Annotated in this window: 54 protein-coding genes, 2 tRNA genes and 1 pseudogene (1 of these 57 running past the window's edge); 36 read left to right on the top strand and 21 right to left on the bottom strand. The window is 63.5% G+C overall.

The window, feature by feature from the left end:
- On the bottom strand, positions 1–327 hold the beginning of the coding sequence (locus GGQ88_RS08870; protein ID WP_183612788.1) for an amino acid permease. The gene continues 1,050 nt to the left of window position 1, outside the view; 327 of the gene's 1,377 nt are visible here — the first part of the coding sequence; its start codon is at positions 325–327; the stop codon falls past the left edge of the window.
- A gap of 183 nt (positions 328–510) precedes the next feature.
- On the opposite strand from GGQ88_RS08870, the gene GGQ88_RS08865 reads away from it, so the two are divergent.
- Positions 511–1,134, top strand: coding sequence for a class I SAM-dependent methyltransferase (locus GGQ88_RS08865; RefSeq protein ID WP_343057138.1), 624 nt, complete (start codon positions 511–513; stop codon positions 1,132–1,134).
- A gap of 128 nt (positions 1,135–1,262) precedes the next feature.
- On the opposite strand, the gene GGQ88_RS08860 is transcribed toward GGQ88_RS08865, so the two are convergent.
- Complete coding sequence (locus GGQ88_RS08860) at positions 1,263–4,106, bottom strand: Rne/Rng family ribonuclease (protein ID WP_183612786.1); 2,844 nt, start codon at positions 4,104–4,106, stop codon at positions 1,263–1,265.
- A gap of 624 nt (positions 4,107–4,730) precedes the next feature.
- Between GGQ88_RS08860 and GGQ88_RS08855 the strand changes: the two genes are divergently transcribed.
- From GGQ88_RS08855 to GGQ88_RS08830, 6 genes are all read left to right on the top strand, one after another.
- Complete coding sequence (locus GGQ88_RS08855; protein WP_183612785.1) at positions 4,731–5,639, top strand: N-acetylmuramoyl-L-alanine amidase family protein; 909 nt, start codon at positions 4,731–4,733, stop codon at positions 5,637–5,639.
- Between the two features lie 60 nt (positions 5,640–5,699).
- Positions 5,700–8,246: a penicillin-binding protein 1A gene (locus GGQ88_RS08850; protein ID WP_183612784.1), complete on the top strand. Its 2,547-nt coding sequence runs from the start codon at positions 5,700–5,702 to the stop codon at positions 8,244–8,246.
- Between the two features lie 60 nt (positions 8,247–8,306).
- On the top strand, positions 8,307–8,858 hold the full coding sequence (locus GGQ88_RS08845) for a peroxiredoxin (protein WP_183612783.1): 552 nt from the start codon (positions 8,307–8,309) through the stop codon (positions 8,856–8,858).
- A 111-nt stretch (positions 8,859–8,969) separates the two neighbouring features.
- Entirely contained in the window at positions 8,970–10,097 is a 1,128-nt protein-coding gene (prfB, locus tag GGQ88_RS08840; protein ID WP_183612782.1) for a peptide chain release factor 2, read from the top strand.
- Entirely contained in the window at positions 10,094–10,852 is a 759-nt protein-coding gene (locus GGQ88_RS08835; RefSeq protein WP_246385671.1) for a class I SAM-dependent methyltransferase, read from the top strand. The genes prfB and GGQ88_RS08835 overlap by 4 nt, the downstream gene beginning before the upstream one ends.
- Positions 10,853–10,862: 10 nt before the next feature.
- On the top strand, positions 10,863–12,272 hold the full coding sequence (locus tag GGQ88_RS08830; protein WP_183612781.1) for an NAD(P)H-dependent flavin oxidoreductase: 1,410 nt from the start codon (positions 10,863–10,865) through the stop codon (positions 12,270–12,272).
- A 29-nt stretch (positions 12,273–12,301) separates the two neighbouring features.
- Here GGQ88_RS08830 and GGQ88_RS08825 read toward each other — a convergent pair whose 3' ends face one another.
- The 6 genes from GGQ88_RS08825 to GGQ88_RS08805 all read right to left on the bottom strand — a co-directional run bounded on the left by GGQ88_RS08825 (position 12,302) and on the right by GGQ88_RS08805 (position 16,531).
- Positions 12,302–12,844 (bottom strand): hypothetical protein, encoded by a 543-nt coding sequence (locus tag GGQ88_RS08825; protein ID WP_183612780.1) that lies wholly within the window; start codon positions 12,842–12,844, stop codon positions 12,302–12,304.
- Between the two features lie 49 nt (positions 12,845–12,893).
- Positions 12,894–13,022, bottom strand: a complete 129-nt coding sequence (locus tag GGQ88_RS21535) for a hypothetical protein (RefSeq protein WP_281372430.1) — start codon at positions 13,020–13,022, stop codon at positions 12,894–12,896.
- A 74-nt stretch (positions 13,023–13,096) separates the two neighbouring features.
- Entirely contained in the window at positions 13,097–13,420 is a 324-nt protein-coding gene (locus tag GGQ88_RS08820) for a YkgJ family cysteine cluster protein (RefSeq protein ID WP_183612779.1), read from the bottom strand.
- Positions 13,421–13,507: 87 nt separating this feature from the next.
- Positions 13,508–14,023 carry a YkgJ family cysteine cluster protein gene (locus tag GGQ88_RS08815; protein ID WP_183612778.1) on the bottom strand — a complete coding sequence of 172 codons (516 nt, stop codon included), beginning with the start codon at positions 14,021–14,023 and terminating at the stop codon, positions 13,508–13,510.
- A gap of 48 nt (positions 14,024–14,071) precedes the next feature.
- Positions 14,072–15,388, bottom strand: a complete 1,317-nt coding sequence (locus GGQ88_RS08810) for an ammonium transporter (RefSeq protein ID WP_183612777.1) — start codon at positions 15,386–15,388, stop codon at positions 14,072–14,074.
- Between the two features lie 123 nt (positions 15,389–15,511).
- Positions 15,512–16,531 (bottom strand): 2-hydroxyacid dehydrogenase, encoded by a 1,020-nt coding sequence (locus GGQ88_RS08805; RefSeq protein WP_183612776.1) that lies wholly within the window; start codon positions 16,529–16,531, stop codon positions 15,512–15,514.
- A gap of 117 nt (positions 16,532–16,648) precedes the next feature.
- Here GGQ88_RS08805 and GGQ88_RS08800 point away from each other — a divergent pair, with 117 nt between their 5' ends.
- Complete coding sequence (locus GGQ88_RS08800; protein ID WP_183612775.1) at positions 16,649–17,146, top strand: SH3 domain-containing protein; 498 nt, start codon at positions 16,649–16,651, stop codon at positions 17,144–17,146.
- 39 nt (positions 17,147–17,185) lie between these two features.
- Here GGQ88_RS08800 and GGQ88_RS08795 read toward each other — a convergent pair whose 3' ends face one another.
- On the bottom strand, positions 17,186–18,382 hold the full coding sequence (locus GGQ88_RS08795) for an acetyl-CoA C-acyltransferase (protein ID WP_183612774.1): 1,197 nt from the start codon (positions 18,380–18,382) through the stop codon (positions 17,186–17,188).
- 110 nt (positions 18,383–18,492) lie between these two features.
- On the opposite strand from GGQ88_RS08795, the pseudogene GGQ88_RS21770 reads away from it, so the two are divergent.
- The 24 genes and pseudogenes from GGQ88_RS21770 to GGQ88_RS08680 all read left to right on the top strand — a co-directional run.
- Positions 18,493–18,759: pseudogene (locus tag GGQ88_RS21770) on the top strand (prepilin peptidase); the annotation flags it as partial.
- An 18-nt stretch (positions 18,760–18,777) separates the two neighbouring features.
- A complete protein-coding gene (locus GGQ88_RS21255; RefSeq protein WP_343057136.1) occupies positions 18,778–19,266 on the top strand; it encodes a prepilin peptidase in 489 nt (162 codons plus the stop codon).
- 25 nt (positions 19,267–19,291) lie between these two features.
- The gene (locus GGQ88_RS08785) at positions 19,292–20,722 is read left to right on the top strand and encodes a coniferyl aldehyde dehydrogenase (protein WP_183612772.1); all 1,431 of its coding nucleotides are present in this window, start codon (positions 19,292–19,294) and stop codon (positions 20,720–20,722) included.
- 295 nt (positions 20,723–21,017) lie between these two features.
- A complete protein-coding gene (locus GGQ88_RS08780) occupies positions 21,018–21,404 on the top strand; it encodes an NADH-quinone oxidoreductase subunit A (protein ID WP_183612771.1) in 387 nt (128 codons plus the stop codon).
- Entirely contained in the window at positions 21,401–21,961 is a 561-nt protein-coding gene (locus GGQ88_RS08775; RefSeq protein WP_183612770.1) for a NuoB/complex I 20 kDa subunit family protein, read from the top strand. The genes GGQ88_RS08780 and GGQ88_RS08775 overlap by 4 nt, the downstream gene beginning before the upstream one ends.
- Positions 21,962–21,974: 13 nt before the next feature.
- Positions 21,975–22,910 (top strand): NADH-quinone oxidoreductase subunit C, encoded by a 936-nt coding sequence (locus GGQ88_RS08770; protein ID WP_183612769.1) that lies wholly within the window; start codon positions 21,975–21,977, stop codon positions 22,908–22,910.
- The gene (locus GGQ88_RS08765; RefSeq protein ID WP_183612768.1) at positions 22,907–24,118 is read left to right on the top strand and encodes an NADH-quinone oxidoreductase subunit D; all 1,212 of its coding nucleotides are present in this window, start codon (positions 22,907–22,909) and stop codon (positions 24,116–24,118) included. Before GGQ88_RS08770 ends, GGQ88_RS08765 begins: the two co-directional genes overlap by 4 nt.
- Positions 24,115–24,465 (top strand): nuclear transport factor 2 family protein, encoded by a 351-nt coding sequence (locus GGQ88_RS08760; RefSeq protein ID WP_183612767.1) that lies wholly within the window; start codon positions 24,115–24,117, stop codon positions 24,463–24,465. The genes GGQ88_RS08765 and GGQ88_RS08760 overlap by 4 nt, the downstream gene beginning before the upstream one ends.
- A 126-nt stretch (positions 24,466–24,591) precedes the next feature.
- A complete protein-coding gene (locus GGQ88_RS08755; protein ID WP_183612766.1) occupies positions 24,592–25,260 on the top strand; it encodes an NADH-quinone oxidoreductase subunit NuoE in 669 nt (222 codons plus the stop codon).
- Between the two features lies 1 nt (position 25,261).
- Positions 25,262–26,548: an NADH-quinone oxidoreductase subunit NuoF gene (nuoF, locus tag GGQ88_RS08750; protein ID WP_183612765.1), complete on the top strand. Its 1,287-nt coding sequence runs from the start codon at positions 25,262–25,264 to the stop codon at positions 26,546–26,548.
- A gap of 50 nt (positions 26,549–26,598) precedes the next feature.
- The gene (locus GGQ88_RS08745) at positions 26,599–27,222 is read left to right on the top strand and encodes a hypothetical protein (protein WP_183612764.1); all 624 of its coding nucleotides are present in this window, start codon (positions 26,599–26,601) and stop codon (positions 27,220–27,222) included.
- Entirely contained in the window at positions 27,222–29,231 is a 2,010-nt protein-coding gene (nuoG, locus tag GGQ88_RS08740) for an NADH-quinone oxidoreductase subunit NuoG (RefSeq protein WP_183612763.1), read from the top strand. The genes GGQ88_RS08745 and nuoG overlap by 1 nt, the downstream gene beginning before the upstream one ends.
- A complete protein-coding gene (gene nuoH, locus GGQ88_RS08735) occupies positions 29,228–30,271 on the top strand; it encodes an NADH-quinone oxidoreductase subunit NuoH (RefSeq protein ID WP_183612762.1) in 1,044 nt (347 codons plus the stop codon). Before nuoG ends, nuoH begins: the two co-directional genes overlap by 4 nt.
- The gene (gene nuoI / locus GGQ88_RS08730; RefSeq protein ID WP_183612761.1) at positions 30,268–30,753 is read left to right on the top strand and encodes an NADH-quinone oxidoreductase subunit NuoI; all 486 of its coding nucleotides are present in this window, start codon (positions 30,268–30,270) and stop codon (positions 30,751–30,753) included. Before nuoH ends, nuoI begins: the two co-directional genes overlap by 4 nt.
- Before the next feature lie 12 nt (positions 30,754–30,765).
- Positions 30,766–31,383 (top strand): NADH-quinone oxidoreductase subunit J, encoded by a 618-nt coding sequence (locus tag GGQ88_RS08725; protein WP_183612760.1) that lies wholly within the window; start codon positions 30,766–30,768, stop codon positions 31,381–31,383.
- Entirely contained in the window at positions 31,380–31,685 is a 306-nt protein-coding gene (gene nuoK, locus GGQ88_RS08720; RefSeq protein ID WP_011445933.1) for an NADH-quinone oxidoreductase subunit NuoK, read from the top strand. Before GGQ88_RS08725 ends, nuoK begins: the two co-directional genes overlap by 4 nt.
- Positions 31,686–31,695: 10 nt before the next feature.
- Positions 31,696–33,744, top strand: coding sequence for an NADH-quinone oxidoreductase subunit L (nuoL, locus tag GGQ88_RS08715; protein ID WP_183612759.1), 2,049 nt, complete (start codon positions 31,696–31,698; stop codon positions 33,742–33,744).
- Positions 33,741–35,276, top strand: a complete 1,536-nt coding sequence (locus GGQ88_RS08710; RefSeq protein ID WP_183612758.1) for an NADH-quinone oxidoreductase subunit M — start codon at positions 33,741–33,743, stop codon at positions 35,274–35,276. The genes nuoL and GGQ88_RS08710 overlap by 4 nt, the downstream gene beginning before the upstream one ends.
- Positions 35,276–36,739 carry an NADH-quinone oxidoreductase subunit NuoN gene (gene nuoN / locus GGQ88_RS08705; protein WP_183612757.1) on the top strand — a complete coding sequence of 488 codons (1,464 nt, stop codon included), beginning with the start codon at positions 35,276–35,278 and terminating at the stop codon, positions 36,737–36,739. The genes GGQ88_RS08710 and nuoN overlap by 1 nt, the downstream gene beginning before the upstream one ends.
- Before the next feature lie 2 nt (positions 36,740–36,741).
- Positions 36,742–37,473 (top strand): biotin--[acetyl-CoA-carboxylase] ligase, encoded by a 732-nt coding sequence (locus GGQ88_RS08700; protein ID WP_183612756.1) that lies wholly within the window; start codon positions 36,742–36,744, stop codon positions 37,471–37,473.
- Positions 37,457–38,239, top strand: a complete 783-nt coding sequence (locus GGQ88_RS08695) for a type III pantothenate kinase (RefSeq protein ID WP_183612755.1) — start codon at positions 37,457–37,459, stop codon at positions 38,237–38,239. The genes GGQ88_RS08700 and GGQ88_RS08695 overlap by 17 nt, the downstream gene beginning before the upstream one ends.
- On the top strand, positions 38,236–39,888 hold the full coding sequence (locus tag GGQ88_RS08690; RefSeq protein ID WP_183612754.1) for a ribonuclease J: 1,653 nt from the start codon (positions 38,236–38,238) through the stop codon (positions 39,886–39,888). The genes GGQ88_RS08695 and GGQ88_RS08690 overlap by 4 nt, the downstream gene beginning before the upstream one ends.
- 6 nt (positions 39,889–39,894) lie before the next feature.
- Positions 39,895–40,173, top strand: coding sequence for a DUF1467 family protein (locus GGQ88_RS08685; RefSeq protein WP_183612753.1), 279 nt, complete (start codon positions 39,895–39,897; stop codon positions 40,171–40,173).
- A gap of 28 nt (positions 40,174–40,201) precedes the next feature.
- Entirely contained in the window at positions 40,202–41,668 is a 1,467-nt protein-coding gene (locus GGQ88_RS08680; RefSeq protein ID WP_183612752.1) for a glycosyltransferase family protein, read from the top strand.
- On the opposite strand, the gene phoB is transcribed toward GGQ88_RS08680, so the two are convergent.
- The 10 genes from phoB to recJ form a co-directional block, all read right to left on the bottom strand.
- The gene (gene phoB, locus GGQ88_RS08675) at positions 41,665–42,354 is read right to left on the bottom strand and encodes a phosphate regulon transcriptional regulator PhoB (RefSeq protein WP_183612751.1); all 690 of its coding nucleotides are present in this window, start codon (positions 42,352–42,354) and stop codon (positions 41,665–41,667) included. The genes GGQ88_RS08680 and phoB overlap by 4 nt on opposite strands.
- Positions 42,355–42,567: 213 nt before the next feature.
- Positions 42,568–43,251 (bottom strand): phosphate signaling complex protein PhoU, encoded by a 684-nt coding sequence (gene phoU, locus GGQ88_RS08670; RefSeq protein ID WP_183612750.1) that lies wholly within the window; start codon positions 43,249–43,251, stop codon positions 42,568–42,570.
- Between the two features lie 22 nt (positions 43,252–43,273).
- The gene (gene pstB / locus GGQ88_RS08665) at positions 43,274–44,089 is read right to left on the bottom strand and encodes a phosphate ABC transporter ATP-binding protein PstB (RefSeq protein ID WP_183612749.1); all 816 of its coding nucleotides are present in this window, start codon (positions 44,087–44,089) and stop codon (positions 43,274–43,276) included.
- A gap of 1 nt (position 44,090) precedes the next feature.
- Positions 44,091–45,371 (bottom strand): phosphate ABC transporter permease PstA, encoded by a 1,281-nt coding sequence (gene pstA / locus GGQ88_RS08660; protein ID WP_425490427.1) that lies wholly within the window; start codon positions 45,369–45,371, stop codon positions 44,091–44,093.
- On the bottom strand, positions 45,364–46,746 hold the full coding sequence (pstC, locus tag GGQ88_RS08655; protein ID WP_183612748.1) for a phosphate ABC transporter permease subunit PstC: 1,383 nt from the start codon (positions 46,744–46,746) through the stop codon (positions 45,364–45,366). Before pstC ends, pstA begins: the two co-directional genes overlap by 8 nt.
- A 19-nt stretch (positions 46,747–46,765) precedes the next feature.
- On the bottom strand, positions 46,766–47,806 hold the full coding sequence (locus GGQ88_RS08650) for a substrate-binding domain-containing protein (protein WP_425490431.1): 1,041 nt from the start codon (positions 47,804–47,806) through the stop codon (positions 46,766–46,768).
- Positions 47,807–47,869: 63 nt separating this feature from the next.
- On the bottom strand, positions 47,870–49,066 hold the full coding sequence (locus GGQ88_RS08645; protein WP_183612746.1) for a sensor histidine kinase: 1,197 nt from the start codon (positions 49,064–49,066) through the stop codon (positions 47,870–47,872).
- 164 nt (positions 49,067–49,230) lie between these two features.
- A tRNA-Glu gene (locus GGQ88_RS08640) sits at positions 49,231–49,305 on the bottom strand.
- A gap of 58 nt (positions 49,306–49,363) precedes the next feature.
- A tRNA-Glu gene (locus GGQ88_RS08635) sits at positions 49,364–49,438 on the bottom strand.
- Between the two features lie 83 nt (positions 49,439–49,521).
- The gene (gene recJ, locus GGQ88_RS08630) at positions 49,522–51,297 is read right to left on the bottom strand and encodes a single-stranded-DNA-specific exonuclease RecJ (RefSeq protein WP_183612745.1); all 1,776 of its coding nucleotides are present in this window, start codon (positions 51,295–51,297) and stop codon (positions 49,522–49,524) included.
- Positions 51,298–51,455: 158 nt separating this feature from the next.
- On the opposite strand from recJ, the gene GGQ88_RS08625 reads away from it, so the two are divergent.
- The 4 genes from GGQ88_RS08625 (at position 51,456) to GGQ88_RS08610 (ending at position 54,547) form a co-directional block, all read left to right on the top strand.
- Entirely contained in the window at positions 51,456–52,685 is a 1,230-nt protein-coding gene (locus GGQ88_RS08625) for a hypothetical protein (RefSeq protein WP_183612744.1), read from the top strand.
- On the top strand, positions 52,675–53,169 hold the full coding sequence (locus GGQ88_RS08620) for a flavodoxin family protein (protein WP_183612743.1): 495 nt from the start codon (positions 52,675–52,677) through the stop codon (positions 53,167–53,169). Before GGQ88_RS08625 ends, GGQ88_RS08620 begins: the two co-directional genes overlap by 11 nt.
- 104 nt (positions 53,170–53,273) lie before the next feature.
- Positions 53,274–54,014 (top strand): hypothetical protein, encoded by a 741-nt coding sequence (locus tag GGQ88_RS08615; protein ID WP_183612742.1) that lies wholly within the window; start codon positions 53,274–53,276, stop codon positions 54,012–54,014.
- Positions 54,015–54,061: 47 nt separating this feature from the next.
- Positions 54,062–54,547, top strand: coding sequence for an AHH domain-containing protein (locus GGQ88_RS08610; protein WP_343057133.1), 486 nt, complete (start codon positions 54,062–54,064; stop codon positions 54,545–54,547).
- Positions 54,548–54,550: 3 nt separating this feature from the next.
- On the opposite strand, the gene GGQ88_RS08605 is transcribed toward GGQ88_RS08610, so the two are convergent.
- Entirely contained in the window at positions 54,551–55,531 is a 981-nt protein-coding gene (locus GGQ88_RS08605; RefSeq protein ID WP_183612740.1) for an NAD(P)H-dependent flavin oxidoreductase, read from the bottom strand.
- 86 nt (positions 55,532–55,617) lie between these two features.
- The gene (locus tag GGQ88_RS08600) at positions 55,618–56,661 is read right to left on the bottom strand and encodes an amidohydrolase family protein (protein WP_183612739.1); all 1,044 of its coding nucleotides are present in this window, start codon (positions 56,659–56,661) and stop codon (positions 55,618–55,620) included.
- Positions 56,662–56,790 lie beyond the last annotated feature (129 nt).

Raw genomic sequence — 56,790 nt, 5'->3', positions numbered from 1 at the left:
GACGACGATCACCCAGAAGTACCAGTAGAGCCAGCCCGAGACGAAGCCCGCCAGCGGGCCGAGCGCGATGCGGACGAGTTCGGTAAACGAGCCCGCACCGGGATGCATCATCGCCATTTCGCTGAGCATCCGCATGATCATCAGGATAACGAGACCGGCAAGACCATAGCTGATCACGACCGCCGGGCCGATCTGTTCGATCGAGGTGGACGATCCGACGAACAGGCCTGCACCGATGATCCCGCCGATCGCGATCATCGCGACGTGGCGCGCCTGGAGCGATGCCTCCAGCTGCTGTTCGGTACCCTGCAGAGTGCCCCCGGTCATGCTTGCCCCTTATCCTTGGTGGTCGTCTACCAATTGGGGCAATACGTCATTCGCGCGCCTGCTTGGCAAGTGCCGGTGACCGCACAGTGCAACGCTTGCGGATTGTGCTTGTAGACAATTGCATGAGGCCTTGTGACGCGGCATTCTTGCGGCTGAGGCAAAAGGGGAAGCGGGATGGGCGTGATGGCATTCTGGGAAACGCATGTCGTGCCCCGCGTGATCAAGTGCGCCTGCGCGTCGCCCGCGATCATGGAATTGCGCGCAGGCGTGGTTCCGCGAGCGCAGGGGCGGGTGTTCGAGATCGGCTGTGGCGGAGGGTTGAACCAGCAGTTCTACGATCCGGCGCGGGTGACGGCGTTTGCCGGGATCGATCCGTCGGGCAAGCTGCTCGACTATGCGCGGGCTGCGGCGGTGGAGCGCGGATTGCAGGCCGACATCCGCGAGGGCGTGGGTGAGGATATTCCGTTTGCGGATGAGAGCTTTGATACGGTGGTGTGCACCTACACGTTATGTTCGGTGCATGATCCGGTCAGGGTGCTGGGCGAGTTGCAGCGCGTGCTGCGGCGGGGCGGGCAGCTGTTGTTTCTCGAGCATGGGTTGAGCCCCGATGCCAGCGTTGCCAAGTGGCAGCGGCGGATCGAGCCAGTGTGGAAGCCGCTGATGGGAGGGTGCCATCTTTCCCGGCCGGCGACCGCACCGGTTCGCGCGGCGGGATTTCACATCGAGCATCCGGGGCAGCAGTACATGCCGGGCATGCCGCGCTGGGCGTCATGGATGGAATGGGGCACCGCGATCAAGGTGGATTAGCGGGGGCTACCAACGAATGCGGGCTTGCTTCCTCGCAAAGACGCGGTTTGATTGCAAAGACCATGACAAAGGAAAAGCCCCGCCGGATTGCTCCGGCGGGGCTTATCTTATGCGTTAGGTGAGTGGCTTCAAGCGCCGAAGGTGCGCTGCCACCAGCCGCGGCGAGGGGAGCCGTCTTCTGCCGGTTCCTCGCCTGCTTCGGTCGGGCTTTCGGCGACAGGCGCTTCGGCGCTTACCGTCTCAGCCGGGCCTGCATCAGAGGCGACAGCATCAGCCTTTTTGCGACGGACGCGCTTGGGCTTGGCTGGTGCTTCTTCCTCGGCAGCGACAGGCGCGGCTTCCGGTTCGGGAGCAGCTTCGACAACAGCCTCGGCTTCCACGTCAGCCTTCTTGCGACGGACGCGCTTGGGCTTGATTGGTGCCTCTTCCTCGGCGGCGACGGGAGCGGCTTCCGGTTCGGGAGCAGCTTCGACGACAGCTTCGGCTTCCGCAGCGACGTCAGCCTTCTTGCGGCGAACACGCTTGGGCTTGGCCGGAGCTTCGGCTTCGACCGGAGCTTCGGGAGCGGGTTCCGGGGCCGGCTCTGCGACGAATTCGCGGACGGTTTCGGCAGAGCCTTCCTCGTCAACGATGCCTTCGGGATCGGTGCCTTCTGCGCCGTTCTCCTCAGCGGATTCGCCTTCACCGCCATCACGGCCACCACGCCGGCGACGACCACGACGGCGACGCTTGCGCTGACCGCGTTCGGCTTCGGTTTCCGCGTCATCGGCAGCGGGTGCTTCGGTCGAAGCTTCGCTCACGATTGCGTCGAAGGCTTCTTCCTCGTCGCCGCTTTCGCTTTCGCTGTCGTTGTCGTTTCCGTTCTCGGTGCCGTTGTCGTTGGCGTTTTCGGAAGCGCCATCCTCACGCTGGTCACGGCCACGGCCACGACGGCGCTTGCGGCGCTTGCGGCGACCGTCGCGGTCGGCGGCGTCTTCGCCTTCGGCACGGGGGCCGCGTTCTGCACGTTCGGGACGCTCGGCGCGTTCCGGACGCTCATCGCGCTCCTCGACCTCGTCCTCTGCGTCGTACTCTTCCTCGTCGAGATCATCTGCCTCAGGCTCGAGGATCGGTTCGAAGCGGGGCACGAATTCGGGCTTGGGTCCGCGCGAGGCGACGCGCATCTTGGCGCCCTCGTTCTCACCCTCGGGGATGACTTCGACGGTGACGCCGTAGCGCTCCTCGATTTCGCCCAAGTCGATGCGCTTGGCATTGAGCACATAGATCGCCGCTTCCTGCGACGCGTAGAGCGTGACGACGTTGCCCTTGCCCTTGGCAGCTTCGTCCTCGATCATGCGCAGCGCGGAAAGGCCAGCGGACGATGCAGTGCGGACGAGGCCGGTGCCATCGCAGTGCGGGCATCCGCGCGTCGTGGCTTCCAGAACGCCGGTGCGCAGGCGCTGGCGGCTCATTTCCATCAGGCCAAAGCCGGAAATGCGGCCAACCTGGATGCGTGCGCGATCGTTGCGCAGCGCGTCCTTCATCGCCTTTTCGACCTTACGGACGTTTGATCCGTATTCCATGTCGATGAAGTCGATCACGACCAGGCCAGCCATGTCGCGCAGGCGCAATTGGCGGGCGATTTCGCGTGCGGCTTCAAGGTTGGTGGAGAGCGCCGTCGCCTCGATGCCATGTTCCTTGGTCGAACGGCCCGAGTTGATGTCGATCGAGACAAGTGCCTCGGTCGGGTTGATCACGAGGTAGCCACCCGACTTGAGCTGGACGACAGGATCGTACATCGCGGTGAGCTGGTCTTCGGCGCCGTAACGCTGGAACAGCGGAACCGGGTCGGCGTATTGCTTCACGCGCTTGCCGTGGCTGGGCATCAGCAGCTTCATGAAGTCCTTGGCAGCGCGGTAGCCGTGCTCACCCTCGACGACGACTTCTTCGATCTCGCGGTTGTAGATGTCGCGGATAGCGCGCTTGATCAGGTCGGAATCCGAGTGGATCAGCGCAGGCGCGACCGACTTGATCGTGCGTTCGCGAATCTCGTCCCACAGACGGGCGAGGTAATCGAAGTCGCGCTTGATTTCGGGCTTGGTCCGCTGGAGGCCGGCCGTACGCACGATGCACGACATCGAACGCGGCAGTTCCATCTCGGTGACGATGGACTTGAGGCGCTTGCGATCCGAGGCCGAGCTGATCTTGCGGCTGATGCCACCGCCATGGCTCGAATTCGGCATGAGCACACAGTAGCGACCGGCGAGGCTGAGGTAGGTGGTGAGGGCTGCGCCCTTGTTCCCGCGCTCTTCCTTGACGACCTGGACAAGCAACACCTGGCGGCGTTGGATGACGTCCTGGATCTTGTAGCGGCGGCGCAGTGCCATGCGCTTGGCGCGCAGCTCGTCGGCTTCCTTGCCCTGGCTGCGTCCGCCCTGACGACGGCCGCGACCGCGCTGGCGACCGTTGTTGTTTTCACTTTCGCCATCGCGGTCGGCTTCGTCGTCCGAAGCGCCTTCATCGGCCTCTTCGCCTTCGTGATCGAAGCCGTTTTCGACCATACCGCCTTCGATGGTGGCGACCTGGCTCTTTTCCGAAGTATCGACTTCGGTCACGCCATCGTCGGAGTCGTATCCGTCGTTGTCGCCGTAATCCTCGTCATCATCGCCATCGTCAGCGGCCCGCAGGGCGGCTTCTTCTTCGGCGTGAGCGGCCTCTTCGGCCAGCAGGGCCTCGCGGTCCTCCTTGGGGATCTGGTAGTAATCGGGATGGATTTCGCTGAACGCGAGGAACCCGTGCCGGTTGCCGCCGAAATCGACGAAGGCCGCCTGCAGCGACGGTTCTACCCGTGTTACTTTTGCGAGGTAGATATTGCCCTTGATCTGCTTGTGATCAGCAGATTCAAAGTCGAATTCCTCAATCCGGTTGCCCTTCAGCACCGCCACCCGGGTTTCTTCCTGGTGGCGCGCATCGATAAGCATGCGCGTTGTCATTATAAATTCTCCAGCCGCGCCGTCGCCGGGTTACCCCTGCGTTGCTTGCGCGGATCGTTTGTGATTTGCGCGCGCTGTTCGGCGTGACCAGTGCTGAGACTGGCCGGATGCCGTGGTTGCGCGCGAATGCGGATTTGCCGGATCGGAGCGTCGGGACGGTAGGCTTTGTGCCTGTCGCGTCCTGTCGCTCGCCGCCCGGCAGCGGTTGGTTTGTGTCTGCAGTGAGGACAACTCGCGGCGAAATGCGCGCGCCGCAATCCGTCCAAGCCGATGCCACCCCGGTGGGGCAGACTGGCAGGAACGAAACGCAGCTCATCATCACGGCATCAACCTTGTGGCGTGGAGAACAGGCGCGAGCGCAACAACTTCCCCACGAGAACGGGATATTCGCCAGCTGCTCGATCCTGCCGTCCGCTGCGCGATTGTTGCGCGTATTGGCGGGTTTGGCGGGTATCGCGCCGGTGCTGGCTTGCCCCGGTGCACGAGTGCTAGCACCCCAATTGCAAACCAGCAATTAAAACAATGACGAGGCGGTACGCCATCAGGCGCGGCTCGCGGACGGCATTTCCCGCTGGACCGCGACAAGCCGGTCGGGGCATAGGCCGGGGTGATGGATCTGAAGCGATGACGGACCGGGGCACCCTTGCGGCATTCCTGGCGGGCGTTCTGCTCGCTGGGATCGCGATGTGGGCGTCATTTTCTGCCGGGATTGCTCGCGTTCTTCCCGATCAGGTTGTTCGGCTGGAGATGCCTGGCCGTCAGGGACGCATTGGTCTGCCGAGGGTGGAAGGACCGCCCGACGCAAGCCGTCCGCTGGTGGTGATCGATGCGGGCCATGGCGGCCACGATCCTGGTGCAAGCGGGCAAGGCGGCGAGCGCGAGAAAAACACGACGCTGATGCTGGCGAAGGCGGTCCGGGATGCGCTGCTGGCCGGTGGCCGCGTCCGCGTGGCGCTGACACGCGACGAGGACCGCTTTCTCGTGCTGGAAGAACGTGCCGACATCGCGCAGCGCCTGGGCGCCGACCTGTTCATCTCGCTTCACGCCGACGCGGCCCAATCAACGACTGCCCGAGGGGCAACGGTTTATACTCTGTCGGACAAGGCTTCGGATTCTGTGGCCGAGGCGCTGGCTGCACGCGAAAATCGCGCCGACACTGTGAACGGGGTGAAGCTGGCAGACAAGAACGCGGTGGTTTCCACGATCCTCGTTGATCTCGCCCGGCGCGACATGCGCGGACGTTCGCAGCGCTTCGGCGAATTGGTGGTGCGCGAAGGCGGGGACGCGGTGCGGTTCCATGAACAACCCCAGCGTGAGGCGGCGTTCATCGTGCTGAAGTCGCTCGACCTGCCCTCGGCACTGATCGAAGCCGGGTACATCAGCAACGTCGAGGATGCGCAGTCGATGCGCGATCCCCGCTGGCTTGAGCAGTTTTCCGGCTCGGTTGCGCGGGCGATCGAGATTTTCCTGGCCGAGGGACAGGCGCCTGCACTTGCCGGACCTGACGCCAACCTGGTTACCAGCGCGCCCTGAACAGTTTTTCCAGCCGGAGGTACTGGCTTGCCCACGCGCGGGCGTGCTAGAGGCGCTGCGATGGCCGACGAGACCCCAGCGCAATCCCGGTTCGCAACGCCTTTTGCAGGGCTTGGCGCGAGGCTGTCCGCAAGCTGGCGGAGCGTGTCGCAGTGGCATCGCGCCAAGTGGCACTCCAGCCGCCGGTTCCGCTGGGCGAATTATCTGGTCGCCGCGATTCTGGTTGCGTGGTTCGTGCTGTGGGTCGCGGTAATCCGCACGATGCCGTCCGCCGACAAGCTGCTGACATATCAGCCGCCGCTGCCGACGATGGTGCGCGGCAACGATGGCGAGATCGTTTCGAGCTACGCCCGCGAACGCCGCGTGCAGCTGCGCTTCGTCGATTTTCCCGAACCGATGATCAACGCGTTCCTCTCGGCCGAGGACAAGACGTTCTGGACGCATGGCGGCATCGATTATCTGGGTTTCGCGGGCGCGGTGGTGGATTATGCGACCAAATTCGGGTCGGGCGAACGGGCGAGGGGCGGCTCGACGATCACCCAGCAGGTCGCCAAGAACATCCTGATCGGCGATGAATATTCGATATCGCGCAAGCTCAAGGAAATGATCCTGGCGCGCCGGATCGAAGGCGTGCTGACCAAGCAGCAGATCCTCGAGCTATACCTCAACGAGATCCCGCTGGGTCGGCAGAGCTTCGGCGTACAGGCAGCAGCGCGGGCCTATTTCGACAAGGACGTCGGCGATCTTGCGCTGCACGAGGCGGCGTTTCTGGCGATCCTGCCCAAGGCGCCTGAGCGCTATGGCCGCGCCAAGTTCGAGCAGACCGCGATCGAGCGGCGCAACTGGGTGCTCAATCAGATGGTCGACAATGGCTGGGCGACGCGGGCGCAGGCATCGGCTGCACAAGCCATGCCGCTGGGGCTCAAGCCGCGCCGGATCGAAAACTATACCGCGGACGCAGGCTATTTTCTTGAGGAAGTGCGCCGCCAGCTGATCGAGAAGTTCGGCGAGAAGGCTGAGGACGGCCCGCACAGCGTCTATGCGGGCGGGTTGTGGGTGCGTACCTCGCTCGACACGCAGTTGCAGACGGCGGCGCAGAATTCGTTGCGGGCGGGGCTGTTGCGCTACGGTGGCGGACGCGCGTGGCATGGCCCGATTGCACATATCGACCTTTCGGATGGCAACTGGCAGACGCAGCTGATCACCAGCAACATCTCGATCAACTACAAGGACTGGCGCACCGGCGTGCTGCTGTCGCGTAGCGGATCGAGCGGCGAGGTCGGGTTTGCCGATGGCAAGACGGCAAGCCTCATCGGCCTGCCCGACAACATCCGGGCAGGCGACATCACCGCGTTGGCTCCGGTGAATGCGACCACTTATGCGGTGCGGACGGTGCCGGAAGTTTCGGGCGGGATGGTTGTGGAAGACCCGCAGAGCGGACGCGTGCTGGCCATGCAGGGCGGATTCGATGCGCGACTGGGATCGTTCAATCGCGCGACGCAGGCCAACCGCCAGCCAGGATCGACGATCAAGCCGTTCGTCTATGCGACCGCACTCGATAACGGGATGACGCCCGCCTCGATGGTCGTGGATGGGACGTTCTGCGTCTATCAGGGCGCGGCGCTGGGCGAGAAGTGCTTCCGCAACTTCGGCAATGAAGGCGGTTCGGGCAGCCACACAATGCGTTGGGGGCTCGAGCAATCGCGCAACCTGATGACCGTGCGCGTTGCCAACGACGTGGGCATGGACAAGGTCGTGCGCACGATCAAGGCGGCAGGCGTGGGCGATTACGAGCCCTACCTGTCGATGGCATTGGGCGCTGGCGATACGACCGTGCTCAAGATGGTCAACGCCTACGCCGCGCTGGCCAATCAGGGCCGCCAGCACCAACCGACGCTGGTCGACTATGTGCAGGATCGCAACGGCAAGGTGATCTGGCGCGGCGACAACCGGCGTTGCGACGGGTGCAGCATGGCGCAGTGGGACGGCAAGCCGATGCCCCGCTTCAAGCCTACGGGCCGGCAGGTGATCGATCCGCGGACCGCCTATCAGGTCGTGCACATGCTCGAGGGCGTGGTGGTCCGCGGGACCGCCGTCAACTTGCGCGATCTAGGCCTGCCGCTGTTCGGCAAGACCGGGACGACATCCGGTCCGACCAACGTGTGGTTCGTCGGCGGGTCGCCCGATATCATCGCGGGCGTGTACATCGGCTATGACCAGCCGCGCAGTCTTGGCGGATATGCGCAGGGCGGACGGATTGCTGCGCCCGTGTTCAAGCAGCTGGTGCTCGAGACCAAGGGCCGCTGGAAGGATATTCCGTTCCGCGTTCCTGAGGGCGTGCGCATGGTGAAGATCGACCGTGTTTCCGGCAAGCGTGTGTTCGGCGGGACGCCCGAGAATGATGTGGCCAAGGCCTCGGTCATCTGGGAGGCGTTCAAGCCAGACACCGAGCCCAAGCGAACCGCGCGGGCGGGCGAGGTCAGCGCGCGGCAGGCGGTGATCGATGCTTTGCGCAAGGCGCGCGCTGCACGGGGAATCGCGGCAGGGGCCGAGAACGATGCGCCGGCTGAGCAGGGCTTTCTGGAGGAGCAGGGCGGCATCTACTGATGCGCGCTTTGCCCGCAAAGGCATTGGCGGTGGTGCGCGCGATCTGATAGCTTGCCCAGCATGACCCTGCGCTCTTTCGCGGCTGCCGTTGCAGCCTTCGCCGTCGTATCCGCGACCCCCGCTTTTGCCGAGCTTGCACAGGGGGCCCGTGCGCCCGAGTTCGTCGCGAGCGGCGCGCTTGCGGGAAAGCCGTTCAGCTTCTCGCTCAGGCAGGCGCTCGAAAAAGGGCCGGTCGTGCTGTACTTCTATCCGAAAGCGTTCACCGAAGGCTGCACGCTTGAAGCGCATGCCTTTGCCGAGGCGAACAAGGATTTCAGGGCCGCTGGCGCGACGGTCGTCGGCATGTCGAACGACGATATCGCGACGCTGCAGAAGTTCTCGACCGAGGCCTGCCGTGACAAGTTCGCGGTGGCATCGGCAACGCCTGCGGTAATCAAGGCGTACGACGTCGATCTGGTACGCGGCGGCAAATCGACGGGACTGACCAAGCGGACGAGCTATGTGATCGGGCGCGACGGCAAGGTGGTGCTGGTTCATTCCGACATGGATTATCGCGATCACGTCAAGCTTACGCTCGATGCCGTGCGGCGGCTGAAGGGCCGCAAGGGCTGAAGTTCCTGCTGAGCCAGGGCACCTAAACGACGCTTGGGCTTTACATGCCTGCCCGCTACGCTAAGCGGCGCGGCAGTAGTTCGTGTTTGAATTTCCGGGAGTGAGATTGCCATGCGTGCCGAAGGGCAGGCCCATATCGACCGCATCAAGGCCGCATTGGCGCTGGTGCGCAAGTTCCTCGACTGGGACCGCGCGGTGCGCCGCCTCGACGAACTGAACGCGCGTGTCGAAGACCCGAAGCTATGGGACGATCCGCGCAAGGCCGAAGAAGTCATGCGCGAGCGCAGGCGGCTGGAAGCCTCGATCGGCACAGTCAATCAAATCGGCCAGGAAATGGCCGACGCGATCGAGTTCGTCGAACTCGGCGAGATGGAAGACGATCAGGCGACCATCGACGAAGGTCTGGCGACGCTCGCCGCGCTTGCCGAGCGGGCCGACAACGATAAGGTCCAGGCGCTGCTGGCGGGCGAAGCCGATGCCAACAATGCATTCCTTGAAGTACACGCAGGCGCTGGCGGAACCGAGAGCCAGGACTGGGCCGAAATGCTCCAGCGGATGTACACGCGCTGGGGCGAACGCCACGGTTACAAGGTCGAACTGGTCGATTATCACGCAGGCGAAGCCGCCGGGATCAAGAGCGCGACGCTGCTGATCAAGGGCGAGAACGCCTACGGCTATGCCAAGACCGAGAGCGGCGTGCATCGGCTGGTGCGGATCAGCCCCTATGACAGTTCGGCGCGCCGGCACACCTCGTTCAGCTCGGTTTGGGTCTATCCCGAGATCGACGACAACATCGAAGTCGAGATCAACCCGTCCGACCTCAAGATCGACACCTACCGGGCATCGGGTGCGGGCGGCCAGCACGTCAACACCACCGATTCGGCGGTGCGCATCACCCACGTGCCGACCGGGATCATCGTCGCCAGCCAGAACGACCGTTCGCAGCACAAGAATCGCGCGACCGCGATGGGCATGCTGAAGGCGCGGATATACGAGGCGGAACTGGCCAAGCGCGAAGCTGCAGCCAGCGGCGAATATGCCGCCAAGACCGAGATCGGCTGGGGCCACCAGATCCGGTCCTACGTGCTGCAACCCTATCAGCAGATCAAGGACCTGCGCACCGGTGTGGTTTCGACCAACCCGAGCGAGGTGCTCGACGGCGCGCTCGATCCGTTCATGGCGGCTGCGCTGTCGCAGCGGGTGACCGGCGAAAAGGTGACGGTGGAGGACGACGATTGACGGGGCCGCTGGCCTTCCGCTCAATCACGCTGGCGGTGCTGGCATCCTTCGCCGTGGCTGCCTGCAAGCCCGCACCCAAGGATAACCGGTCCGATACCGCGCGCGCGTTTCCCAAGGCCGACCGCCCCATTTCGAAGCTGGGCGGGAATAGTTTTTCGACCGAGCGCGATCGTGACGACCGCAACGAGGCCAACACGGTGATGGATCTCGCAGCGGTCAAGCCGGGGGCGAGCGTGGCCGACATCGGCGCGGGCGAGGGATATTATACGGTCCGACTGGCAGAGCGGGTCGGTGCGAAGGGGCGCGTGCTGGCGCAGGACATCGATGGCGATGCGCTGCGACGGCTGGGATCGCGTGTCGAAAAGGATCGGCTGGACAACGTCTCGATCAAGCCCGGTTCGCCCGACGATCCGCGATTGCCGGAGCGAAGCTTCGATCGTGTGTTCATGGTGCACATGTACCATGAGGTCACCGAGCCCTATGCCTTCGCCTGGCGCGTGTGGCCTTCGTTGAAACCCGGTGGCCGCGTGGTCGTTGTAGACGTCGACAGATCAACCGACCAGCACGGGATACCGCCTGCCTTGCTGATCTGCGAGATGGAGGCTGTGGGCTTTCGCTTGGATGAATTTCACCGTAAGCCGGAAATAGCAGGGTACTATGCGCAGTTCGTCGCCGCGCCGACGCGGCCCGAGCCTGGCAGCATCAGGCCTTGCCGATTGAAGCCCGCCAAGAGTGCTGATGCACAGGGGCGCTGAAAGGGAATTAATGTCTTCGTTCAAGGGGTTGAAGCCGATACTCTATGGTGGCCGCGAAGTCTGGCCACTGGTTGAGGGCGGCAAGGGCGTGGCCGCGACAAACCATATGAGTTCGGGCGCATGGGCTGCGGCCGGTGGCATCGGGACGGTCAGCGCGGTCAATGCCGACAGCTACGATGCTGAAGGCAAGATCGTTCCACAGGTTTATGATGCGCTGACCCGCAAGGAGCGCCACGAGCAACTGATCGTCTATGCCATCGACGGTGCGGTCGAGCAGGTGAAGCGCGCTCACGAGATTTCGGGCGGCAAGGGCGCGATCAATATCAATGTGCTGTGGGAAATGGGCGGTGCGCAGCCGATCCTGGAAGCAGTTCTGGACCAGACGCGCGGGCTGGTGACGGGCGTGACCTGCGGCGCGGGCATGCCTTACAAGCTTTCCGAAATCGCGGCCCGGTTCAACGTGCATTACCTGCCGATCGTATCATCGGGTCGCGCGTTCCGGGCGCTGTGGAAGCGGGCCTATCACAAGGTGCCTGAATTACTGGGTGCGGTGGTCTACGAAGACCCGTGGCTGGCTGGCGGTCATAACGGCCTGTCGAACGCCGAGGACCCCAGGAAGCCCGAAGCCCCCTATCCGCGCGTCAAGGTGCTGCGCGACACGATGCGCGCAGAGGGCATTTCCGACGACGTGCCAATCGTGATGGCCGGCGGCGTGTGGTTCCTGCGCGAGTGGAACGACTGGATCGACAATCCCGAACTGGGCTCGATCGTGTTCCAGTTCGGTACGCGGCCCTTGCTGACCGAGGAAAGCCCGATCCCGCAGGGGTGGAAGGACCATCTGCGGACGCTCAATCCGGGCGACGTGCTGTTGCACAAGTTCTCGCCGACAGGGTTCTACTCATCGGCCGTGATCAATCCGTTCCTGCGCGCGCTCGAAGCGCGGTCGGAGCGCCAGATTCCTTATTCGAAGGTTGCTGCGGGCGAACACACCGTTCAGCTCGACGTCGGGGTGAAGGGCAAGAACTTCTGGGTTACGCCCAAGGATCTCGACCGCGCACGCGCGTGGTTCGGGGCGGGCTTCACCCATGCGCTGCGCACGCCCGACGATACGGTGGTGTTCGTAACCCCCGAGGAACGCGGCGAAATCCAGCAGGACCAGAAGGACTGCATGGGCTGTCTGTCGCACTGCGGCTTCTCGTCGTGGAAGGATCACGACGATTACACGACGGGGCGGCTTGCCGATCCGCGCAGCTTCTGCATCCAGAAGACATTGCAGGACATCGCGCATGGTGGCGACATCGACCGCAACCTGATGTTCGCAGGCCACGCGGCGTACCGCTTCAAGCAGGATCCGTTCTATTCCAACAACTTCACCCCGACGGTGAAGCAACTGGTCGATCGCATACTGACTGGCGACTGATCGGGCGGACGAGCGCTCCGGATGGAAGGTCAGTCGTTTGGCGACGTTCCGGGCGATGTTGCCAGGCCGCGCGCTCCCGGCTTGCGGAAATGAGGGTCGAGTACGCGTTCGAGCGCGAATACGCGCGCCACGAGCCTTGCGTCGGCAGGCGACAGTGCCTGCTTGCTGGCGGCCAGTTCGCCGAACCGCTTGCGGGCATCGGTGAGCGTAGTTCCCGGTGCGACCACTTCGATAACCCTGTCGCGCGCAGCCAGAGCGCTGGCAATCAGGTCCATGGCCTGCGCCTCGGTGCATTCGCCCGCAGCGGCGCGGAGCTGCAACTGGCACTGATATTCACCGCATATCGAGGGACGCCAATCATCATAACGGCGGCAGGCGGCACCATCGAGGTACTGGCAGGGCAACGGCATGGCGGGCAAGCCGTCGGCCGTGTTGAACGTCGGAAGTCCAACGGCTGTGGCGGGTTCAATGTCGCATGCCCTGAGCCTGGCATAATCGTGGAGCGTGCCATCGCAGCACATCCCGCAAGCCAGACAGAGCCTGCTGGCCAAGGGTATCGCGTCTTCTGCCATGCCCTTGCTGATACCGCAGGTCCGTGAGGGGCGCCACACCCGTTTTTGTTCAGGCAACGACCGGCAGACGACCTTTTCTAGGCTTGCGAAAATGCGCATCGAGCATCCGCTCGAACGCGAACATTAGCACGACGAAGCGTGCATCCGCTGGCGCAAGGGTGCCGCGATAGCGCGCCATATGCGTAAAACGTGCGCGGGCATCGGAAATGGTTTCACCCTCGTCCAGTAGAGCCAGCAGCTGTTCGCGTGCCTTCAGCGCATTTGCGATCCGTTCGAGCGCGTCGCTTTCTGTGATGTCGCCATCAATGCCTGAACTTGCGTTGCACAGCGGAACTTGCCGCAAGTGGAAGGCCGCCAATCCTGATAGCGCTGACAGGCGGTGCCTTCAAGGTGATGGCACGGTAGCTTGAACGCAGCGCGCCCATCCTCGCCGGTCGTCAGCGTGAAGCCGATGCTGGCGGCCCGTTCGGCTTCACCCTCGCGGACAACTGCGACATCGTAGATCGTCCCATCGCAGCACATCGCGCAGGCGAGGCACAATCTGCTCGCCAGAGATGGGGAAGGCGTCGTCTGCATGTGGCAGAGGTAGCGTACTCAATCGCGGGATAATATATCGCGAAAGCACAACTGCTTGCTAACTAATTATCGCGTGGTCTGGCGAAGTCAGGAGAGCATCGTCTTGCCGCGCTTGCGGAAGTATCGGTCGAGCATGAGATCGAGTGCGGTGAGCTTGAGAATGAACGCCAATTGCGTCTTGCTGCGTTCTTGGTCTGTGGCAGCGATCGCCCGTCGTTCACGCGCCGCATTGAGCGTCTCGCCACATTCGAGATGGCCCTCGACAGCCTGTTTCGCGCCAAGGGTTTCGGCAACGCGACGAGCCGCCTCGGGAAGAGCGATTTCGCCTGCATCAAGCGCCAGCAAGGTTTTGCAGCGGTAGGCGCGGCAGGTTTGCGGCCGGTCGTTGTAGACCATGCACGTGTGTTCGCGGTTGTAGGTGCAAGGCTGGTGGAAGACCGGCCCTTTCGCCCCGGCATGAAGCGTGAAGATCTGCTGGACGGCGGAAAGCTCGTCCTCTGCCACTTCCACGAACGTGAAGAGGGTTCCGTCGCAGCACATGCCGCACGAAGTGCACAGATCCTGTTCAGGGCCGGATGTCGTCGGTGGCGCTGAAGCTGTCATCTCACCCAGCCTATTGATCGCCATTGTGCAGTGCAAGGTAATCCCGAATTAGTCGAATTCCCACGCACGTTCCCCGTGGCTGGTAATATCGAGGCCCTCGCGCTCCTCATCTTCGGATACGCGCATCGGGACGATCATCGAGACCATCAGCGCGCAGACGACCGTGGCAAACGCGCTCCACAGCGCGACGATGCCAACACCTGCGAATTGCGCGACGAGTTGGCGGGCAAGGCCCATTCCCTCGGCGTAGCCGGTGCCGCCGAGTGCGGGTTCGATGAACACGGCGAGCAGGATCGAGCCGATCATGCCGCCGACGCCGTGGACGGCGAAGACGTCGAGCGAGTCGTCGATTTCAAGGCGGCGTTTGACCAACTGGATCATCGGGTAGCAGACGATCGCCGCGATGGCGCCGAACAGCATGGCAGCACCGGGCGCGATGAAACCGGCGGCGGGCGTAACCGTGGCAAGGCCCGCGATCGCACCAGTGGCAAAGCCGACCGAGGTGGGTTTGCCGACGGCGAACTTCTCTATCACCAGCCATACCAGCGCGGCGACGCAGGCGGCGGCGTGGGTGTTGATGATCGCGGACGCGGCGTCGTCATTGGCGGCGAGCGCGGAGCCGCCGTTGAAGCCGAACCAGCCGACCCACAAAAGGGCAGCGCCCGCCATTGTCAGCGAGGGGCTGTGCGGTAGCATCAGCGTCTTGGGGAAGCCGGCGCGTTTGCCGAGCAGCAGCGCCACGACCAGCGCAGAAATGCCCGCAGTCGTGTGTACGACGATGCCGCCGGCAAAATCGAGCGTTCCGAACTTCGAGAACAGCCAGCCGCCACCCCAGATCCAGTGCGCGACCGGGGCGTAGACTATCAGGCCCCACAGCGCGCAGAAGCCGACGACCCAGCCAAACCGCGCGCGATCGACCCACGCGCCGACCATCAGCGCGGGCGTGATCAGCGCAAAGCCCATCTGGAACAAGACGAAAGCGCTTTCGGGAATGGCGGTACCGGCGCGGACATTGCCGAGGTTGAGCAGCATCCAGGCGTTACCGCTGCCGAGCCAGCCGCCACCAACGTCTCCGAAAGCGAGCGTGTAGCCGACCATGATCCACAGCACCGAGGCGACTGCGGCCACCGCGCCGACTTGCACCAGAATGGCGAGGAAGCCCTTGGCGCGGACGAGGCCTCCATAAAACAAGGTCAGTCCGGGCATCGCCATCAGCAGCACGAACGCGGAGGAAACGAGGATCCATGCGGTATCGCCGGTGTCGGCGACGTCCTCTACGCCGACGATACCGGCTTGGGCACATGCCACTGCTGGCGTCAGCAGGGCCGCAGCGCCAAGCACCGCAGCCGGCAAAATCTTTCGCATGAATGTCCTCCCTCTCGCACGGACCGCCGTCCTTGCCAGATCCTCTCCGCGAAAGGCTCTAGGGCAATTTTATATCCGCGCACAAGCATCGCGCTGTACGAATATTGTGCGAAACGGGGACGGCTAGACCAGTCCTTCGAGCACCTGGTCGGGTGGGCGATGGCCGTCTGCCCAGAAGCGGATGTTGGCGATGACCTTGTCACCCGAGGCCTGTCGCCCTTCGAACGTCGCGCTACCCATGTGCGGCAGGATCGCGACGTTGTGGTGAGCGAGCAGGCGCGGGTCGACCTGTGGTTCGTGTTCGAACACGTCGAGCCCGGCACCGCCGATGCGCCCTTCGACGAGCGCCGCGATCAACGCCTCTTCCTCGACCAGACGGCCGCGCGCGGTGTTCACCAGATAGGCGTTAGGTTTCATCAGGGCGATCCGGCGCGCGTCGATGATATGATGCGTTTCGGGGTTCGCCGGACAATGCAGAGTGAGGATGTCGGACCGTGCGACCAAAGTGTCCAGATCGGGTTCGAACGTAGCCCCGAACATCGTCTCCTGCGCCTGCGGAAGGCGGTGGCGGTTGTGATATACGACGTTGAGCCCGAACGCGCGGGCGCGGTAGGCGACGGCCTGACCGATGCGGCCCATGCCGACGATGCCGAGCGTCTTGCCAGCGAGGCGATGGCCGAGCATCGTCGATGGTGCCCAGCCCTCCCACTTGCCCGCGCGCAGCACGCGGCCGCCATGGTTGAGCCGGCGCGAGACCGAGATGATCAGCGCGATGGTCATGTCGGCGGTGTCGTCGGTGAACACGCCGGGGGTGTTGGTGACCATGATCTTGCGGGCTCTGGCTGCGGCAAGGTCGATGTGGTCGATGCCTGCGCCGAAGCTTGCGATCAGGCCCAATTGCGGGCCGGCCTGTGCGATCATCGCGGCGTCTATGGTATCGGTCACCGTGGGCACGAGAACGTTGGCGCTCTGCATTGCCGCGACGAGTTCATCGCGGGTGAACGGATGGTCGTCGGCGCTGAGGGTTACCTCGAACAGCTCGCTCATCCGTGCCTCGGTCTCGGGAAGGAGGCGGCGGGTCACGATTGCCCGGGGCTTGCCTTCGACACGGCGGGTCGGGCGATAGTTGTCTGATGCTGGCATGGCCCGGCAAGGCTAGGCGCAGGCGGGGCAGCGGGTCAAGCCGCGTCGGGGCGCATCCCGGTGGACATCGCGTAGCAAAGTGTTGCCCTGTGCGCACATTTTTGCGACGGCTGATGCATGAAAACTTTGCTCGCCCTTCGTAACTTTGCGTTCGGACTCGCAACCTGCTCGGCGCTGCTGCTGGGCTCGATGGAACCCGCGCGTGCGCAGGATGACGGCAAGGGCGGAGCGTACTGGGTGTCCACCAGCAAGGACAAGGCGAACATGCGCGTCGGGCCGGGCCGCGATTATCGCATCACCTGGACCTACATGCGCAAGGGCGTCCCGCTCAAAGTGCTACGCGTGATCGACAGCTGGCGTTTGGTCGAGGACAAGGACGGCGCGCGTGGCTGGATCCTGCAGCAGTTCCTGAACCGCGAACGTGCTGGCATCGTTACCGGCAGCATCACGGGCCTTCGCGCCAACAAGGACGGCAGCGGCCGCGTGTTGTGGCGGGTCGCGCCGGGTGTGATCGGCAAGTTGGGCGAGTGCGGTGCAGGCTGGTGCGCGTTCGATATCGATGGGCGCAAGGGTTTTATCCGCGCCGCCAGCGTGTGGGGCGCTGACAAGCCCTGAACGAAGGCGTCCCCGGCCTTGCGACCGGGGACTTACCCATCAGATCAGTTCAATAGCAAGCGCAGTGGCCTCGCCGCCGCCGATGCACAGGCTGGCGACGCCCTTGGTCTTGCCGTGCTTCTTCAGGGCCGCGAGCAGCGTTGTCACGATGCGTGTGCCCGATGCGCCGATCGGGTGGCCGAGCGCAGTCGCGCCGCCGTTGACGTTGATCTTCGCGTGATCGATGCCGAGGTCCTGCATGGCGAACATCGCGACGCAAGCGAAGGCTTCATTGACTTCGAACAGGTCGACGTCGGCGACGGACCAGCCCGCCTTTTCGAGCACCTTATTGATCGCACCGACCGGGGCCGTGGTAAAATCCTTGGGTTCCTGCGCGTGGGCAGCGAGCGCGACGATGCGGGCGACGGGGGTGAGGCCTGCCGCCTTGGCGACGCTTTCGCGGGTCAAGGTGACTGCGGCTGCACCGTCCGAAATCGAGGATGAGGTGGCGGCGGTGATCGTGCCGTCCTTGGCGAAGGCGGGTTTGAGGCCGGGGATCTTGTCCGGACGGCCCTTGCCAGGCGCTTCGTCGGTATCGACGACGGTATCGCCGCCGCGCCCCTTGACCGTGACCGGTGCGATCTCGTCGACGAAGCTGCCGTCGCTGACCGCGAGCTGGGCGCGGCGGAGCGATTCGATGGTGTAACTGTCCTGCTGTTCGCGGGTCAGCTGGTAGGCGTTGGCGGTGTCCTGCGCGAAAGTGCCCATCGCACGGCCGGCTTCATAGGCGTCTTCGAGGCCATCGAGGAACATGTGGTCATAGGCGGTGTCATGGCCGATGCGCGCGCCCGAGCGATGCTTCTTGAGCAAATACGGGGCGTTGGTCATCGACTCCATGCCGCCCGCCACGATCATGTCGACGCTGCCCGAGGCGAGGGCTTCGGCGCCCATGATGATCGTCTGCATGCCCGAGCCGCAGACCTTGTTGACGGTGGTCGCCTGGACCGACTTGGGCAGGCCGGCCTTGATCGCAGCCTGACGCGCCGGGGCCTGGCCCAAGCCTGCGGGAAGGACGCAGCCCATATAGATGCGCTCGATGCTTTCCGGAACGATTCCAGCGCGTTCGACGGCAGCCTTGACCGCAGTTGCGCCGAGATCGGTGGCCGCGACATCGGCCAGCGCGCCCTGCATCGCACCCATCGGGGTGCGCGCGTACGAGAGGATAACGACCGGATCGGCTGAGGAAAACTGGACCATGGCTTGATTGCCCCTGATGGATTAGGCGTCTGGAGATAGCGGCTTGTCGCTTGTTGCACCTCAATAGTGTTGCAGCGCAGCGAAATCAATTGATCCAAGGGATAGTGCCGATGTTCGAGCAAGTTCCACAGGGTTTTCTGATAGTTGGCGCAGCCGTGTTGGGCGCGGTGATCGGGAGCTTTGTGGGGGCGGTGCTGGTGCGGTTGCCGCAGGGGCAGTCGGTAGTGCATGGCCGGTCGAAATGCGACCATTGCGGCAAGTTGTTGAGCCCGCTCGAATTAGTCCCGATTTTCTCCTTTTTGGCACAGAGGGGGAAGTGCCGGGGCTGTGGGGGTGCAATCGGGGGGTGGGCGCTCGCAAGTGAGGTAGCCGGGTCCGTCATCGGGGTAGGCGCAGTGCTGTGGGCGCGTGATGGTCTGACGCTCGCGGCGATGATCTTGGGATGGCAACTGCTGCTGCTCGCGCTGTTGGATCTGCGGCACTTCTGGTTGCCAAGAGCCCTGACCGGTTTGTTGGCGGCAAGTGGCGCGATAGTGGTCGCGATCGAGGCATGGGTCATGGGGACGATTGATCCCCTGCTGATCTCGGTAAGCGGCGGCGCGATGGGATTCGTGATGCTGTGGGCGATTGCGCGGTTCTACCGGCGAGCGCGAGGGCGTGAGGGCATGGGCGCCGGCGATCCGCCGCTGTTGGGCGCGATCGGGCTGTGGCTGGGGCCGCTCGGCGTGGTCGAGGTCATGCTCGGCGCTAGCATTCTGGGAATTGTGGCCGCTATTGTCATGCTTGTCAGCAAGCGTAAGATCGCCGCCGACACGGCGCTGCCGCTGGGAACATGTCTTGCCGCTACGGCTTGGCCGATCTTCCTTGTGCAAGGGCTGGGCTAGGGCGATTCGCTCAGGGGAGAGTTCGATGCAGGAAGCGACGCGCGAAGCCATGGCCGCGGTACTTGAGCGCCAGAAGGCGGCGTTCGTTAACGTCCGGCCAGAGCCGTTGGCGACGCGGCATGGCCGGCTTGAGCGTTGCGCGAAGTTGCTGCTGCAAAATGGCGAGTCTTTTGCCAGGGCGATGAGCGCGGACTTCGGTCATCGCAGCCATCAGCAATCGATGCTGACCGACGTGATGCCTGCGCTGGGCGCGATCCGCTATTCGCAGAAGCGCATGAAGGCGTGGAGCAAGCCGGAAAAGCGGCATGTGAATTTCCCGCTCAACTTGCTCGGGGCGCGGGCCGAGGTGCGGTTCGCGCCCAAGGGCGTGATCGGGATCGTTGCGCCGTGGAACTTCCCGGTGGGGCTGACTTTCGGGCCGCTGGCACAGGCGCTGGCAGCGGGTAACCGCGCGATGCTGAAGCCGAGCGAGTTTACCGAGCGAACATCGGAACTAATGGCGGATCTGTTCCCTAAGTATTTCGGCGAGGACGAAGTGGCAGTCGTGCTCGGCGGGCCGCAGACCGGGCAGGATTTCTGCGGGCTGGCGTTCGACCACCTGCTGTTTACCGGGGCGACGTCCATCGGCAAGCACGTGCTGCATGCGGCGGCGGACAATCTGGTGCCGGTAACGCTGGAACTGGGCGGCAAGTCGCCGACGATCCTGGGCAAGGGCGTCGATGTCGCCCAGGCCGCTGACCGTATCGCGCTGGGCAAGATGATGAACGCAGGCCAGATCTGCCTTGCGCCCGATTACCTGCTGGTGCCCGAGGATATGGAAATGCAGGCAATCGGCGCGATCCAGTCGAGCGTGGCGACGATGTACCCGACGATGCTGGCCAATGACGATTATACCTCGGTGATCAATCGCCGCCATCGCGACCGTCTGGTCGGGCTGGTCGACGATGCCGTGGCCAAGGGGGCCGAGGCGATCGTGGTCAATCCCGGGGCTGAGAGCTTCGAGGGATCGAACGGCAACAAGCTGCCGCTGACGATCCTGCGCAACGTCAATGACGACATGACAGTGATGCAGGACGAGATTTTCGGGCCGGTGCTGCCGGTGAAGACCTATCGCGGGATCGATCAGGCAATCGACTACATCAATGCGCACGACCGGCCGCTGGGGCTATACTACTTCGGACAGGACAGCGCCGAGCGCGAGGCGGTGCTGGGGCGGACGATCTCGGGCGGCGTGACCGTCAACGATGTTATTTTTCATGTCTCTGCCGACGATCTGCCTTTCGGCGGGATCGGGCCTTCGGGCATGGGCAGCTATCACGGGATCGAAGGGTTCCGCAGCTTCAGCCACGGCCGCGCGGTCTATAGCCAGCCCAAATTGAACGTGGCCAAGTTGGCCGGGCTTATGCCGCCTTATGGCGCGGCGACTGCGCGGACGTTGAAGATGCAACTGAAGTAGGGGCGTGTGTGGCTTGCAACGCGGGCGCGGCACACCCACCCCGGCTGGGACTGACTCCGCCTTCGACTGCGTAAGTCTCGCTCCCCTCGCTTGGGGGAGCGTAGGGGCTGGATTTACGCCGCGCATTTTGCGTGCTCCACAATCGGCTTATCGGAAGTGATACGTACTCGCGATACGGTCGAAGAGGTGCGAAAAGGTGGGCAGAATCCGCGTTTAGTGCAGTGCACACCACTTGCGCGGGGGCAACGTCGGGACTAGGGCGCTGCCAACCCTTGCAGACAAGCGAGTCAGCCCCTTGGTCGAACAATCCAGCTATCTGGCGCAATACCTGCCGATCCTGATCTTCCTCGGGATCGCGCTGGCGTTGTCGTCCGCGTTCGTGTTCCTGCCGATGGGCGTGGCGCGGTTGACGGGCACCCACAATCCGAACGCCGACAAGTTGAGCGAGTACGAATGCGGCTTCCCCGCGTTCGAAGACCCGCGCAGCCAGTTCGACGTGCGGTTCTACCTGGTCGCGATCCTGTTCATCATCTTCGATCTGGAAGCGGCGTTCCTGTTTCCTTGGGCGGTCAGCCTCAAGGAAACCGGCTGGGCCGGATGGATCACGATGATGGTGTTCCTGGGCGAACTGGTGATCGGCTTCATCTATGCCTGGAAGAAGGGCGCGCTGGACTGGGAATGAGCAACATGGCCACCACTTCTTCATCGTTGGTAACGTCAGGTCAGGGTGCGGTCGCCGCGCCCGACCAGTCGTTTTTCGACAGCCTCAACGCCGAAGTCAGCGACAAGGGTTTCCTTGTTACCTCGAGCGAGGACCTGTTCCAGTGGGCGCGCACCGGTTCGCTGTGGTGGATGACCTTCGGGCTCGCCTGCTGCGCGGTCGAGATGATCCACGTCAATATGCCGCGTTATGACATGGAGCGCTTCGGCGCTGCACCGCGCGCATCTCCGCGCCAATCGGACGTGATGATCGTTGCGGGTACGCTGTGCAACAAGATGGCCCCTGCACTGCGCAAGGTCTATGATCAGATGTCGGACCCCAAGTACGTGATCTCTATGGGATCATGCGCGAATGGCGGCGGCTATTATCATTACAGCTACAGCGTCGTGCGCGGGTGCGACCGGATCGTGCCGGTAGATATCTATATCCCCGGTTGCCCGCCGACCGCCGAGGCTTTGCTTTACGGTGTGATGCAGTTGCAGCGGAAGATCCGCCGCATGGGCACGCTTGAGCGTTGAGAGGGCAGGGCTGATGACGGTTCTCCACCCCGCACCGCGCTGGACCTCGAACGAGGGCGTCCATGACGCGCTGGTTGCCGCGCTCGGCGATATGGTCGTGGCCTCGAAGGAGGAGCATGGCGAGATCGTGCTGACCGTGGTCAGCGCGCGTGTCGAAGACGCGCTGCGCCTGCTGCGCGACGTTCACGAATACCAGCAGTTGATGGACATTGCAGGCGTCGACTATCCGCAGCGGGCCGACCGTTTCGAGGTGTGCTACTGCCTGCTGTCGCTGACGAAGAACCACCGTATCGTCGTCAAGGTTTCGACCGACGAGGCGACGCCGGTTCCGACCGTCACGACGCTGTGGCCGAACGCCGGATGGTACGAGCGCGAAGTGTTCGACATGTTCGGCGTGCTGTTTGCGGGTAACCCGGACTTGCGCCGTATCCTGACCGACTATGGCTTTCAGGGGCACCCGTTCCGCAAGGACTTCCCGCTGACGGGCTATGTCGAACTGCGCTACTCCGAAGAGGACAAGCGCGTCGTCTATGAGCCGGTGCGGCTGGCGCAGGATCTGCGGCAGTTCGATTTCATGAGCCCGTGGGAAGGCGCGAACTACGTGCTGCCGGGTGACGAAAAGGCGGTTCCGCCGCCGCCCGCGCCCGCTCCTGTGGCGACCGCGCCCGATACCAAGGGTGAGGCGAAGGCCGACATTCCCAAGGTGACCGAGAAGACTTCCGACACCGGCGCTGGCGACAAGGCCAATGCCGAAGCGGTGAAGCCGGTGGCCGAGGCTGCGGCTCCGGCCGTTGCCAAGACCGACGCGCCTGATGCGCCCGAACCAACCGAGGACCGCCCGGCGAAGAAACCTCGTGCGGCGAAGGCCAAGGACACCGATGGCGCTGTCGACACGGCTGACAAGCCGAAGCGGCCGCGCGCGAAGAAGACCGATGGAGAGGGCGCATGAGCATGCAGCTCGAAGAGTCGCCGACCACCGGCGATGAGGTCATCACCAACTACACGATCAACTTCGGGCCGCAGCACCCGGCGGCGCACGGCGTGTTGCGCATGGTCATGGAGCTGGACGGCGAGATCATCGAGCGGATCGATCCGCATGTCGGCCTGCTGCACCGCGGCACCGAAAAGCTGATCGAGCACAAGACCTACCTGCAGGCGCTGCCCTATTTCGACCGGCTGGATTACTGTTCGCCGCTCGCGATGGAGCACTCCTATGTGCTGGCGGTCGAAAAGCTGCTGAACATCGAAGTGCCGCTGCGGGCGCAGTATCTGCGGGTGCTGTTTGCCGAACTGACGCGCATCTGCAACCACATGCTGAACCTTGGTTCGCATGTGATGGACGTCGGCGCGATGACGCCGAACCTGTGGCTGTTCGAGATCCGCGAGGACTGCCTCAACTTCTTCGAACGCGCATCGGGCGCGCGCATGCACGCGGCCTGGTTCCGCCCCGGCGGCGTCCATCAGGACGTGCCGCTCAAGCTGCTGACCGACATCGCCGACTGGATCGACACGCGGCTGCACCCGCTGTTCAACGACGCGATGAGCCTCGTGGTCGACAACCGCATCTTCAAGCAGCGCAATGTCGACATCGGCATCGTGTCCAAGGAAGACGCCGTGCGCTGGGGCTTTTCCGGCCCGATGATCCGTGGTTCGGGCATCGCGTGGGATCTGCGCAAGAGCCAGCCCTACGACGTCTATGACCGCATGGACTTCGACATTCCGGTCGGCACCAGCGGCGATTGCTACGATCGGTTCATGGTCCGCGTCGAAGAAGTGCGCCAGTCGGCCCGCATCATCCAGCAGTGCATCGCGCAGATGCCTGAAGGCCCGGTTGCCAGCACCGACCGTAAGGTCGTGCCGCCCAAGCGCGCCGAGATGAAGCAGTCGATGGAAGCGCTGATCCATCACTTCAAGCTCTACACCGAAGGCTTCCACGTTCCGGCGGGCGAAGTCTATGTCGCGACCGAAAGCCCCAAGGGCGAATTCGGCGTCTATCTGGTGTCGGACGGCAGCAACAAGCCGTACCGCTGCAAGATCCGCCCAACCGCGTTCTCGCACCTCCAGGCGATGGACTTCATGAGCGTCGGCCACATGCTGCCCGACGTCACCGCGATCATCGGCGCCATCGACGTGGTGTTCGGGGAGTGCGACCGGTGAGCAATCTCGACACGGCGAAAGCCATGATCGCCGCGTACAACGCGCAGGACGTGGATACTTACGTCTCGTACATGACCGACGACGCCTGCGAGGCGAACTATCGTGGTGATGTGGTGCGTGAGGGCAAGGAGGGCACGCGCTCCGGGCTTGCCGCCGCGTTTGCGCGCTGGCCGGGCAACCATGCCGAGATCGTCGAGGCGCAGGCGATTGGCAACTACGTGCTGATGCGCGAGCATGTGACGCGCGGACCTGCGACCGATGGTTCGGCGCTGGTCGAGCCGTTCGACGTGATCGCAGTCTATTCTTTCGAGGGCGACAAGTGCTCTCGGGTGGAGTTTATCCGGTGATTGGATCAGCTTCCATTCCATCATTCGTCATCCCCGCGCAGGCGGGGATCCAGTCAACGTCAGCTTTACGCGCAGTGGTGGCCTGGACCCCCGCCTGCGCGGGGGTGACGACCTTGGGGAATAACCGTGGCTGATCGTCACATCGAACCTGACAGCCCCGAACTGCGCGCGCGCTGGGGTGGTTTTGAGTGGACTGCGGGCAATGCTGAGCAGGCCAAGGTCATCGTCGGGCGTTACCCCGAGGGACGTCAGCGCTCTGCAGTGATGCCGCTGCTCGATCTGGCGCAGCGTCAGGTGGGGGCGGAGCTGAACACGCAGGGTTGGTTGCCGATTCCGGTGATGGAATATGTAGCAAAGTACCTCGACATGCCGGTGATCCGCGTGGTCGAGGTGGCGACGTTCTACACCATGTACAACATCGCGCCGATCGGTCGCTTCCACGTGCAGGTCTGCGGCACCACGCCGTGCATGCTGCGCGGGTCGGACGACATTCTGGCGGCCTGCAAGTCCAAGGGCCTGAGCAAGGGCCACACCACGGCGGACGGTCTGTTCACGCTGACCGAGGTCGAGTGCATGGGCAATTGCGCCTCCGCGCCGATGGTCCAGATCAACGACGATAACTACGAAGACCTGACCGCGGACGACATGACGCGGATTCTGGACGAGCTGGCGGCGGGTAAGCAGCCGAAGACGGGTACGCAGTTGGCGGGGCGTCATACGGTCGAGCCGGCGGGAGCACTCAGCAACCTGACCGCGATGGTTGATGCCAACCACGACTATCGAGGGGAGTGGTAAGATGGCCCTTCAAGACAAGGACCGCATCTTCACCAACGTCTATGGCTTTCAGCCGTGGAACCTTAAGGCTGCGCAAGCACGCGGCGATTGGGACAATACCAAGGCCCTGATGGAGCGCGGGCAGGACGCGATCATCGAGGAAATCAAGGCTTCGGGCCTTCGCGGGCGTGGCGGTGCGGGCTTCCCCACCGGCATGAAGTGGTCGTTTATGCCCAAGGAAAGCAAGGACGGCCGTCCCAGCTTCCTCGTGATCAACGCCGACGAATCCGAGCCGGGTTCGTGCAAGGACCGCGAAATCATCCGCCATGATCCGCACAAGCTGATCGAGGGCGCGCTGGTGGCGGGCTATGCGATGCGCGCGCGGGCCGCCTACATCTACATTCGCGGCGAATATATCCGCGAGGCCGAGACGCTGTTCGCCGCCGTGCAGGAGGCCTATGACGCCGGCCTGCTGGGCAAGAACGCTTGCGGTTCGGGTTACGATTTCGACGTCTTCGTCCATCGCGGCGCAGGCGCCTATATCTGCGGCGAAGAGACCGCGATGATCGAAAGCCTCGAAGGCAAGAAGGGCCAGCCCCGCCTCAAGCCGCCGTTTCCGGCAGGTGCGGGCCTCTATGGCTGCCCGACCACGGTCAACAACGTCGAGAGCATCGCGGTTGCGCCGACGATCCTGCGACGCGGCGCTTCGTGGTTCTCGTCCTTCGGGCGCGAGAACAACAAGGGCACCAAGCTCTTCCAGATATCGGGCCATGTGAACCGCCCGTGCGTGGTCGAAGAAGAGATGAGCATCCCGTTCAGCGAGCTGATCGAGAAGCACTGCGGCGGCATTCGCGGCGGCAAGGACAACCTGCTGGCAGTGATCCCCGGCGGATCGTCGGTGCCGCTGGTGCCCGCGTCCGAAATCTGGGACGCGCCGATGGACTTTGATGGTCTCAAGGCGGTCGGATCAGGGCTGGGCACCGCTGCGGTGATCGTCATGGACAAGTCGACCGACATCGTCCGCGCGATCAGCCGGATCTCGTACTTCTACAAGCACGAAAGCTGCGGCCAGTGCACGCCCTGCCGCGAAGGCACCGGCTGGATGTGGCGCGTGATGGAACGCCTGCGCACCGGCGATGCCGACGTCAGCGAAATCGACATGCTCCATAACGTGACCAAGCAGGTCGAAGGCCACACGATCTGCGCGCTGGGCGACGCGGCGGCTTGGCCGATCCAGGGCCTGATCAAGCACTTCCGTCCTGAGATTGAGCGCCGGATTGCCGAGAACGTGCGGGAGGCGGCGGAGTGAGGGCATTCTCACCCAAAAGCACCGCAAAATTTAGCGCTGTCTTGCTCGCAATGACGGCTACGTCCGCTTACGCAAAGCTTTCGGCGGCTGATGAGACGCGTTCCTCGATGCGCCGAGTGACCAAATGTGCTGCAGAATATGAGTTATGGCTGCGGCGTGGTCGGCATGTGTTTGCGGTCGCCAACGAGGGCTTCACCGCGCCAACCGTATCAATCGATCAAGTTGGCACCAGCTTGACGAATTGCATCGAGCAAAAGAGCTATGATGGTCGATCAATGTCTTGGCTCAAGATGCCGGAGCTTCTGTTCAGGGGACAATTGATCGAAGGTATGTTTCGGTGGGCGGAAACCGGAAAATACTCGAACAGCTTCGACGAGAACTCGGAAAAATTTCTGAATATGGATAAGTCGAGAAAATTCATGCCAATCCGTCAGTTTGGCATGTGCGTTGTGCATTTGGACCCGGCAAACTCGCGCGCCATTCTTAGCGGTCCAGTGGCTGGCGATGAAGAAGTGCGCGGATATGCTGCGCTGTCTCCTACCTTTTCACAATGCGTCGCTCCAGGTGAAACCATTCAGTTCAGTAAATCGATCATCGAAGGGGCAGTAGCCGAAGGTCTTCTGGTAAAAATCCTTGAAGAGCGTCGGGCCAATGCACAGCAGAGTGTCCACTGATGCCTAAAGTTAAAGTCGATGGCGTAGAGCTCGAAGTCCCGGCAGGCGCTACTGTCCTGCAGGCGTGCGAGCTGGCCGGTAAGGAAATTCCGCGGTTCTGTTATCATGAACGGCTGAGCATTGCGGGCAATTGCCGCATGTGTCTTGTCGAGGTGAAGCCGGGGCCGCCCAAGCCGCAGGCTTCGTGCGCGCTGCCCGCCACCGAAGGTCAGGAAATCCGCACGGATTCCGAGATGGTCAAGAAGGCGCGGGAAGGGGTGATGGAGTTTCTCCTGATCAACCACCCGCTCGATTGCCCGATCTGCGATCAGGGCGGCGAGTGCGATCTGCAGGACCAGTCGGTTGCCTATGGCCGTGGTGCCTCGCGCTATCACGAGCACAAGCGTGCGGTGACCGAGAAGTACATGGGCCCGCTGATCAAGACGCAGATGACGCGCTGCATCCACTGCACCCGCTGCGTGCGGTTCAGCGAGGAAGTGGCGGGCGTCGACGAAATCGGCGCGCTCTATCGCGGCGAGGGGATGCAGATCACAACGTACCTCGAAAAGGCTGCGGCGCACGAATTGTCGGCCAATGTGATCGACTTGTGCCCGGTCGGCGCGCTGACTTCGCGCCCCTATGCGTTCGAAGCGCGGCCGTGGGAATTGAAGAAGACGCTGTCGATCGACGTTTCGGACGCGATCGGCTCGAACATCCGTCTCGACAGCCGTGGCCGCGAAGTGCTGCGCGCTTTGCCGCGCATCAACGATGACGTGAACGAGGAATGGCTGTCGGATCGTGGCCGCTACATGGTCGATGGGTTGACGCGCCGCCGTCTCGACAAGCCGTGGCTGCGCCGTGACGGCAAGCTGGTCGCGGCCACCTGGGCCGAGGCATTTGCAGCTGTTGCGAAGATCGCTCCGGGATCGTCGGTGGCAGTTGTCGCGGGCGATATGGTCGATTGCGAAACGATGTTTGCAGCCAAGAAGCTGGCCGGAGCGCTGGGCTCGACGCTGCTTGAGGGCCGTCAGACGGGCTTGTCGTATGATGCGTCGAACATGGCGGCGGTGAACTTCAATTCGACGCTTGCGGGCATCGAGGATGCGGACGCCGTGCTGATCGTCGGTTCGATGATCCGCGACGAAGCGCCGCTGCTCAACACGCGGCTGCGCAAGGCGGTGAAGAAGGGTGCCAAGGTGTTCATCGTCGGCCCGCAGTGGGATCCGACTTACGCTGCGACCTTCCTTGGCGACGATCTTGCGATGCTTGGCAATCTGCCTCAGTCGGTGACCGACGCGTTCGGCGCTGCGCAGAAGCCTGCGATCATCATGGGCGGTGCGGCTCTTGGCAAGGGTGCTCTGGGCGCTGGTCTGGCGTTTGCGGAACAGTTCAATCTGGTGCGTGAGGGCTGGAACGGCTTCAACGTGATCCACATGGCGGCTGCGCGCATGGGCGGGCTGATGCTCGGCTATGCGCAGAAGGGCGGCATTGCCGATCTGGTCGCCGCAGCCCCCAAGATGGTCATCTCACTGGGCGCGGACGAAGTGGACTTTGCCAAGTTTGCAGGGTCGATGATCGTGCATATCGGGCACCACGGCGACAAGGCCGCGCATGTGGCCGACGTGATCCTGCCTGCCGCCGCATTCAGCGAGAAGGACGGCACTTACGTCAACACCGAAGGCCGCGTGCAATATGCCGAGGCTGCGGTGTTCCCGCCGGGCGATGCCCGGCAGGACTGGACGATCCTGCGCGCGATGGCTGATGCGCTGGGCGTTTCGGTCGGCTTCGACAGCTTCGAGCAGCTTCGCGCTGCGATGGTGGCCGAGGTTCCGGCGCTTGGCGTAGAAGGGCTGGCCGATTATGGCGCTCTGCCGGCCGCTCCTGCGGGCGCGAGGGCAGAGGGCGTGATCGCGGGCTACCCGATCAAGGACCGCTACCTGACCAACGCGATCAGCCGCGCGAGCCCGACGCTGCAGCGCTGTTCGGCAGAACTGCTCCACGGTGAGACGTTTGCGGAGGCCGCGGAATGACCGACTTCTTCATGGGTCTTGGCCTGTCGTATGACTGGGCCTGGGGTCTTTCGACCATCGCGGGTATCCTGCTGATCGCGCTGCCGCTGATGCTCGGCGTGGCGATGATCATCTATGCCGACCGCAAGATCTGGGCGGCGATGGCGCTGCGTCGTGGTCCGAACGTGGTCGGCCCGCTTGGGCTGCTGCAGTCGTTCGCGGACGGGTTGAAGGTGTTCCTGCAGGAAACCATCATCCCGACGGCGGCGAACAAGGGCCTGTTCCTGATCGCTCCGATCATCACGTTCACCGTCGCACTGATGGCGTGGGCGGTGATCCCGTTCAATTCGGGCGCGGTGCTGGCCGATGTCAACGTCGGCCTGTTGTACGTGCTCGCGATCTCGTCGCTCGGCGTTTACGGCGTGGTCATCGCGGGTTGGTCGTCCAACTCGAAGTACCCGTTCTTTTCGGCGATGCGCGCTTCGGCGCAGATGATTTCGTATGAAGTCTCGATCGGGTTCATCCTGATCTGCGTGGTGCTGTGGTCGGGCTCGTTCAACCTCAATGACATCGTCAAGGCGCAGCAATCGCACGTCTGGATCATCAACGGCTTCGTCGCGAACCCGCTGCTGTTCCCGATGTGGGTGATGTTCCTGATCTCGGGCATGGCCGAAACCGCGCGCGCCCCGTTCGATTTGACTGAGGCGGAATCGGAGCTGGTTGCGGGGTATCAGACCGAATATTCGAGCATGGCCTTCGCGCTGTACTGGCTGGGCGAATATGCCAACGTGCTGCTGATGTGTGCGCTCAACGCCGTGCTGTTCTGGGGCGGCTACCTGCCGCCGCTCGATTGGGCGCCGCTCTACCTGATCCCGGGCTTCGTGTGGCTGCTGCTCAAGATTCTGTTCTTTTTCTTCATCTTCAGCTGGGTAAAGGCGACCGTCCCGCGCTATCGCTATGACCAGCTGATGCGCCTGGGCTGGAAGATCTTCCTCCCCGTCTCGCTGCTGTTCGTGGTTCTCGTCAGCGGCTACCTTATGGCTACCGGACACTTCGCATGAGCGTCGCCCAAATCATCAAGAGCTTCACCCTGTGGGAGTTCGTGAAGGCCCACGCCCTGACCTTGAAGTATCTCTTCAAGCCCAAGGCGACGATCAACTACCCGTTCGAGAAGAACCCGCTTTCTCCGCGCTTTCGTGGCGAGCATGTGCTGCGGCGCTATCCCAACGGCGAGGAGCGCTGCATCGCGTGCAAGCTGTGCGAGGCGGTTTGTCCGGCGCAGGCGATCACGATCGAATCCGAACCGCGCGAGGACGGCAGCCGCCGTACCACGCGCTATGACATCGACATGACCAAGTGCATCTTCTGCGGCTTCTGCCAGGAAGCGTGCCCGGTCGATGCGATCGTCGAGGGACCGAACTTCGAATACGCGACTGAAACGCGCGAGGAGCTGCTTTACGACAAGGCCAAGCTGCTTGCGAACGGGGACAAGTGGGAGCGGGCGATTGCCGCGAACCTTGAAGCCGATGCGCCGTATCGCTAGGGGGCCGCGCTGATGATCCAGGTTTTCGCCTTCTATCTGTTCGCCACGCTCTGCATCCTCAGCGGTGCAGTGACGATCCTTGCGCGCAATCCGGTGCATTCGGTGCTCTGGCTGATCCTCGCGTTCTTCAACGCTGCCGGCCTGATGGTGCTGGTGGGTGCGGAGTTTATCGCGATGCTGCTGGTCATCGTCTATGTCGGCGCCGTAGCGGTGCTGTTCCTGTTCGTGGTGATGATGCTCGACATCGACTTTGCCGAACTTCGGGCAGGCTTCGTCAAGAACTTCCCGCTGGGCATTGCGCTGGCGGTGGTGCTGTTCGTCGAGCTGTTCGTCGGGTTGGTGGTTCATGGCGCGGGTGGGATTGCCTTGGGCACACCTGATGGCTCGGCTGCTCCGCTGGCGAATGTCTCGAACATCGAGGCGATCGGGGCGCTGCTCTATAGCCGCTACCTGTTCCTGTTCGAAGCGGCAGGCATCGTCCTGCTGGTTGCGATGATCGGCGCGATCGTCCTGACGCATCGCCAGCGTGGCGGTACGCGCGGGCAGAACGTTTCCAAGCAGAACGCGCGCCGTCCGCAGGACGCGACGATCAATATGCAGCCCGAAAGCGGCAAGGGAGTCGTGCTGTGATCGGCATCGAACACTATCTCGTGGTCAGCTCGATCCTGTTCGTGCTGGGCGTGCTGGGGATCTTCCTCAACCGCAAGAACGTGATCATCATCCTGATGGCGATCGAACTGATCCTGCTGTCGGTGAACCTCAACCTCGTCGCGTTCAGCGCTTTCCTGCACGATCTGGTCGGACAGGTCTTCGCGATGTTCGTGTTGACGGTGGCGGCGGGCGAGGCGGCGATCGGGCTTGCCATTCTGGTCATTTACTTCCGTGGTCGCGGCACGATTGCCGTTGACGATGTCAACCGGATGAAAGGCTGAGTTGGGCGCGATGTCTTCCATCCTGATAATCGTTTTCCTGCCGCTGCTGGCAGCGATCGTCGCGGGGCTTGGCAACAAGCAACTGGGCGCGGTGCCGTCCAAGGTCATCACGACCGGGGCGCTGTTCATCTCGTGTGCGCTGTCGTGGCCGATCTTCCTGTCGTTCATCGGCGGGACGGCTGAGGCCAGCGTTACGCCGGTGCTGGACTGGGTGAAGTCGGGCACGCTCGATTTCACGTGGGCACTGCGGGTCGATACGCTGACGGCGGTCATGCTGGTGGTGATCACCAGCGTCTCGGCGCTCGTGCACCTGTACTCGTGGGGGTACATGAGCGAGGAGCCGGATCAGCCGCGTTTCTTCGCCTACCTGTCGCTGTTCACGTTCGCCATGCTGATGCTGGTGACCGCCGATAACCTGGTGCAGATGTTCTTCGGTTGGGAAGGCGTGGGGCTCGCTTCGTACCTGCTGATCGGGTTCTGGTTCCGCAAACCGAGCGCGAACGCCGCTGCGATGAAGGCCTTCGTGGTCAACCGCGTGGGCGACCTTGGCTTCATGATGGGCATTTTCGGGACGTTCCTGGTGTTCGGCACGGTTTCGATTCCGGCGATCCTTGAAGCCGCGCCCGGAATGGCCGGGTCGACGATCGGGTTCCTTGGCTATCGCTTCGATACGATGACCGTGCTGTGCATCCTGCTGTTCATCGGCGCGATGGGCAAATCTGCCCAGCTTGGGCTGCACACGTGGCTGCCCGACGCGATGGAAGGCCCGACGCCGGTTTCGGCGCTGATCCATGCCGCGACGATGGTTACCGCGGGCGTGTTCATGGTCTGCCGCCTGTCGCCGATGTTCGAGGTGAGCCCGACGGCGCTGGCGATGGTGACGTTTGTCGGCGCGATGACCTGCATCTTCGCGGCAACGGTCGGCACGACGCAGACCGACATCAAGCGCGTGATCGCCTATTCGACCTGTTCGCAGCTAGGCTACATGTTCTTTGCAGCGGGCGTGGGCGCGTATGGCGCGTCGATGTTCCACTTGTTCACGCACGCCTTCTTCAAGGCGCTGCTGTTCCTTGGCGCTGGCTCTGTGATCCACGCGATGCATCACGAGCAGGACATGCGGTACTATGGCGGCCTGCGGAAGCAGATCCCGCTGACCTACTGGGCAATGATGGCGGGAACGCTGGCGATTACCGGCGTCGGTATCGTCGATGTGTTCGGGTTTGCGGGCTTCTATTCGAAGGATGCGATCCTCGAGGCGGCTTATGCCAAGGGGACAGAGCTGGGTCAGTTCGCGTTCTTCCTCGGCATCTTCGCGGCGCTGTTGACCAGCTTCTATTCGTGGCGGCTCATCTTCCTGACGTTCTTCGGGAAACCGCGCTGGGAACAGTCCGAGCATATCCAGCACGCCGTTCATGACGCGCACGGGCATGGCGATCATGGCCATGGACACGACGATAACGCCCATGCTCAACACCACGATGAGCACAGCGACGGCACGGCGGGCTATCACCCGCACGAGAGCCCGCTCAACATGCTGATCCCGCTGGGCGTGCTGTCGGTCGGTGCGGTCTTGGCAGGATACGTGTTCCACCATGCGTTCATCAGCGAAGGCACGGGCGAGTTCTGGAAGGGTTCGCTGATCTTTGCCGAGCACACGATCCACGCGATGCATGAGGTGCCGACGTGGGTGAAGTGGGCGCCGTTCGCGGTCATGGCCACGGGCCTGTTGATCGCCTGGTATGCCTACATCAAGAACACGCGCTTTCCGGCGGCGTTCGTCGATCAGTTCGGGTTCCTCTACAAGTTCCTGCTCAACAAGTGGTACTTCGACGAGCTCTACCATTTCATCTTCGTCGTGCCCGCGATGTGGCTCGGCCGGGTGTTCTGGAAGGTGCTCGACGTCGGCGTGATCGACAAGTTCGGTCCGGACGGCGCGGCTTGGGTCGTGGCGCAGGGCAGCCGGGCTTCGGCCAAGCTGCAGTCGGGATATCTTTATAGCTATGCGCTGGTCATGCTCGTCGGACTTGTCGGCGCGATCAGCTGGGTGATCGCACAATGATGGGCTTTCCGATCCTTTCGCTGATGCTGCTGGTGCCGCTGGTGGCAGCGGTTGCCTGCCTTGTCGTTCCGCGCGAACAGGCGCGCAGCGTGGCCTTGATCGCGACGTTCATCGACTTCGTGCTCGGCATGATCTTGTGGGCGAATTACGACATCGGCGGCGCGCAGTGGCAGTTCACCGAAAGCGCGGCGCTGTTCGCGGGCTTCTCGTGGAAGCTCGGCATCGACGGTATCGCGCTGATGCTGATCGCGTTGACGGTGTTCCTGATGCCGGTGTGCATCGGGGCCAGCTGGACCTCGATCGACAAGCGTCAGGGCGAATATTACGCGGCGTTCCTCGTCATGGAAACGCTGATGATCGGCGTGTTTGCGGCGCAGGATCTGTTCCTGTTCTACATCATGTTCGAAGCCGGCCTGATCCCGATGTACCTGATCATCGGCGTCTGGGGCGGTGCGGATCGCATCTACGCCAGCTACAAGTTCTTCCTCTACACGCTGCTCGGCTCGGTGCTGATGCTGATCGCGATGTTCTGGATGGCGAACGCTGCGGGCACGACCGACATTCCGACGCTGATGGCCTACAACTTCCCGGTTCACGCACAGACGTGGCTGTGGCTGGCGTTCTTCGCCAGCTTCGCGGTCAAGATGCCGATGTGGCCCGTGCACACCTGGTTGCCAGACGCGCACGTTCAGGCGCCGACCGGTGGCTCCGTCATTCTGGCAGGCGTTCTGCTCAAGATGGGCGGCTACGGCTTCATCCGCTTCTCGCTGCCGATGTTCCCCGAAGCCTCGGCGCAGTTTGCGCCGCTGATCTTCGGCCTGTCGATGGCGGCGGTGGTGATCACTTCGCTGATCGCGCTGGTGCAGACCGATATGAAGAAGCTGATCGCCTATTCGTCGGTCGCGCACATGGCGATCGTGACGGTCGGGTTGTTTGCGTTCAACGTACAGGGCCTCGAAGGCTCGATGATCGTGATGCTGAGCCACGGTCTCGTCGCTGGTGCGCTGTTCCTGTGCGTCGGCGTGATCTACGACCGCCTGCACACGCGTGAGATCGACCGTTATGGCGGTTTGTCGATCAACATGCCGCGCTATTCGGTGTTTTTCCTGCTGTTCACGATGGCCTCGATCGGCCTTCCGGGCACGAGCGGGTTCGTCGGTGAGTTCCTGTCGCTGATCGGCATCTACCAGATTTCGAGCTGGGTGGCGCTGGTCTGCACCACGGGCATCATCCTGGGCGCGGCCTACATGCTTTATCTCTACCGCCGCGTGGCCTATGGCGTTCAAAAGAACGCAGATGCCGCCGCGATGCCCGATCTCGACAAGCGCGAGTGGGCAATGATGGTGCCGCTGGCGGTTGTTGTGCTGTGGATGGGCGTGTATCCGGAAAGCTTCCTCGCGCCGATGCGCAAGGATATCGCGGCGCTCGACGCGCGTCTTGCGCAGGCCAAGCCCAAGGGCGATGCCGACGTGAAGATGGGCGCGGCCAAGCCTGCTGCTCATGAGAATATGGCCCATGGGGGGGCGCACTGATGGATTTCGCCCGTTCGCTCTGGCTTGTCGCCCCCGAGACGCTGCTTTCGGTTGCGGGATTGATCCTGTTGCTGGTCGCCGCATGGGCCGGTGACAAAGCCTCGCGCGCCATTTCGATTGCCGCTGTCGCTGTGCTGACCGCCTGTGCTTTCCTTGTCGCGCCTGCGCTGTGGGCCGGGGCGATGGGGCCGGACACCGAGGCGTTCGGCGGACAGTATCGCGCCGATGCTTTCGCCGCGTTCGGCAAGCTGCTGATCTATGCTGGCGCTGGCGTCACGCTGATCGTCGCGCCTGCGTTCTTCGACCGCTTCAAGGCGATGCGCGCCGAACTCCCGCTGCTCGTGATGTTCGCATCGCTCGGCATGGGCATGATGGTCTCGGCAGGCGATCTGCTGACGCTGTACATCGGCCTCGAACTCAACAGCCTTTCGGCTTACGTCATGGCCTCGTTCCTGCGTACGGATGAGCGCTCGGCCGAAGCGGGCCTCAAGTACTTCGTGCTCGGATCGCTCGCCTCGGGCATCCTGCTGTTCGGCGTCAGCTTGATCTACGGTTTCACCGGGGGCACGAGTTTTGCCGGGATCCACGACGCGCTGTCGGGCCAGATGGCGACGGGCGCGCTGTTCGGCGTGATCTTCGTGCTGGCGGGTCTCGCCTTCAAGATCAGCGCTGCGCCGTTCCACATGTGGACGCCCGACGTCTACGAAGGCGCGCCGACGCCGGTGACGACGTTCTTTGCGACGGCACCCAAGGTCGCCGCACTAGGCCTGCTGATGCGGGTCAGCCTCGAAGCATTCGGGCAGCAGACGTTCGCGTGGCAGCAAGTGGTAATCTTCGCCTCGCTGCTATCGATAGTGATCGGTGCACTGGGCGCGATCGGGCAGAATAACATCAAGCGCCTGATGGCCTATTCGTCGATCAACAACGTCGGTTTCATCCTGATAGGGCTTGCCGTGGCGACGCAGCAAGGCGCTTCGGCTATGCTGGTCTATCTCGCGATCTACGTCGCGATGTCGGTGGCAGGGTTTGTCGTGATCCTCCTGTTGCGCGACGAAAACGGCGATCAGGTCGAGGCGATCTCGGATCTTGCGGGGCTTTCGAAGACGCGGCCTTGGCTGGCACTTTCACTGGCGTCGGTGATGTTCAGCCTTGCGGGTATTCCGCCGCTGTTCGGGTTCTGGGGCAAGTTCGTGGTGTTCAAGGCTGCGGTTCAGGCCGATTTCATCGCGCTGGCGGCAATCGGTATCGCGGCTTCGGTGATCGGCGCGTTCTACTACCTCAAGGTCGTCAAAGTGATGTACTTCGACGAGGCGATCGACAAGGTCCGGGGCAAGGGCGAACTGTCGCACACCATGCTGCTGGTGCTGGCAGTGCTGGCGAACTCGCCGCTGGCCTATCTTGGGACCAAGTGCCTCGGCGCGCTGGCGGACAATGCCGCCGCCGCGCTGTTCTACGCGTACTAGATTTGATCGAAACCATCGCCGAAATTCCCTCGACCAATGGCGCGCTGCTGGCGCGTCTGGCCGGGGGTGGGGTTGTCGCTGAGGGGCACTGGCTGGTGGCCGACCGGCAGAGCGCCGGGCGTGGACGCGCCGGTCGGGTATGGTTCGATGGCTTCGGCAACTTCATGGGATCGAGCGTCGTCCGATTGCGCAGCGCGGACCCGCTGCCGCAGACGCTGGCGCTGATCACGGGCGTTGCGGTGCACGATGCCTTGATCGATTGCGCGCCGGGTCTGAAGGGGCTGGTGCTGAAGTGGCCGAACGATCTGCTGGTGGGTGAGGCCAAGCTGGCCGGCATCCTGCTCGAGCGGCAGGGCGATGCGGTGGTCGTGGGGATTGGCGTCAATCTGGCGCAGGCGCCAGAGGTCGAGGGCCGGCGGACCACGTCGCTCGGTGGATTGGGCTTCACCGTGGCGCGCGACGATTTTGCAGCGGCGCTTGGCAGGCATTTTGCCGATGTGATGACGCGCTGGCATCAGGGCGAGTGGCCGCTTTTGCGTGAGCGCTGGTTGGCGCGGGCGATGCCGGTGGGTACGCTGTTCTCGGTCAAGGACCGCGACCATGGCGAGATCGTGGGGGCGTTCGGCGGCATCGACGAGGACGGCGTGGCCCTTCTGCGCTTGGCGGATGGGGCGGTCCGTGCCATCCACGCGGGCGATATGGAAATGGTGGGTTCTCATGCTTCTGGCGGTTGATGTCGGCAATACCAACATCGTCTTCGCGCTGTTCGAGGGCCGGGTGAACAAATCGCGCTGGCGCGTGGCGACTGACCCACGGCGGACAGCGGACGAGTACGCGGTGTGGCTGCTGCAACTGATGCAACTGCAGGGGTTCGATCCCAAGGCGGTCGACCAGATCCTGATTTCGACTGTGGTGCCGCGCGCTTTGCATAACCTGACCGTACTGGCGCAGAAGTACTTCGGGCTAGACCCGATGATCGCGGGGGAACCACCGGTCGAATGGGGCTTTGAGGCCGATGTCGACGAGCCCCGCTCGCTGGGCGCGGACCGCGCGGTCAACGCGATTGCCGCGCATGCCAGATATCCCGGCGACCTGATCGTTGTCGATTTCGGAACAGCCACCACATTCGATGTGGTAGACTTCAACGGTGCCTACAAAGGCGGGATCATCGCGCCCGGCATCAACCTTTCACTCGACGCTCTGGTGAACGCGACGGCCAAGCTGCCGCGCATCGCCATTGAGGCTCCGACGCGCACCAAGAGCGTGATCGGACGGAATACTGAGGATCAGATGCATATTGGCGTTTTCTGGGGCTACGTGGCGATGATGGAGGGCCTGATTGCCCGCATCCGCGCCGAAATCGGCCGTCCGGCCAAGGTCGTCGCGACGGGCGGCCTCGCCGTGCTGTTCGGCGATCACACCGACATCTTCGATCATGTGGACAATGACCTGACGCTTGATGGTCTTGCCATTCTGGCAGAGCGCGTGGCGCTGTCATGAAGCCGGGCAAGGAACTGCTGTTTCTCGCGCTGGGTGGTTCAGGCGAGATCGGGATGAACGTCAACCTTTACGGGTGCGACGGCAAGTGGCTGATGGTCGACCTGGGCATGACCTTTGCCGACCCGCATTATCCGGGCGTGGATCTGGTGTTTGCCGATCTCGATTTCATCGAGCAGCGCTTGGACGATCTCATCGGCGTAGTGCTGACGCATGCGCACGAGGACCACATCGGCGCTGTGCCGTATTTCGCGCAGGACCTGGGCGTGCCGCTTTACGCGACGCCGTTTACGGCCAAGCTGGTGCACGAGAAGCTGGTCGAGGCCGGGATCGAGAAGGAGGTCGAACTCAATGTCATCGACCATCTCGATCGGTTCGAGCTGGGGCCGTTCGGCATCCGCTATGTGCCGCTGGCGCACTCGATTGCCGAGGGCAACGCACTGCTGATCGATACGCCTCACGGCAAGATATTTCACACCGGCGACTGGAAGCTGGACGACGAGCCGCGCATCGGAACGCCTGCGACCGAAGAGGAGCTGACTGCCATCGGGGATGAGGGCATCCTTGCGCTGGTCTGCGATTCCACCAACGTATTCAATCCAAACGCGTCGGGCTCGGAAGGCGAAGTGCGCGCTGGGCTGATGGAAGCCGTGGCGGCTCAGAAGGGGCGGCGGGTCGTCGTGACCACGTTTGCATCCAATGTGGCGCGCTTGCAGACGCTGGGGGAGGTGGCCGAGGCGACCGGGCGGCAGTTGTGCGTGGCAGGAAGGTCGCTCGACCGGATCATTCGCGTTGCGAAATCGTGCGGCTATCTGAAAGGGTTGCCGCCGATTGTTCACATCGACGATGCGATGGGCGTGCCGCGTGGTGAACTGCTGGTGCTGGCCACGGGCGGGCAGGGCGAGCCGCGTGCTGCGCTGGGACGGATGGCGGGCGAGCAGCATCCGATCAAGCTGGAAAGCGGTGACGTGGTGCTGTTCTCGAGCCGTCAGATTCCGGGTAACGAACTGGCCATCGGACGCATCATGAATTCGCTGGTCGACAAGGGCGTGCGGATCGTCACCGACCGCCAGTCGATGATCCATGTGTCAGGGCATCCGGGGCGGCCCGAACTGGTTGCACTCTACGACTGGATCCGGCCCGAGATTCTGGTGCCTGTGCATGGCGAGATTCGGCACATGGCCGAGCAGGCGCAACTGGGGCTCGACGAGGGCATTCCGCGCGCGATCATGCAGAAGAACGGCGACCTGATCCGGCTTGCGCCGAACGGGCCGAAGAAACTGTCGGAAGAGCGCGCGGGGCGGTTGATCCTCGATGGCGACATCATTTCACCCGCCAACGGTGAGGCGATCATCGCGCGGCGCAAGATTTCGGAAAGCGGGCTGATCACCGTGGCGCTGGCGGTGCGGCGCGATGGGCAGCTGGCTTCCGATGTCGAGGTGGCCACGTTGGGCATCCCGCTCGACGAGGATATGGAAGCGTTCGTGGCGGACGCCAAGGTGGAGACGGCCGAAGCCTTGCGCAAGCTGAAGGGCGACCGCAAGCGCGACCGCGTGGCGGTTGCCGAAGCCGTTCGGCTTGCGGTACGGCGCACCGGACAGCGCTGGTCGGGCAAGAAGTCGGTCGTCCAGGTAATGCTGCGGGAAGGCTGAGGCGTCATGAAGATTACGTCGATCATCGCGATCTATGCGCTGTTCTGGGTGATGGCGGCGTTCATCGTGCTGCCGTTCGGGGTGCGCACGCATGACGAACTGGGCGCGGCCAAAGTGCCGGGGCAAGTCGACAGCGCGCCAGGTAACTTCGCGCCACGCCGGATCGCGTTACGTGCGACGATCCTGTCGGCGCTGATGTTCGCGTTCTTCTATGCCAACTATTTCAACGAATGGATCACGGTCGCGGATCTCGACCTGACGACGTACTTCGGCCACTCGAGCTAGCTCGGGCGCAGTCGGGGGGCTGGTCGATATGGGAGACAGATTCAGGCTCGATCCGGCACTGGCATGGTTGATGGTGTTGGCGCTTGCGCTGCGCGTGCCGATCGCGCTGTTCACGGTCTACCACCAGGCCGACGAGGTCTGGCAATATATCGAGCCGGCCTACGGGTTAGTCACGGGCGACTGGATACGTACCTGGGACATCAGGCTGGGCATTCGCAGCTGGCTAATCCCGCTCGTTCTGCTGGGGCCGGTGTGGCTGGGACATGCGCTGGACCCGGCGGGCGAACTGCATCTGGTGCTGCCACGGCTATTTATGGCGTGCTTGTCGCTGGGATCGGTGTGGGCGGGTTGGTCGCTGGGGCTGCGTGTCAGTAGACGTCATGCCATCGTGGCAGGTTTCGTCGCGGAGGTCTGGATCGACTTTGCCTATTTCGCCCCGCGCACGTCGAGCGATACGCTGTCGGTGATCGCGATCTTGCCGGGCCTTGCGCTGCTTTACCGCTTTCGTGAGCGCGGTGGCGCGGGTCTGGCGCTGGCCGGCTTCCTGCTGGGGCTTGGCTTCATCACGCGCTTCCCGCTCGGTCCAGCGCTGGCGATCCCATTCCTGTGGGCGGGGCGCATCGACATTCGCAAGGCATGGGTCCCATTGCTGGTCGGCGCGTCGGGCGCGATAGCCTGCGATGTGCTTGCCAATGGAGCGATGGGGCAGCCGCCGCTGGCTTGGATCGCGCGCAACCTTGTCGCCAATGTCGTAGAGAATCGTAGCCACGATTACGGGGTCGAGACGGCAGACTGGTATCTGCGCGTCCTTGCATGGCAGTGGCAATATCTGGCAATTGCGCTGCTGCCGTCGGCGATTTTGGGCGCGCGGCGCTACCCGATGCTGCTGCTGACCGCGCTGATGGTCATCGCCATCCATTCGGCCATCGGTCACAAGGAATACCGGTTCATCCTGCTCGCCGTGTCGCTTCTGGCCCTCTTGGCGGCAATCGGATCTGTCGATCTGGCCGAATGGCTGGCGCGGGGCAGGGGGAAAGCGCTTGGCCCGAAAACCGTCGCAGTTTTGCTGGTGCTTTGGTTTGCCGGTTCGGTGCAGGTGGCCGCGGTCGAGCCGTTCAGCATCAACTGGGGCGTCGGGAAGGCACCCTTGCGAACGATGCGGGCCGTGCGCGAGCAGCCAGGGCTGTGCGGCTTTGCGACCTATCGGATCCGAGACGTTCCGTTTGTTTCGCGCGCAGTGCTCAACCGCCCGGTGCCGACTTTGCTGTTGGCCACGCGGAATGAGGCGACTGCGGGTCAGGCGCGCTACAATGTCGTGGTCGCGCCGGCAGAGCACATGGCCGAACTGCCTTCGCGCTATCGTTTCGTGCGGTGCATGTCACCAAAGAAGCCGCTGTTCGAACAGCAGTACTGTCTGCTGATCAGACCGGGGCCGTGCACTGAGAACGCGGGAGTGCTCGACTACAACGCCGCACTGAAGCGCTTGAACCGTTAGACCCCTTCGAGCGCGTAGCCGGCCGAGCGCACTGTGCGGACGGGATCGGCAGCACCGGGGACCGCCACGGCTTGGCGCAGGCGGCGGATGTGGACGTCGACCGTGCGCAGTTCGATGTCGCTGCCGCTGCCCCATACCGCATCGAGCAGCTGCCCGCGCGAGAACACGCGACCGGGGTGTTCCATGAAGTGGCGCAGGAGGCGGAATTCGGTGGGGCCGACCTTCATTGGCGTGCCGCGGCGCATGACACGGTGCGCGGTGGGATCGAGCGAGAGATCGCCGACGGTGATCGTTTCGCCTGCAAGGGCAGGGCGCACACGGCGCAGCACCGCGCCGACGCGCGCGATCAGTTCGCGCGGGGAGAACGGCTTGGTGATGTAGTCGTCCGCGCCGATTTCCAAGCCGCGGATGCGGTCGTCTTCGTCAGAGCGCGCGGTGAGCATGATGATCGGGACATGCGCGGTCTCTTTGTTGCGGCGCAGGCGGCGGCACACTTCGATGCCGCTGGTCCCGCCGATCATCCAGTCGAGCAGCACCAGATCGGGTGCGTCTTCGGCGGCGAGCAACAGCGCTTCGTCGCCATCGTCGGTGGTGCGCACGTCGTAGCCTTCACCGCGAAAGCGGTATTCGACCAGTTCGGCCAAGGCCGTGTCGTCTTCAACCAGAAGCAGTTTCGGGGCGGGCACGCAAACCTCCATGACAGTCAGCTTGCTGAAGCACGACGGATGTTACCGTGGTGTGACGAAGGTGAGATTTAAGGCAATTGCTGCTACACGACCAATGAATTCGTCATTACGAGCCGCGCGCAGCGGGGCGAAGCAATCCAATGCGGTTCGTAGGAACTCTGGGTTGCTTCGTCGGCTTTGCGTCCTCGCAATGACGAGGTGGTTTGGCGGAACCTAGGCCGGCGGAATGACTTCCTCGCGATCGGGCAAGTTCATGCCGGTGGCGGCGTAGTACACCATTTCGGCGATGTTGGTGGCATGATCGCCGATGCGTTCGATATTGCGCGCTACGAACAGCAGCTGCGCAGCCGAACTGATCGTGGAGGGGTCTTCGACCATGAACGAGATCAGGTTGCGGAAGATCGAATCGTAGAAGGCATCGACCTTGGCATCGCGCTGGACGATCTCGGTCGCGGCCACCGGATCGCGTGCGGCAAATGCAGTCAGCACGTCGTGGACCATCTCGGCGGCGAGTTCGTTCATCGCCGGGATCAGGGTGAGCGGTTCGAAGCGGCGGCGGCCTTCGGTGATGCCGACACGCTTGGCGATGTTCTTGGCGTAATCGCCGATGCGTTCGATCACGCCGGCGATTTTGAGCGCTGCGATGACTTCGCGCAGGTCGTCGGCCATCGGTGCGCGCAGGGCGAGGACGCGGATGGCGAGCCTGTCGACCTCGGCTTCGAGCTGGTCGATGCGCTTGTCGCGCGCGATGACGACAGCCGCCAGATCGTGATCGCCCCGGACAAGCGCGTCCATCGCTTCGGAGACGGAGAGCTCGGCCAGGCCGCCCATTTCCGCGACGAGGCCGCGCAGCCGGGTGATGTCCTCGTCGAATGCCTTGACGGTGTGTTCAGCCACGTCTCGTTCCTCGTCCCGCTGCTTAACCGTAGCGACCGGTGATATAATCCTTGGTGCGCTCTTCACGCGGATTGGTGAAGATGTCCGAAGTTTTGCCGTATTCGACGACCTTGCCAAGATGGAAGAACGCCGTGCGCTGCGAAACGCGTGCGGCCTGTTGCATCGAGTGCGTCACGATGACGATTGCATAGCGGCTGCGCAAGTCGTCGATCAGTTCCTCGATCCGTGCGGTGGCGATCGGGTCGAGCGCCGAGCAAGGCTCGTCCATCAGGATGACTTCGGGATCGACCGCGATGGCGCGCGCGATGCACAGGCGCTGCTGCTGCCCGCCCGAGAGCGCGGTGCCGCTGTCGGCGAGGCGATCCTTGACTTCGTCCCACAGACCGGCGCGGCGGAGGGACTGTTCGACGATCTCGTCCAGTTCGGCCTTCGATCCGGTGATGCCGTGGATGCGCGGGCCGTAGGCGATGTTTTCGTAGATCGACTTGGGGAAGGGGTTCGGTTTCTGGAACACCATTCCGACCCGGGCGCGCAACTGGACGACGTCCATGCCTGAGCGATAGATGTCATCGCCGTCGAGCGTGATTTCGCCTTCGACACGCGCGTTGGCGATCGTGTCGTTCATGCGGTTGAGCGAGCGCAGGAACGTGGATTTGCCGCAGCCCGATGGGCCGATGAACGCGGTGACGTAGCGTTGTGGAATGTCGATCGAGACATCGTCGATCGCCCGCTTGTCGCCGTAGTACACCGACACGTTCTTTGCGCTCATCTTCAGGGGCGCGTCGAAGTACGGCGTGGTTTCCGCCTTGACCTCGGTATGGATCGCTTCAGCGTTCATTTTACCACCGTTGTTCGAAGCGGTTGCGCAAGTAGATCGCGATACCGTTCATCAGGAGCAGGAAGACGAGCAGGACGACGATCGCAGCGCTGGTACGCTCGACGAAGCCGCGGTCGATCTCGTCGGACCACAGGAAGATCTGGACGGGCAACACGCTCGACGGCGAGGTGAAGCCCGATGGGGCGCTGGCAACGAAGGCGCGCATGCCGATCATCAGCAGCGGTGCGGTCTCGCCCAGCGCGCGGGCCATGCCGATGATCGTGCCGGTAAGGATGCCGGGCAGGGCGAGGGGCAGGACGTGATGAAACACGACTTGGACCTTGCTTGCGCCGATGGCGAGCGCAGCGTCGCGGATCGATGGCGGCACCGCCTTGATCGCGTTGCGGCCCGAGATGACGATGACCGGCATCGTCATCAGCGCGAGCGTCATACCGCCGATCAGCGGGGCCGAGCGGAAGTTCGGAAAGATCGCGAGGAACACGGCGAGCCCGAGCAGGCCGAAGATGATCGAGGGGACAGCTGCGAGGTTGTTGATCGAGATTTCGATCCATTCGGTCCAGCGGTTCTTGGGCGCGTATTCCTCAAGATAGAGCGCCGAGAGCACGCCGACCGGGAAGGCCAGGATCAGCGTGATGAACATCGTCAGCATCGAGCCCTTGAGCGCGCCCCAGATGCCGACCGATTGGGGGCTGGTGGCGTCCGAGCGGCTGAGGAAGCCCTTGTCGAAGGCGCGAACCAGCTTGCCTTCGGAGACCAGCTTGCGGGCGACAGGCTGCAGCGCCACTTTGCCGTCGCCGCGCTGGGCGTTGGCGAGTGGGTCGCTGGCAGGAAGCGAAACCCGAAGCGTGCCATTGAGCAACGAGGGATCTTCGATCAGCGTAGTGGCCACTTCGCGCCACGCACCATCGGCCAGCAGTCCATCGCTGCCGAGCCCGGCGGTGGCGGCGTCCTCTACGACCTTGGGGAGGCCTGCGAGTTCGAGGCCACCGAGTGGGTCGGGTTGGGTCAGGCGCTCTGCGTCGATCTGCATGGCACCTGCCAGCGGGATGGCAAAGCGCACTTCGCTGCGCTGGAAGCCGCCAACGCCGGCCGAGGTCATGTTGACCAGCAGGAACGCGAGCATCGCGCCCGAAAAGGCCACAGCGATGAAACCGAGCCAGCGGAACCAGCGATCGGCAGCCTTGCGCCGGGCAAGGCCACGGACCATCATCGCGTTGCGGCGGACCTGCAATTCGCTGCGCTCACCCGGGGTGACGGCATCGTTGTTCACGGGATCACTCATAAGCTTCGCGGTAGCGTTTGACCACGCGCAGGGCGATGAAGTTCAGGGTCAGCGTGACCAGGAACAGGACCATGCCCAGCGCGAATGCGGACAAGGTGGCGGGATGGTCGAAGCTGCCTTCGCCGGTCAGCATGGCGACGATCTGGAATGTGACCGTGGTCATGCTTTCGAACGGATTGCCGGTGAGATTGGCAGAGGCCCCTGCGGCCATGACCACGATCATCGTCTCGCCGATGGCGCGGCTGATGGCGAGCATGACGCCGGCAACGATGCCGGGCAGGGCTGCAGGCACGATCACCTTGCGGATGGTTTCGGCGGTCGTCGCGCCCATCGCCAGGCTGCCGTCGCGCATGGCTTGCGGTACTGCGGCGATGGAATCGTCAGCCATCGAGGAGACGAACGGGATGATCATCACGCCCATGACGAGGCCCGCCGCCATTGCGCTTTCGGTAGACGCGTTGGTGATCCCGATGGCATGTGCGGCGTCGCGCACCATCGGCGCGACGGTGAGCGCGGCGAAGTACCCGTAGACCACGGTCGGCACGCCTGCGAGGACTTCGAGCAACGGCTTCACCACCTTGCGCACAGTGTTGCTGGCGTATTGGGTGAGGAAGATCGCGCTCATCAAGCCGAGCGGAATGGCGACGATCATGGCGATGATCGCGCCGATGTAGATCGTGCCCCAGAACAGCGGGATCGCACCGTATTCGCTGCCATCGGGCGCGCCCGCACTCATCGGGTCGGGCGACCAGTGGGTGCCGAACAGGAAATCGAGCGGCGAGACCATGCCGAAGAAGCGGATGGTCTCGAACACCAAGCTGGCGATGATGCCGATGGTGGTGAGGATTGCGACGAGCGAGGCGATCAGGAGCAGCGCCATGACCGCACGCTCGACACGGGTGCGGGCGGTGAAATCGGGTTTCAGGCGGAGGAAGGCGAACGCGCCTCCGGCAAAGGCGACGAGGATCGTGACGACCAGACCGATCGAATCGAACAGGGTGATCGCGGTACGATAGGGCGCGACGAGAGCCTGCGCCTCTTCGTTGAACACGCCGAAGGCGCGGCCTGTGGCGACCGAGCGGGCTTCGGCGAGCAGCGTCTCACGTTCGAACCCGAAGTTTGGCAGAACCGCAGAAGCAGGGTCGGCAAGAACGTGGCCGGTGATCAGTGCGGGGCTGATCGCAGCCCAGAGCGCGGCGAACAGCAGCGCGGGAACGCCGACCCACAGGGCGACGTACCAGCCGTGGAAGTTCGGCAGAGAATGCAGGCGGACCTGCGGATCCTTGCGCCGGAATGCCCAGGCACGAGAACGTGCCGCCAGCCAACCGAGCAAGCTCAGCCCGAAGGCGAGCAGTAACAGGATGGCTGGCGACATGACTGCGGAAATTCCCCCGTTACTTCAATTCGGCGCCATCAAGGACCGGAAGGTCGTTAACAGCCTTGGCGCTTGCGGCAAGCACATCGTCGGGCGCGACGACCATCCCCAGCTTGGCAAGCACGCCATCCTTGGACCACAGCTTTGACCATTCAGTGACAAAACCGGCAAGTCCGGGGATTGCCTTGAGATGCGCCTTCTTGACGTAGATGTAGAGCGGGCGCGCGCCGGGATAGCTGAAGTCGGAGATCGTGGCATACGTGGGCGTCACGCCCTTCATCGTCAGACCCTTGATCCGGCCTTCGTTCTCTTCGAGATAGGAAAAGCCGAAGATGCCGATTGCCTTGGGGTTGGCCTCGATCTTCTGGACGATCAGATTGTCGTTCTCGCCGGCATCGACATAGGCACCGTCATCACGGACGTCGCCGCAGACCTTGTCGTGGCGGTCCTTGTCGCCGTCCTTGAGTGCCTTCATCTCGGCGTTTTCGTCACAACCCTTGGTGAGGATCAGCTCCTTGAGCGCATCGCGCGTTCCCGAAGTTGAGGGCGGGCCGTAGACGAGGATCGGTTCGGCGGGGAGCGACGGGTTGACGTCTTTCCAGGTCTTGGCGGTCTGCGGCTTGCCGTAAGGCGTCTTGGCCAGAGCCTTGTAGACGTCTTCCGGGCTGAGCGCGAAGCCAGGGCCGTTCTGGGCTTCGGCGAAAGCAACGCCATCGAGGCCGACCTGAATCTCGACGATGTCCTTGACGCCGCTCTTCTGGCAATCTGCGAACTCGGACTTCTTCATCCGGCGCGACGCGTTCGCGATGTCGGGGAACTGGGCGCCGACGCCAGCGCAGAACAGCTTCATGCCAGCGCCAGTGCCGGTCGATTCGATGATCGGCGACTTGATCGAGGGATCGGCCTTGGCCAGCGATTCGGCGACCGCCTTGGCAAAGGGATAGACGGTGGACGATCCGACCGCGCGGACCTGGTCGCGGGTGCCCGCTTCCTGCGATCCGCAACCGGCAAGAGCGAGGGCGCCTGATGCGGCGGCGGTGAGGGCTATCGTTCGAATCATCGACATGGTTTCAGCTTTCGTCCCTGTTGGCTTAGCGGCCAATGCGACGGTTGCGTGACAGCTTTATGACAGCGGTTCGGGCGCGGTGGGCGAAGGAGGGCCGGACAGCGGCATTCGCACGCTGACGGTCGTGCCGACGCCCGGCGCGCTGGCGATGTCGAGCTTGCCGCGATGGCGCTCGACGATGTGCTTGACGATGGCAAGGCCCAGGCCGGTGCCGCCCGCTGCGCGACTGCGGCCAGGGTCGGTGCGGTAGAAGCGGCGGGTGAGGTAGGGGAGGTGATCGGGGTGAATGCCTTCGCCTTTGTCGATCACGGTCAATTCGGCCTCGCCGCCCTGTGCGGTTAGCCTGACCTCGACGGGCTTCACGGGGTCGCCATACTTGAAGGCATTGTCGATCAGGTTGCGGACGAGCTGGTCGAGTTGCTGGCGGTCGCCGCAGACGACGGCCTCGGCCGCTTCGACGTGAAGGCGGTCGTCGCCGCGGGTCATGCCGACTTCGCTGCCGATGCTGGAGACGAGTTGCGCAAGGTCGATGCGATCGCGTGGGACATCGTGCTTTTCCGCTTCGATCCGCGAAAGCGACATGAGATCCTCGACGAGGCTCTGCAGGCGGCGGGATTCGCGCAGGACGGTGTTGTGGAATTTGGCGGCCGTCGCTTCATCGACCTTGGCATCGGGATCGGCGAGCGTTTCGATATAGCCGATGATCGAGGCGAGCGGGGTGCGCAGCTCGTGGCTGGCGTTGGCGACGAAATCGGTGTGGGCGCGGCTGATGTCGGCTTCGGCGGTGCGGTTGACCATCTCGATCAGCGAAAAGCGCTCGTCGATCGGCACGCGGCTGACCTGCCAGATGCTGCGCGCGCCGGTGAGGCCCCGCACAAGCGCGCGCCCCTGCGGCTTGGCCAGAAGCTGGATGGCCTCGGGATGGCGCAGCGCGACGCGTGCGTCCTGACCGACGATGTGGCTGCCCAGCTCCTCGCGCGCAGAGGCATTGGCGGCAGCGATGCGCTGTCCGTCGAGCATCAGGATGGGCAGGCCGAAGGGTTCGACCAGTTCGATCATCGTCTGGCGCGAAACGCTGCCATCATCGCGCGTGATGGTTTCAACGGTCGGTTCGGGTCGGGCAAGCCACAGCGTTGCGAGCCACACGACGACGATCGTCAACGAGAGCCAGATGCCGGCACCGCCGAAATACATCACGATGCCAGCGCACAGCGCGACGAAAATGCTGGGAAGAGGCAGCGACAAGCCAGTCATCCGATAACGCCGTTTGGTTAGCTTGTGCTTTGCGAATCAGTGACCGTCAGTGGCCGCCGAATTGACGCGGGATATGCCAGCACGAGCACTGTACGCAAGTGCGGTGGCCAGACTGTCAAATTCGTATCAGGAGTCGCGCGGGGCACAAGCGGTTCGAAAAATCCTGGTGACCCCTACGGGAATCGAACCCGTGTTTCAGCCGTGAGAGGGCCGCGTCCTAACCGCTAGACGAAGGGGCCGCTTGGAAGTGGCCGTACAATTCGCTGCTATCACCATCCCGATCATACGGGAAAAGAATGGTGACCCCAACGGGAATCGAACCCGTGTTTCAGCCGTGAAAGGGCCGCGTCCTAACCGCTAGACGATGGGGCCACTGGGCTTGCGCCGCTGTGCAGGTCCGCGCCTCTAAAAGCAGGAGCGCGGGCCGTCAAGCATCCATTTGGATGTACCAAGGGTCAGTCGGCAAACGCTGCGTCCTCGACGTGGAGTTCGGCCGCGGGGCGGCTGCCCCAGTCGTCGATCTTGGCGCGTCCGGCAAGCCACAAGTGCCGACCGCGCGAGGCGTGAAGCAAGGTCTGGCCGAGTTCTGTCTGGGCGGCGCGGAAGGCTATCGCCTTGAACGAGCGCCCGTCGCTGCCGCCCGCGATCATGCGGACGTGATCGGTGCCGACGAGATCGCATTTGACCAGCCGTACCGGGCCGACCGCGATGCGCGGGCCGGGCCAGCCGATCCCGAACGGGCCTGCCGTTTCGAGCAGTTCGACCAGATCGGGGGTGAGGCCGCCGGGACTGAGCGAGAGGTCGAGTGTCAGGGCCTGCGAAAGCCTGGAGCCGGAGACTTCGCGGGCAAGGCGATCATCGAGCCAGTCGGACAGGGCCTCCAGCTTCGATGGGTCAATCGTCAGCCCGCAGGCCATCGCGTGGCCGCCGCCCGCGATGAGCAAGCCCTCGGCACGTGCGGCGATGATGGCCGCGCCAAGATCGACGCCTGCGATGGAACGGCCGGACCCCTTGCCGTTACCGGCTTCGTCCGCATCGAGCGCAATGACCAACGCGGGCTTGCCGGTCTTTTCCTTGATGCGACCGGCAACGATGCCGATCACGCCGGGGTGCCAGCCGTGCCCTGCGACGACGATGACCGCGCGGTTGTGCTGGGAGGCGATCTGCGCTTCGGCGGCTTCCTGCACTTCCTGTTCGATTCCGCGCCGCTCTTCGTTGAGCAGCGAGAGTTGAGCGGAGATGGCGCGGGCTTCGCCTGCATCCTGCGTGGTCAGCAGGCGCACGCCAAGCGTTGCCTCACCGACTCGGCCGCCTGCATTGATGCGCGGGCCGAGCGCGAAGCCGAGGTCGCTGCAGGTGGGGGCGCGATTGAGGCGGCTGGCGTCGATCAGCGCGGACAGGCCGATGTTCTCGCGCCTTGCCATGATCTTGAGGCCCTGGCTGACCAGGGCGCGATTAAGGCCCTTCAACTGCGCGACGTCGGCCACGGTGCCGAGCGCGACCAGATCCAGCAGGCGCATCAGGTCGGGTGCGGTACGGCTGGTGAAGTAGCCGCGACCGCGCAGTTCTCTGACGGTGGCGATGGCCAGCAGAAACGCAACGCCGACTGCGGCAAGGTGCCCGTGTGCGGCGGCTTCATCGCATTCGTCGAGCCGGTTGGGATTGACCAGCGCCGCGGTGAGGGGGAGTTCGGACGCGCACTTATGGTGATCGACCACGATCACGTCGACGCCTTCGGCATGGGCTGCGGCCAGCGCCTCGTGTGCCATCGCGCCGCAATCGACGGTGACGATCAGGCTTGAGCCGTCACGCGCGAGGCGGACCAGCGCCTCGCCCGAGGGACCATAGCCTTCGAGAAGGCGGTCGGGGATATAGTGACCCGCATCGACGCCGAGATCCCGCAGTAGCAGGATCAGCAGGGCCGCGCTGGTGGCGCCATCGACGTCGTAATCGCCGTAGATCGTGATGCGTTCATTGGCCATGACCGCATTGGCAAGGCGGTGTGCGGCTTTGTCCATGTCCTGGAAGATTGACGGATCGGGCAGGAAATCGCGCAAGGTCGGCCGGCGGTGCCGGTCAAGATCGTCGCGCGAAACGCCGCGCGAGAGCAGGAGTTGCGTGACGAGGTCATCGCCCGGGGCATTGCCGCCCGCGCCCATGTCCATGTTGCCGCCGCGCCAGCGCCAAGCCTGGCCTGACAACGATCGGGTGATTGCGGTGACTGGAATCATGCATCTGCGCTAGACCATGTGGGGGTTACTCGAAAGAGCGCGTTTGAGTGCATTTGCGCACGATCATTGATTTGTCCCTTGGGCATATGGTCTCATCGATTCGGTGGACGACTCCACAAGGTCCGTCCGCGACAGCTCAGGTGCGAAAGGACGCGAGGATGCGGGCCAGGACGACAGCTTTTGCGATTTCGGGATTGGTGCTTGCAGGCGGCGGCGCTGCGGTGGTGGTAGCCCAATCGAGCGGTCCGGTTGCGCGCTACGAAATGCGCGCCGAAACGATGTCGGGTATCGGCGGCATGGGCGGACAGGGCGGCATGGCTGCAGCCATGTCCATGGCATTCGGAGGGACGCCGAAGGCGCAGCACATGCTGTGGCTGGATATCGGGTCCTCGCGCGCAGCGGCAGACGGCAAGCCGAAGGCCGAACATTTCATGCCCACGGGTGCGAAGTTGGGCAAGTCAGTGCTGCTCAAGACCCCGGTCGGCACGCCTTCACAGCCGGGCACAGCGGAATTCCAGCGGCCCAAAGGCCGTATGTTGATCTTTTGGGGCTGCGGGGAGCATGCACCAAAAGGCCAGCCGGTGGTGATCGATTTCAGCAAGCTGGCTGCGGGACAAGTACCGCCGGGCTTGTTCTCCAGCGCAGTGCCGATGGACAGGTGGGTTTCGCCCGCATCGAGCAAGACCTATGGGCACTGGCCGTCCGACGATGGCAAGTCCGCGCGTCCGGATTCCTCGCTGATCGGGCCGCATCGCGTATCGGGCAATTATTCTCCCGAGATGGCGTTCACGTTGGGCAAGGATTTCATGGCCCCTCTGAATGCCACCAACGCGCTGCAGCCGAGCGGCTCGACCTTGCTGCGCTGGAGCGCTGTGGCGGACGCGACCGGGTATTACGCGTCGATCATCGGTGGCAAGCAAGGCCAGCGCGGGCAGGAAATGACCGATGTCGTGTGGTGGTCGTCGAGCGCGACGCGCGAATTCGGCGGCGGCCTTTCGGATTGGCTGGCACCTGCCACAGTGGCGAAGCTGGTTACGGCACGAACCGTGATGTCGCCGCAGACGACGACGTGCACCGTGCCTGCCGAGGTCAAGGTGGCGGCACCCGATTTCATGTTCGGAACCTTGCATGCCTATGGGCCTGAAGAGTCGTTTTCCTATCCACCCAAGCCTGCCGATCCGAAGGCGAAATGGGCGCTCGAATGGACCGCGCGCATCCGGCATCGCTCGACTACTGGTTTTCTCATCGGCGTGGCAGGCATCGGAGACGCCGCAGCCGACGTGCCGGACCGGCCGCAGTGCAAGCCGAAGAAGAAGGGGCTGGGCGGCTTGCTCGGCGGCGCGCTGAGCGGAACGTTGGGTGTACCTTCGGCGGGAGATGGTTGTTGAGCCGATGCTGCTGATCGTCTGGCACAGCCGTACCGGCGCTGCCGAAGCCATGGCACGCGCGGCGCATGAGGGGGCGCAGGCCGAGGGGGCGTGTCGTCTGGTGCGCGCAGATGAGGCGACGCCAAGCGATCTTCTTGATGCGGCTGGCTACTTGTTCTGTTGCCCCGAAAACCTCGGCACCATGAGCGGCGCGATGAAAGAGTTCTTCGACATCAGCTACTACCCGTTACTGGGTCGGATCGAGGGGCGCCCCTTCGCGACGATCATTGCGGCGGGATCGGACGGCACCGGGGCGCAGCGACAGATCGACCGTATCGCGACCGGCTGGCGGCTACGGCGGGTGGCAGATCCGATGATTGTCTGCACCGATGCACAGACGCCCGAAGCCATTCTCGCAACCAAAACGGTGAGCGCCCAAGTATTGCGAGATTGTAGCAATCTGGGGCAGGCATTATGCGGAGGCCTTGGGCTAGGAGTTTTCTAAACGTTTCCACTATACGTCACACGAACATCCTCGCCAGGGTCTCGCAGACTCGACGGCTAACGATGCTTATGCCAGTCCGGCGTTGAACAAAGAGGTGGGCTCAAGTGGACGCAAGTGACCAGTCACGTGACTGCGCACCACTCGCCGCGCTTCTTTATGATTCAGGCTCGCTGCCCGGTATCGCGGATATCGTCGGCGCGGCGCAGGCAGCCGGTCGCTTCTCAGTCACCCATGTCGCCCCCGCGAGCGATGGCTGGGCCGAATTGCTGCGCGACGGGCTGACATTCGACCTGAGCGGTCTTAGTGGCGGTGCCAGAGCTGGATCGCCAGAGGTTATCCATCTGCTGGGTGTCGAGCCGCACATGATCGAAGGCTGTGCTGCGCTGCTGCTGTCACCCGGACCGCACTTGGCCGGGGCAGAAAAGCTGTTGCCAGTGATTCGCGTGATAGCCGAATTGGTGCTGCAACTTTCACGAGTCGGCGAGCCAAAAGCGATTTGCTGGATTCCCGCCAAAAACGCACTATCCCCCGCGCTCTTCGCCAAGGCCGTTTCGCCTTGGCTCGATGGTGGTCCTTTTCCGGCGCTTGCGCTTGCCGCAATCCAGCGGACCAGCGATGGTTCGGTCGAATCCGAAGGGCTCAAGTTCCTGACGGGGCAGGAATTTTCATTGTCGTCCCAAAGTGCCTCCAGCCCCGAACAACTGACGCGCGCTGCGATTAGGCTGATCGACTGGCTGGTCGCTCATGGACCCGTGACCAAGGCTCAGAAGGTAAATCTTGCCGGAACGGGGGCAGTCTTTCTTGAGGCGCAAGGCAGCACCCGTATCGTTGCAAGGTGTGTCTGAACCGGGGAAATCTTCGTAGAGATCGTCAGACGTTGCCCTTCGGTAGCGTGAATGTACCCGGTCAGCCGGGTTACGCTCCTGAACTGCAACGCCATCACCTGATCCCGCGACAGGTGCTCGGTTCACACGCGCTGGGGCGCATGCTTGCCCGGCTAGGACTCGACCACATGGGCTTTCACGATTTTCGGCGGAACGGGCTGCTGCTCCCGGCATCGGAAGTGGCTGCGTTGCGGATCGGCCTGCCGCTTCATCGCGGGCCGCATCGCAGTTACAACGATCTGGTGATCGAGCGCGCTGGTCAGATCGAGGCGCGCTGGTCACGCGAACGCGCAGCCGGATCGAAGCTTGCCGACTTCGAAGCGCTGATGCGATTCGATCTGCTGCAACGCGCGCTGCGCCGCAAGCTGCTCGACCCGCGATCGTGGTCACGCACGCCGCTCAATTCGCGCGACCCGGCGCTCGACTTCAGCCACCTCGATGAAATGGCCGACATGCTTTGGACGTCAACCGAATGGACGCCAAAAGCTGCCTGAATTTTACGTGAGGAACGGGGCGGTATTGGCGGAAAGGTTTGCGGTTGCTTCGCGGTATTCCGCTTCGAGCCGGTCGACACGCGCTGCGACCGATTCGATTTTCGATACAGCGCCGATGCCCTGGCCAGATCCCCAGATGTCCTTCCATGCTTTGGCAGGCGCATTCCCGCCCGAGCCGAAGTTCATCTTGCTCGGATCGCTTTCCGGAAGATTGTCGGGGTCGAGCCCGGCATTGACGATCGAGCTGCGCAGATAGTTGCCGTGGACGCCGGTGAACAGGCTGGAATAGACGATGTCATCGGCGCGCCCGTCGACGATCGCCTGTTTGTAGGCTGCGTCGGCGTGGGCTTCCTCGGTCGCGATCCACGCCGAGCCGATGTAGGCGAAGTCCGCGCCGAGAGCTTGGGCTGCGAGGACCGACTTGCCGCAGGCGATGGCGCCCGACAGCGCAACGAGGCCGTCGAACCATTCGCGGATTTCCTGCATCAGCGCGAAGGGCGACAGCGCACCGGCATGGCCGCCTGCGCCGGCTGCAACGGGGATCAGGCCGTCCGCGCCCTTCTCGATAGCCTTGCGTGCGAAACTGTTATTGATCACGTCGTGCAGGACGATGCCGCCCCAGCGGTGGGCCGCGTTGTAGACGTCTTCGCGCGCGCCGAGCGAGGTGATCAGCATCGGCACCTGCCACTTTTCACACATCGCCATGTCTTCATCGAGGCGGTTATTGGTTTTGTGGACGATCTGGTTGACCGCGAACGGCGCGGCGGGGCGATCGGGGTTGGCCCGGTTGTGCACGGCCAGTTCCTCGGTGATCTGGTGGAGCCATTCATCGAGCTGACTGATCGGACGGGCGTTGAGCGAGGGGAACGAGCCGACGACGCCCGCCTTGCACTGCGCGATCACCAGTTCCGGGCAGGAGATGATGAACAGCGGCGAGGCGATGACCGGCAAGCGCAGGTTGGCGAACAGCGGGGGAAGGGGCATTCGGGGCGATCCTCGCATGAATCTTAATTGATCGGTTAAGGCGTAAGGGGGTCGGCGCGGCTTGTCAAAGGGGTGTGCCCCGACGGTCAGGTCAGGAGGTGTTCGATCCCGTAGAATCGCGCCGCTGTGCCTGCGAACAGTGCGTGCTTTTCATCGGGTGACGTGCCTTGGGCGAGGCGTTTGAAGGTGTTCCACAGCGTGTTGTAGGATGCGCCCCACTTGTCGACAGGGTAGTTGCTTTCGAACATGGCGCGCTCGGGACCGAAGGCTTCGATGCAGGTTTCGATGTAGGGCTGCCACATGGCGGCGAGGTCCTGCGACGACAGACCCGCCTCTGGACCCCGTTCAGGCATGCCGCAGAACGCCATGGCGAGGCCGCCGAGCTTGATCGAGACATTGGGGCATGTAGCGATCTGCCGGATGCCGGTGCGCCAGACTTCGAAGCGTTCGGTCAGGGTGCCATGGTAGCTAGCGGTGCCGAGCGGCGTGCCGCAGTGGTCAAGGCATATCAGCTGGGCGGGGAAGGCGCGCGCAAGGTCGAGCACGTCGTCCAGTTGTGGCTCGAGTACCCAGGCGTCGAACGTGAGGCCGAGTTCGCCGAGGTGGCGGAAGCCCTGGCGGAATACATCGGAATGGTACAGCCGGGGCGCGGCATGGAAAGGTGACCCGAGGACGTCAGGGTCGGCATCCCACGCGCCCTGATGGCGGATGCCCTTGAAGCGGCCGTTGCCTGCTCGGATCAAAGCGTCGAGTACCGGGCGTGCCGAATCGCCCTGTCGCAGGTCGGCATGGCCGATGATCGCGGCGCAGGGGCGGAAAGCGCCGTAGAGGCCGCTCGCGCCCTGGGCTGCGACGCCGCCCACGAACTCGACCTCGCCGACGGTCTTGAACGTGGGGTCGCCATCGGCGCGGTAGAATGCGCCGCATTCCATATAGACCGTCGCGATGACGTTGTGGCCGCCGCGTGCGTCGCCAAGCAACTGATCGAAGGTGTAGTAGGCCGAGCGTGAAATCGTCTCGATGAACGGGTGGCGGGGCTCCGGGATCGCACCGATGAGCGGGCGCAAGTCCCACAAGTGGTGGTGCGGATCGATGATCGGCAGATCGGGTTCGAGTACAGCTTCGGCCATGTCCACTCCCACTGGTGCCTCTTTGCGGGCAGGTGGGACTATGGCCGAAGTGTTGGGGCGAGCAACGGTGATTTAAGCGAGGGGTTGAATTTTCTCGGGGGTTGGGCTCGCGGTGCCCACCCTCGGCCC

The organism is Novosphingobium hassiacum, from assembly GCF_014196055.1.
Taxonomy (GTDB): Bacteria; Pseudomonadota; Alphaproteobacteria; order Sphingomonadales; family Sphingomonadaceae; genus Novosphingobium; species Novosphingobium hassiacum.
This window is presented reverse-complemented; position numbering and strand designations above follow the sequence as displayed.

What these genes read in the sequence shown, in the direction of transcription:
- GGQ88_RS08770 (WP_183612769.1), top strand. Translation starts at nt 21,975, where the DNA reads ATGACGGTTCTCCACCCCGCACCGCGCTGGACCTCGAACGAGGGCGTC.
- GGQ88_RS08710 (WP_183612758.1), top strand. Translation starts at nt 33,741, where the DNA reads ATGATGGGCTTTCCGATCCTTTCGCTGATGCTGCTGGTGCCGCTGGTG.
- GGQ88_RS08775 (WP_183612770.1), top strand. Translation starts at nt 21,401, where the DNA reads ATGAGCAACATGGCCACCACTTCTTCATCGTTGGTAACGTCAGGTCAG.
- GGQ88_RS08695 (WP_183612755.1), top strand. Translation starts at nt 37,457, where the DNA reads ATGCTTCTGGCGGTTGATGTCGGCAATACCAACATCGTCTTCGCGCTG.
- GGQ88_RS08680 (WP_183612752.1), top strand. Translation starts at nt 40,202, where the DNA reads ATGGGAGACAGATTCAGGCTCGATCCGGCACTGGCATGGTTGATGGTG.
- GGQ88_RS08765 (WP_183612768.1), top strand. Translation starts at nt 22,907, where the DNA reads ATGAGCATGCAGCTCGAAGAGTCGCCGACCACCGGCGATGAGGTCATC.
- GGQ88_RS08620 (WP_183612743.1), top strand. Translation starts at nt 52,675, where the DNA reads ATGGTTGTTGAGCCGATGCTGCTGATCGTCTGGCACAGCCGTACCGGC.
- GGQ88_RS08600 (WP_183612739.1), bottom strand. Translation starts at nt 56,661, where the DNA reads ATGGCCGAAGCTGTACTCGAACCCGATCTGCCGATCATCGATCCGCAC.
- GGQ88_RS21535 (WP_281372430.1), bottom strand. Translation starts at nt 13,022, where the DNA reads ATGGCGCGCTATCGCGGCACCCTTGCGCCAGCGGATGCACGCTTCGTC.
- nuoF (WP_183612765.1), top strand. Translation starts at nt 25,262, where the DNA reads ATGGCCCTTCAAGACAAGGACCGCATCTTCACCAACGTCTATGGCTTT.
- GGQ88_RS08850 (WP_183612784.1), top strand. Translation starts at nt 5,700, where the DNA reads ATGGCCGACGAGACCCCAGCGCAATCCCGGTTCGCAACGCCTTTTGCA.
- recJ (WP_183612745.1), bottom strand. Translation starts at nt 51,297, where the DNA reads ATGATTCCAGTCACCGCAATCACCCGATCGTTGTCAGGCCAGGCTTGG.
- nuoN (WP_183612757.1), top strand. Translation starts at nt 35,276, where the DNA reads ATGGATTTCGCCCGTTCGCTCTGGCTTGTCGCCCCCGAGACGCTGCTT.
- pstA (WP_425490427.1), bottom strand. Translation starts at nt 45,371, where the DNA reads ATGAGTGATCCCGTGAACAACGATGCCGTCACCCCGGGTGAGCGCAGC.
- GGQ88_RS08650 (WP_425490431.1), bottom strand. Translation starts at nt 47,806, where the DNA reads ATGATTCGAACGATAGCCCTCACCGCCGCCGCATCAGGCGCCCTCGCT.
- nuoG (WP_183612763.1), top strand. Translation starts at nt 27,222, where the DNA reads ATGCCTAAAGTTAAAGTCGATGGCGTAGAGCTCGAAGTCCCGGCAGGC.
- GGQ88_RS08810 (WP_183612777.1), bottom strand. Translation starts at nt 15,388, where the DNA reads ATGCGAAAGATTTTGCCGGCTGCGGTGCTTGGCGCTGCGGCCCTGCTG.
- GGQ88_RS08795 (WP_183612774.1), bottom strand. Translation starts at nt 18,382, where the DNA reads ATGGTCCAGTTTTCCTCAGCCGATCCGGTCGTTATCCTCTCGTACGCG.
- GGQ88_RS08690 (WP_183612754.1), top strand. Translation starts at nt 38,236, where the DNA reads ATGAAGCCGGGCAAGGAACTGCTGTTTCTCGCGCTGGGTGGTTCAGGC.
- pstB (WP_183612749.1), bottom strand. Translation starts at nt 44,089, where the DNA reads ATGAACGCTGAAGCGATCCATACCGAGGTCAAGGCGGAAACCACGCCG.
- prfB (WP_183612782.1), top strand. Translation starts at nt 8,970, where the DNA reads ATGCGTGCCGAAGGGCAGGCCCATATCGACCGCATCAAGGCCGCATTG.
- GGQ88_RS08820 (WP_183612779.1), bottom strand. Translation starts at nt 13,420, where the DNA reads ATGCAGACGACGCCTTCCCCATCTCTGGCGAGCAGATTGTGCCTCGCC.
- pstC (WP_183612748.1), bottom strand. Translation starts at nt 46,746, where the DNA reads ATGTCGCCAGCCATCCTGTTACTGCTCGCCTTCGGGCTGAGCTTGCTC.
- GGQ88_RS08785 (WP_183612772.1), top strand. Translation starts at nt 19,292, where the DNA reads ATGCAGGAAGCGACGCGCGAAGCCATGGCCGCGGTACTTGAGCGCCAG.
- nuoH (WP_183612762.1), top strand. Translation starts at nt 29,228, where the DNA reads ATGACCGACTTCTTCATGGGTCTTGGCCTGTCGTATGACTGGGCCTGG.
- GGQ88_RS08815 (WP_183612778.1), bottom strand. Translation starts at nt 14,023, where the DNA reads ATGACAGCTTCAGCGCCACCGACGACATCCGGCCCTGAACAGGATCTG.
- nuoI (WP_183612761.1), top strand. Translation starts at nt 30,268, where the DNA reads ATGAGCGTCGCCCAAATCATCAAGAGCTTCACCCTGTGGGAGTTCGTG.
- GGQ88_RS08805 (WP_183612776.1), bottom strand. Translation starts at nt 16,531, where the DNA reads ATGCCAGCATCAGACAACTATCGCCCGACCCGCCGTGTCGAAGGCAAG.
- GGQ88_RS08845 (WP_183612783.1), top strand. Translation starts at nt 8,307, where the DNA reads ATGACCCTGCGCTCTTTCGCGGCTGCCGTTGCAGCCTTCGCCGTCGTA.
- GGQ88_RS08685 (WP_183612753.1), top strand. Translation starts at nt 39,895, where the DNA reads ATGAAGATTACGTCGATCATCGCGATCTATGCGCTGTTCTGGGTGATG.
- GGQ88_RS08745 (WP_183612764.1), top strand. Translation starts at nt 26,599, where the DNA reads ATGACGGCTACGTCCGCTTACGCAAAGCTTTCGGCGGCTGATGAGACG.
- GGQ88_RS08645 (WP_183612746.1), bottom strand. Translation starts at nt 49,066, where the DNA reads ATGACTGGCTTGTCGCTGCCTCTTCCCAGCATTTTCGTCGCGCTGTGC.
- GGQ88_RS08860 (WP_183612786.1), bottom strand. Translation starts at nt 4,106, where the DNA reads ATGACAACGCGCATGCTTATCGATGCGCGCCACCAGGAAGAAACCCGG.
- GGQ88_RS08825 (WP_183612780.1), bottom strand. Translation starts at nt 12,844, where the DNA reads ATGGCAGAAGACGCGATACCCTTGGCCAGCAGGCTCTGTCTGGCTTGC.
- GGQ88_RS08800 (WP_183612775.1), top strand. Translation starts at nt 16,649, where the DNA reads ATGAAAACTTTGCTCGCCCTTCGTAACTTTGCGTTCGGACTCGCAACC.
- GGQ88_RS08830 (WP_183612781.1), top strand. Translation starts at nt 10,863, where the DNA reads ATGTCTTCGTTCAAGGGGTTGAAGCCGATACTCTATGGTGGCCGCGAA.
- GGQ88_RS08625 (WP_183612744.1), top strand. Translation starts at nt 51,456, where the DNA reads ATGCGGGCCAGGACGACAGCTTTTGCGATTTCGGGATTGGTGCTTGCA.
- nuoL (WP_183612759.1), top strand. Translation starts at nt 31,696, where the DNA reads ATGTCTTCCATCCTGATAATCGTTTTCCTGCCGCTGCTGGCAGCGATC.
- GGQ88_RS08865 (WP_343057138.1), top strand. Translation starts at nt 511, where the DNA reads ATGGCATTCTGGGAAACGCATGTCGTGCCCCGCGTGATCAAGTGCGCC.
- GGQ88_RS08725 (WP_183612760.1), top strand. Translation starts at nt 30,766, where the DNA reads ATGATCCAGGTTTTCGCCTTCTATCTGTTCGCCACGCTCTGCATCCTC.
- GGQ88_RS08605 (WP_183612740.1), bottom strand. Translation starts at nt 55,531, where the DNA reads ATGCCCCTTCCCCCGCTGTTCGCCAACCTGCGCTTGCCGGTCATCGCC.
- GGQ88_RS08855 (WP_183612785.1), top strand. Translation starts at nt 4,731, where the DNA reads ATGACGGACCGGGGCACCCTTGCGGCATTCCTGGCGGGCGTTCTGCTC.